At 68.4% G+C, this 56316-nt stretch carries 52 protein-coding genes, 1 tRNA gene and 1 pseudogene (1 of these 54 only partly in view); 26 read left to right on the top strand and 28 right to left on the bottom strand.

From position 1 onward, the window contains the following. Positions 1–173: the 5' end (the start) of an ArsR/SmtB family transcription factor gene (locus AC1DKQ_RS18650; protein ID WP_476884464.1), read on the bottom strand. It extends 496 nt beyond the left edge of the window; the window shows 173 of its 669 coding nt (coding positions 1–173); the start codon lies at positions 171–173; its stop codon lies beyond the left edge, outside the window. 79 nt (positions 174–252) lie between these two features. On the opposite strand from AC1DKQ_RS18650, the pseudogene AC1DKQ_RS18645 reads away from it, so the two are divergent. Beyond that, a pseudogene (locus tag AC1DKQ_RS18645) lies at positions 253–1527 on the top strand (MFS transporter); the annotation flags it as partial. 27 nt (positions 1528–1554) lie between these two features. On the opposite strand, the gene AC1DKQ_RS18640 reads toward AC1DKQ_RS18645, so the two are convergent. Both AC1DKQ_RS18640 and AC1DKQ_RS18635 read right to left on the bottom strand, forming a co-directional pair. Continuing rightward, positions 1555–3123, bottom strand: a complete 1569-nt coding sequence (locus AC1DKQ_RS18640) for a DUF7059 domain-containing protein (protein ID WP_476884561.1) — start codon at positions 3121–3123, stop codon at positions 1555–1557. 317 nt (positions 3124–3440) lie between these two features. Then, a complete protein-coding gene (locus AC1DKQ_RS18635; protein ID WP_476884463.1) occupies positions 3441–4235 on the bottom strand; it encodes a MerR family transcriptional regulator in 795 nt (264 codons plus the stop codon). A gap of 208 nt (positions 4236–4443) precedes the next feature. Here AC1DKQ_RS18635 and AC1DKQ_RS18630 point away from each other — a divergent pair, with 208 nt between their 5' ends. Then, complete coding sequence (locus tag AC1DKQ_RS18630) at positions 4444–4905, top strand: hypothetical protein (RefSeq protein ID WP_476884462.1); 462 nt, start codon at positions 4444–4446, stop codon at positions 4903–4905. A gap of 112 nt (positions 4906–5017) precedes the next feature. Then, positions 5018–5563 carry a DUF6023 family protein gene (locus tag AC1DKQ_RS18625; RefSeq protein ID WP_476884461.1) on the top strand — a complete coding sequence of 182 codons (546 nt, stop codon included), beginning with the start codon at positions 5018–5020 and terminating at the stop codon, positions 5561–5563. Positions 5564–5597: 34 nt separating this feature from the next. Here the strand turns inward: AC1DKQ_RS18625 and trhO are convergent, their stop codons facing one another. Further along, on the bottom strand, positions 5598–6491 hold the full coding sequence (gene trhO, locus AC1DKQ_RS18620) for an oxygen-dependent tRNA uridine(34) hydroxylase TrhO (protein WP_476884460.1): 894 nt from the start codon (positions 6489–6491) through the stop codon (positions 5598–5600). A 117-nt stretch (positions 6492–6608) separates the two neighbouring features. On the opposite strand from trhO, the gene AC1DKQ_RS18615 reads away from it, so the two are divergent. Then, on the top strand, positions 6609–7301 hold the full coding sequence (locus AC1DKQ_RS18615; protein WP_476884459.1) for a GNAT family N-acetyltransferase: 693 nt from the start codon (positions 6609–6611) through the stop codon (positions 7299–7301). A 155-nt stretch (positions 7302–7456) separates the two neighbouring features. After that, positions 7457–9883, top strand: a complete 2427-nt coding sequence (locus AC1DKQ_RS18610; protein ID WP_476919786.1) for a DEAD/DEAH box helicase — start codon at positions 7457–7459, stop codon at positions 9881–9883. A gap of 163 nt (positions 9884–10046) precedes the next feature. On the opposite strand, the gene AC1DKQ_RS18605 is transcribed toward AC1DKQ_RS18610, so the two are convergent. The 7 genes from AC1DKQ_RS18605 to ssd all read right to left on the bottom strand — a co-directional run bounded on the left by AC1DKQ_RS18605 (position 10047) and on the right by ssd (position 15325). Continuing rightward, the gene (locus AC1DKQ_RS18605) at positions 10047–10487 is read right to left on the bottom strand and encodes an Rv3654c family TadE-like protein (RefSeq protein ID WP_476884457.1); all 441 of its coding nucleotides are present in this window, start codon (positions 10485–10487) and stop codon (positions 10047–10049) included. Beyond that, the gene (locus AC1DKQ_RS18600) at positions 10487–10939 is read right to left on the bottom strand and encodes a TadE family type IV pilus minor pilin (protein WP_476884456.1); all 453 of its coding nucleotides are present in this window, start codon (positions 10937–10939) and stop codon (positions 10487–10489) included. Before AC1DKQ_RS18600 ends, AC1DKQ_RS18605 begins: the two co-directional genes overlap by 1 nt. Continuing rightward, entirely contained in the window at positions 10936–11220 is a 285-nt protein-coding gene (locus AC1DKQ_RS18595) for a DUF4244 domain-containing protein (protein WP_476919785.1), read from the bottom strand. The genes AC1DKQ_RS18600 and AC1DKQ_RS18595 overlap by 4 nt, the downstream gene beginning before the upstream one ends. A gap of 140 nt (positions 11221–11360) precedes the next feature. Beyond that, positions 11361–11972: a type II secretion system F family protein gene (locus AC1DKQ_RS18590; RefSeq protein ID WP_476919784.1), complete on the bottom strand. Its 612-nt coding sequence runs from the start codon at positions 11970–11972 to the stop codon at positions 11361–11363. Between the two features lie 13 nt (positions 11973–11985). Continuing rightward, positions 11986–12669 (bottom strand): hypothetical protein, encoded by a 684-nt coding sequence (locus AC1DKQ_RS18585; RefSeq protein WP_476919787.1) that lies wholly within the window; start codon positions 12667–12669, stop codon positions 11986–11988. Positions 12670–12878: 209 nt separating this feature from the next. Beyond that, on the bottom strand, positions 12879–14219 hold the full coding sequence (locus tag AC1DKQ_RS18580; RefSeq protein WP_476919783.1) for a TadA family conjugal transfer-associated ATPase: 1341 nt from the start codon (positions 14217–14219) through the stop codon (positions 12879–12881). Continuing rightward, positions 14216–15325: a septum site-determining protein Ssd gene (ssd, locus tag AC1DKQ_RS18575; RefSeq protein WP_476919782.1), complete on the bottom strand. Its 1110-nt coding sequence runs from the start codon at positions 15323–15325 to the stop codon at positions 14216–14218. Before ssd ends, AC1DKQ_RS18580 begins: the two co-directional genes overlap by 4 nt. Positions 15326–15460: 135 nt before the next feature. Here ssd and AC1DKQ_RS18570 point away from each other — a divergent pair, with 135 nt between their 5' ends. Then, positions 15461–17203: a bifunctional 3'-5' exonuclease/DNA polymerase gene (locus AC1DKQ_RS18570; protein WP_476919781.1), complete on the top strand. Its 1743-nt coding sequence runs from the start codon at positions 15461–15463 to the stop codon at positions 17201–17203. Between the two features lie 44 nt (positions 17204–17247). Continuing rightward, positions 17248–17604, top strand: a complete 357-nt coding sequence (locus tag AC1DKQ_RS18565) for a YegP family protein (protein WP_476884450.1) — start codon at positions 17248–17250, stop codon at positions 17602–17604. 25 nt (positions 17605–17629) lie between these two features. Here the strand turns inward: AC1DKQ_RS18565 and AC1DKQ_RS18560 are convergent, their stop codons facing one another. The 3 genes from AC1DKQ_RS18560 to AC1DKQ_RS18550 all read right to left on the bottom strand — a co-directional run bounded on the left by AC1DKQ_RS18560 (position 17630) and on the right by AC1DKQ_RS18550 (position 20730). Continuing rightward, entirely contained in the window at positions 17630–18310 is a 681-nt protein-coding gene (locus tag AC1DKQ_RS18560; RefSeq protein ID WP_476884449.1) for an NUDIX hydrolase, read from the bottom strand. Continuing rightward, complete coding sequence (nth, locus tag AC1DKQ_RS18555) at positions 18307–19074, bottom strand: endonuclease III (protein WP_476884559.1); 768 nt, start codon at positions 19072–19074, stop codon at positions 18307–18309. Before nth ends, AC1DKQ_RS18560 begins: the two co-directional genes overlap by 4 nt. 99 nt (positions 19075–19173) lie before the next feature. Beyond that, positions 19174–20730: a hypothetical protein gene (locus AC1DKQ_RS18550; protein ID WP_476919780.1), complete on the bottom strand. Its 1557-nt coding sequence runs from the start codon at positions 20728–20730 to the stop codon at positions 19174–19176. 433 nt (positions 20731–21163) lie between these two features. On the opposite strand from AC1DKQ_RS18550, the gene acs reads away from it, so the two are divergent. From acs to AC1DKQ_RS18535, 3 genes are all read left to right on the top strand, one after another. Continuing rightward, positions 21164–23194, top strand: a complete 2031-nt coding sequence (gene acs, locus AC1DKQ_RS18545) for an acetate--CoA ligase (protein ID WP_476919779.1) — start codon at positions 21164–21166, stop codon at positions 23192–23194. A 213-nt stretch (positions 23195–23407) separates the two neighbouring features. Continuing rightward, entirely contained in the window at positions 23408–23884 is a 477-nt protein-coding gene (aroQ, locus tag AC1DKQ_RS18540) for a type II 3-dehydroquinate dehydratase (RefSeq protein WP_476884446.1), read from the top strand. 2 nt (positions 23885–23886) lie between these two features. Next, positions 23887–24492 carry a DUF2332 family protein gene (locus AC1DKQ_RS18535; RefSeq protein WP_476919778.1) on the top strand — a complete coding sequence of 202 codons (606 nt, stop codon included), beginning with the start codon at positions 23887–23889 and terminating at the stop codon, positions 24490–24492. A gap of 22 nt (positions 24493–24514) precedes the next feature. Here AC1DKQ_RS18535 and AC1DKQ_RS18530 read toward each other — a convergent pair whose 3' ends face one another. Further along, entirely contained in the window at positions 24515–25699 is a 1185-nt protein-coding gene (locus tag AC1DKQ_RS18530) for a MarP family serine protease (protein WP_476884444.1), read from the bottom strand. A 215-nt stretch (positions 25700–25914) separates the two neighbouring features. Here AC1DKQ_RS18530 and AC1DKQ_RS18525 point away from each other — a divergent pair, with 215 nt between their 5' ends. Further along, complete coding sequence (locus AC1DKQ_RS18525) at positions 25915–26592, top strand: Crp/Fnr family transcriptional regulator (protein ID WP_011693220.1); 678 nt, start codon at positions 25915–25917, stop codon at positions 26590–26592. 275 nt (positions 26593–26867) lie between these two features. On the opposite strand, the gene AC1DKQ_RS18520 is transcribed toward AC1DKQ_RS18525, so the two are convergent. The 3 genes from AC1DKQ_RS18520 to AC1DKQ_RS18510 are packed head-to-tail and all read right to left on the bottom strand — an operon-like array spanning position 26868 to position 28532. Continuing rightward, entirely contained in the window at positions 26868–27779 is a 912-nt protein-coding gene (locus AC1DKQ_RS18520; RefSeq protein ID WP_476919777.1) for an NUDIX hydrolase, read from the bottom strand. Between the two features lie 16 nt (positions 27780–27795). After that, positions 27796–28374: a RidA family protein gene (locus AC1DKQ_RS18515; protein WP_476919776.1), complete on the bottom strand. Its 579-nt coding sequence runs from the start codon at positions 28372–28374 to the stop codon at positions 27796–27798. A gap of 2 nt (positions 28375–28376) precedes the next feature. Next, positions 28377–28532, bottom strand: coding sequence for a DUF4177 domain-containing protein (locus AC1DKQ_RS18510; protein ID WP_009359196.1), 156 nt, complete (start codon positions 28530–28532; stop codon positions 28377–28379). 37 nt (positions 28533–28569) lie between these two features. Here AC1DKQ_RS18510 and AC1DKQ_RS18505 point away from each other — a divergent pair, with 37 nt between their 5' ends. From AC1DKQ_RS18505 to AC1DKQ_RS18485, 5 genes are all read left to right on the top strand, one after another. After that, a complete protein-coding gene (locus tag AC1DKQ_RS18505; RefSeq protein WP_476919775.1) occupies positions 28570–30855 on the top strand; it encodes a transglycosylase domain-containing protein in 2286 nt (761 codons plus the stop codon). Positions 30856–30858: 3 nt separating this feature from the next. Next, positions 30859–31806, top strand: a complete 948-nt coding sequence (locus AC1DKQ_RS18500) for a metallophosphoesterase (protein ID WP_476919774.1) — start codon at positions 30859–30861, stop codon at positions 31804–31806. A 323-nt stretch (positions 31807–32129) separates the two neighbouring features. Next, entirely contained in the window at positions 32130–33953 is a 1824-nt protein-coding gene (locus tag AC1DKQ_RS18495; RefSeq protein WP_476919773.1) for an ABC transporter ATP-binding protein, read from the top strand. Then, positions 33950–35845 carry an ABC transporter ATP-binding protein gene (locus tag AC1DKQ_RS18490; RefSeq protein ID WP_476919772.1) on the top strand — a complete coding sequence of 632 codons (1896 nt, stop codon included), beginning with the start codon at positions 33950–33952 and terminating at the stop codon, positions 35843–35845. The genes AC1DKQ_RS18495 and AC1DKQ_RS18490 overlap by 4 nt, the downstream gene beginning before the upstream one ends. 94 nt (positions 35846–35939) lie before the next feature. Further along, positions 35940–36016 (top strand) — tRNA-Pro (locus AC1DKQ_RS18485). A gap of 234 nt (positions 36017–36250) precedes the next feature. Here AC1DKQ_RS18485 and AC1DKQ_RS18480 read toward each other — a convergent pair. After that, positions 36251–36469 carry a hypothetical protein gene (locus AC1DKQ_RS18480; protein WP_229995200.1) on the bottom strand — a complete coding sequence of 73 codons (219 nt, stop codon included), beginning with the start codon at positions 36467–36469 and terminating at the stop codon, positions 36251–36253. A gap of 130 nt (positions 36470–36599) precedes the next feature. Here AC1DKQ_RS18480 and AC1DKQ_RS18475 point away from each other — a divergent pair, with 130 nt between their 5' ends. Next, positions 36600–37865 carry a helix-turn-helix domain-containing protein gene (locus AC1DKQ_RS18475; RefSeq protein ID WP_476884437.1) on the top strand — a complete coding sequence of 422 codons (1266 nt, stop codon included), beginning with the start codon at positions 36600–36602 and terminating at the stop codon, positions 37863–37865. A 16-nt stretch (positions 37866–37881) separates the two neighbouring features. Here the strand turns inward: AC1DKQ_RS18475 and AC1DKQ_RS18470 are convergent, their stop codons facing one another. Both AC1DKQ_RS18470 and purD read right to left on the bottom strand, forming a co-directional pair. Continuing rightward, the gene (locus tag AC1DKQ_RS18470; RefSeq protein ID WP_476919771.1) at positions 37882–38841 is read right to left on the bottom strand and encodes a phosphoribosylaminoimidazolesuccinocarboxamide synthase; all 960 of its coding nucleotides are present in this window, start codon (positions 38839–38841) and stop codon (positions 37882–37884) included. A 2-nt stretch (positions 38842–38843) separates the two neighbouring features. After that, positions 38844–40154 carry a phosphoribosylamine--glycine ligase gene (gene purD / locus AC1DKQ_RS18465; protein ID WP_476884435.1) on the bottom strand — a complete coding sequence of 437 codons (1311 nt, stop codon included), beginning with the start codon at positions 40152–40154 and terminating at the stop codon, positions 38844–38846. 305 nt (positions 40155–40459) lie between these two features. Here purD and AC1DKQ_RS18460 point away from each other — a divergent pair, with 305 nt between their 5' ends. The 3 genes from AC1DKQ_RS18460 to AC1DKQ_RS18450 are packed head-to-tail and all read left to right on the top strand — an operon-like array spanning position 40460 to position 43538. Further along, a complete protein-coding gene (locus AC1DKQ_RS18460) occupies positions 40460–42049 on the top strand; it encodes a molybdopterin-dependent oxidoreductase (protein ID WP_476884434.1) in 1590 nt (529 codons plus the stop codon). A gap of 36 nt (positions 42050–42085) precedes the next feature. Beyond that, the gene (locus AC1DKQ_RS18455) at positions 42086–43102 is read left to right on the top strand and encodes an asparaginase (protein WP_476884433.1); all 1017 of its coding nucleotides are present in this window, start codon (positions 42086–42088) and stop codon (positions 43100–43102) included. Positions 43103–43118: 16 nt separating this feature from the next. Beyond that, positions 43119–43538, top strand: coding sequence for a sterol carrier family protein (locus AC1DKQ_RS18450; protein ID WP_476884432.1), 420 nt, complete (start codon positions 43119–43121; stop codon positions 43536–43538). Positions 43539–43603: 65 nt separating this feature from the next. Here the strand turns inward: AC1DKQ_RS18450 and AC1DKQ_RS18445 are convergent, their stop codons facing one another. From AC1DKQ_RS18445 to AC1DKQ_RS18430, 4 genes are all read right to left on the bottom strand, one after another. Next, entirely contained in the window at positions 43604–44365 is a 762-nt protein-coding gene (locus tag AC1DKQ_RS18445) for an SDR family oxidoreductase (RefSeq protein ID WP_476884431.1), read from the bottom strand. Between the two features lie 139 nt (positions 44366–44504). Further along, positions 44505–44822, bottom strand: a complete 318-nt coding sequence (locus tag AC1DKQ_RS18440) for a hypothetical protein (RefSeq protein WP_476884430.1) — start codon at positions 44820–44822, stop codon at positions 44505–44507. 58 nt (positions 44823–44880) lie between these two features. Beyond that, positions 44881–45189: a DUF1508 domain-containing protein gene (locus AC1DKQ_RS18435; protein WP_476884429.1), complete on the bottom strand. Its 309-nt coding sequence runs from the start codon at positions 45187–45189 to the stop codon at positions 44881–44883. 155 nt (positions 45190–45344) lie between these two features. Continuing rightward, positions 45345–47195, bottom strand: coding sequence for a glycoside hydrolase family 15 protein (locus tag AC1DKQ_RS18430; protein WP_476919770.1), 1851 nt, complete (start codon positions 47193–47195; stop codon positions 45345–45347). Positions 47196–47315: 120 nt separating this feature from the next. Here AC1DKQ_RS18430 and AC1DKQ_RS18425 point away from each other — a divergent pair, with 120 nt between their 5' ends. Both AC1DKQ_RS18425 and AC1DKQ_RS18420 read left to right on the top strand, forming a co-directional pair. Continuing rightward, entirely contained in the window at positions 47316–48071 is a 756-nt protein-coding gene (locus tag AC1DKQ_RS18425; protein ID WP_476884427.1) for a DUF72 domain-containing protein, read from the top strand. A gap of 75 nt (positions 48072–48146) precedes the next feature. Next, positions 48147–49214, top strand: coding sequence for an App1 family protein (locus AC1DKQ_RS18420; protein WP_476884426.1), 1068 nt, complete (start codon positions 48147–48149; stop codon positions 49212–49214). A gap of 70 nt (positions 49215–49284) precedes the next feature. Here the strand turns inward: AC1DKQ_RS18420 and AC1DKQ_RS18415 are convergent, their stop codons facing one another. After that, positions 49285–50847, bottom strand: coding sequence for a GH1 family beta-glucosidase (locus AC1DKQ_RS18415; RefSeq protein WP_476884425.1), 1563 nt, complete (start codon positions 50845–50847; stop codon positions 49285–49287). Between the two features lie 132 nt (positions 50848–50979). On the opposite strand from AC1DKQ_RS18415, the gene AC1DKQ_RS18410 reads away from it, so the two are divergent. Then, complete coding sequence (locus tag AC1DKQ_RS18410; RefSeq protein ID WP_476884424.1) at positions 50980–51537, top strand: TspO/MBR family protein; 558 nt, start codon at positions 50980–50982, stop codon at positions 51535–51537. A 13-nt stretch (positions 51538–51550) separates the two neighbouring features. Here the strand turns inward: AC1DKQ_RS18410 and AC1DKQ_RS18405 are convergent, their stop codons facing one another. Further along, positions 51551–52333: a phosphatase PAP2 family protein gene (locus AC1DKQ_RS18405; RefSeq protein WP_476884423.1), complete on the bottom strand. Its 783-nt coding sequence runs from the start codon at positions 52331–52333 to the stop codon at positions 51551–51553. Positions 52334–52613: 280 nt separating this feature from the next. Here AC1DKQ_RS18405 and AC1DKQ_RS18400 point away from each other — a divergent pair, with 280 nt between their 5' ends. From AC1DKQ_RS18400 to AC1DKQ_RS18390, 3 genes are all read left to right on the top strand, one after another. Then, positions 52614–54251 carry a purine-cytosine permease family protein gene (locus tag AC1DKQ_RS18400; protein WP_476884422.1) on the top strand — a complete coding sequence of 546 codons (1638 nt, stop codon included), beginning with the start codon at positions 52614–52616 and terminating at the stop codon, positions 54249–54251. Then, the gene (locus tag AC1DKQ_RS18395; RefSeq protein WP_476919769.1) at positions 54248–55393 is read left to right on the top strand and encodes a cyclase family protein; all 1146 of its coding nucleotides are present in this window, start codon (positions 54248–54250) and stop codon (positions 55391–55393) included. Before AC1DKQ_RS18400 ends, AC1DKQ_RS18395 begins: the two co-directional genes overlap by 4 nt. 172 nt (positions 55394–55565) lie before the next feature. Continuing rightward, entirely contained in the window at positions 55566–55775 is a 210-nt protein-coding gene (locus AC1DKQ_RS18390) for a hypothetical protein (protein ID WP_476884420.1), read from the top strand. A gap of 145 nt (positions 55776–55920) precedes the next feature. Here AC1DKQ_RS18390 and AC1DKQ_RS18385 read toward each other — a convergent pair. Then, a partial coding sequence (locus tag AC1DKQ_RS18385; RefSeq protein WP_476919768.1) for an enolase C-terminal domain-like protein occupies positions 55921–56316 on the bottom strand: 396 nt, incomplete at its 5' end.

Genomic DNA, 56316 nt, shown 5'->3' with positions numbered 1-56316 from the left:
GCCGTCCGGCTCACCTGGGTGGAATACAGTTCGGAAATGACCTCCAGCCGGGCGGCGTGGGCGAGGGCACGGATCGCCTTCGGGTCAGTGATTTCCACTTGCTTCTCCGGGCGATGCCGGCGCTTGGTGGCCGGCGGAGCCGTGGACTCCGCCGTCGGGGTTTCTGCGTTCACTCCTCCAGTGTATCCAGCCTCTCCAAACTATGAAAGAAATGCTTGACATCCATTCCGGGATCGGACTACTTTCCTATTTATGAAACAAACACTTCATAATGCGTCCACTTCCGCAGCACCGGCGCAGCCGCTGTGGCGCAACCGCGACTTCCTGATCGCCGGCACCGCCCGGTTCGTGGCGACGGCGGGGATGGGCGCCGTCGTCGTCAGCGTCATGCTGCACCTGCAAAACGCGGCCGCCGCCGGCGAAACGCCCGTCGCCGGGCCCTGGCTGGTGGCCGCGTACCTGCTGTGCTCGGCGCTGCCGCTGGTGCTGCTGGCCCCGTGGGCCGGCCGGCTCGCCGATACCATGGACTCCCGCACGCTGGCGACGGCGAGTTCCGCGGTCAGCGCCGCCGCCGTCGCCGGCATGGGGCTGGGCATGCAGTACCTGGAGAACTATCTGCCCGTGCTGTTTGCCATGACGTTCCTGCTCGACGCGGCCCAGGCGGTGGCCGGACCCACCTGGCAGGCCCTGCTGCCGCGGATCGTCGGCGAGGACCGCACCCCGCGGGCCATGGGCACCATGCAGGCGACCATCATGATTGCGGGCATGGCCGGTCCCGCCGCGGGCGGCCTGCTCAGCGGCTGGGGCGGCACCGGACTGGTCTTCGCCGTGGCCAGCGGCTGCTACGTCGCCATGGGGCTGGGCGCCCTGCTGATCCGGACCCGCCGCGGCACGGCGGCCGAACGGGCCGGCCAGGCGAAGCCGGCGCTGCTCGACGGACTGCGCCTGATCCGCCGGGACAGCCTGGTCTGGGCCCTGGTCCTCGGGGCGATGTTCTTCATCATTGTCGGCGAGGCCAGCAACGTGCTGGAGGTGTTCCTGGCCCGCGGCGAACTTGGCGCCACCGAGACGCAGTACGGGCTGCTGGCCGCAGCCTTCGGCCTCGGCATGGCGGCCGGTGCGGCGATGGCCGGCAGCATCAAGACACCGGTGGTCCGGCTGCGCGTGCTGCTGGCGTCCATGACCGGAGCCTCGGCGTTCCTGGTCCTCACGGGGCTGGTCCCGAACGTGGAACTGCTCTTTGTGGCCTACACGGCGACGGGCACGGCCTGCGGCGTCCTGAACGCCTGTTTCGGAGCCATCGCGATCCTGCGGATTCCGGAAAGCGGGCGCGGCCAGGCGCTGGCGATCGTGGGCGGCATGACACGCGCCGTCTCCATCGGCGCGCTGGCACTGGGCGGCTTCCTCGGCGCCGTGGTCCCGGTGCGTTTCAGCTTCGTGCTCACCGGGGCGGTGGGCGCCCTGGTGGCCCTGGCCCTCACGGCGTACGTCCTGCCGCGGTTCGGGCGGGAGGGCAGCGGAGTCAGCCCGGCGGCTGAGGCGGCGAGCGCCGTTTCAGGCGGGCAGCAGGAAGCCGTCGCGGACCAGGTTCCCCACTTCCTCGAGGAGGCCGGTGCGGAACTCGGCACTGTCAAATCCCTCATAGCCGCCCAGCAGCGCCTCCAGGGCGCCGATGATCTGCCCGACGGACAGGTCGCCGTCGCACGCTGAGACGAATCCGGCCAGCTCGGTACTGAGCAGGTTGGTGCGGCGCAGCCCGGCACCCTGCCGCAGCAGGATAACCCCGGGGTGCTCCGCCCCCGGGCGCTGGTGCCGCTCTTCGGTGACGTCCTCCGCGACCAGCAGGTGGGCGGCGCCCAGGTCGTGGGCGGCCAGCCAGTCGGCACGCTCGACGGCGGCGCCCAGGTGTGGCCCCACCGGCTGTTCGATCGGGTAGGTGATCTCCTCGAAGCGGGAAAGCACCCGCCCGGCGCCGTCGGCGGGCCTCCGCAGCCAGATCATGCCAAAGCCGATTCCCGCCACCTTGCGCGAGGCGAAGTCGTCGAGGTAGGCCGCGTACGACTCCTGGTACAGCCGGCGGTCGCGGTTTTCCGAGGCGTCCTGCAGCCAGGTCTCGGCATACTGCTCCGGGCCCACCTGCTCGCGCTGGATGAACCAGACATCGGCGGCCGGGCTGACCCAGCTCTGCGGCCGGTCGGCCCAGCCGGCACCGGCCGTGATCTCCCAGTTGCCCAAGAGCTGGGCCGTTCCGCCCGGGGCAAGGACAGAGGGCAGCGCGCGGACCAGCGACGACACGATCTCATCCCCCGGCAGGCCGCCGTCGCGATAGGTGAACTGGTCCGTGGCGGTCTCGCCGAGGCTGCGGGGCGTGATGACGAACGGCGGGTTGGACACCACCAGCTCGAACTCCTCCCCCGCGACCGGCTCCAGCAGGGACCCGAGCCTGAGGCTGACGCGGGAGTCGAGGTCGGCCGGGTCCAGGTGCAGCTCGTCGGCGTTGAGCAGAAGGTTGAACCGGGCGAAAGCCAGTGCGCGTGCGGAAATGTCCGTGGCGGTCACGTGCTCGGCATGGTGCAGCAGGTGAAAGGTCTGGATGCCGCAGCCGGTGCCGAGATCGAGGGCCCTGGCAACGTGGCGGCGGGCGGTGACCTGGACCAGGGTGGTGGAGGCCTGCCCGATCCCCAGGACGTGGTCATGGCGGAGGACCCCTGCGCGCTGGTGGGCCGAGAGGTCGCTGGCCACCCAGAGGTCCGCCCCGCCCTCACCGACCCCGTCCTCGCCCACGGTCGGGTCCCAGCCGTAGGGCCTCAGGTCCACCTTGGCCTGGATCAGGTCCTGGTCCGACGGCCCCACGAGCCCGAGTTCCAGCAGCCCCGCCGTGCGGACGCCTGGGAGCGCGGCGTCGAGGGTCTGCGCGCGCTGCGGCTCCGAGAGGAGCCAGAGACGCACGACGCCGGCGAGCGCCGCCGTCGCCGGCTCACCGAGGGAGCGCCCCGTGACGATCAGTGCAGGGATGAGCTGGTCCCGGCCGAGGGCGGAGTGCGCGGCCTCGCCGAGCAGCTCCGCAACCCCGTCCACGGTATAGCCAACGCCACGTAGGTCCGCCGCCAGGGCCTCGAGCAGGCCGGGAAGGTCGCTCCGCGGAGCGTCCGGAGTGTTGCCTGCTGTGAACGGGGCTGAGGGCGCCCGGTCTGAACGGTCCTGGGTAGAACGGTCCTGGGTAGAACGGTCCTGGGTTGAACGGTCCTGGGTTGAATGGGCCTGAGTTGAATGGGACGGTGCGGCGGGGCCCTGCGCTGAGGAAGTCACCGGACAAGTTTAGTCCCGGGGTTTAGTCCGGTGGTTTGGCCTTGGCTTGTCCCCGGCGGTTGGGCGGTCGTTGGCCCCAGACGGTGCGGCCGCGGCTTGGCCCGGGGTGGTCCCGGGCCGTGCAGGTCCGGCTAGAGCTCGGTCTCCGCGTAGATTTTCAGGGCGTCCCGGACGAAGGCCGCGCCGTCGGCACCGCCGTAGTTCGCGGCGAAACGGGGGTCGGCCACATACATCTCCCCGAGTCCCGTCACGTACCCCCTGATGTCCGGAGCTCCGGCGTTGTTGCCGGCCGCGGGGCCGCCCGCGGCAGCTGACGCCGCCGGGGTGCCGGGGATACCCCGGAGCCATTCGACGTGGCGCCGGGCCAGGTTCTGCGCCTCCGCGCTGGCTGCCGGAACCCCCGACTCCGCAGCGGCCGCCCAGTCGGCGCCGAGCTGCCGGGACTGCTCCGTCCAGGCAGCCTTCTCCTCCGCCCCCATGCCGCGCCACCAAGTGTCGGACTTCGCGTAGGCATCCTTTCCCCACCGCTGCTGGACTTCCTCCTGGTACTTGGTGTGGTCGAAACCGTCGAACATTTCTTCCGCCATGATCTTTCCTCCCGTTTGCAATGCCTCAATGGTGTGCCGGACCGAAGCAATCTGCCGGCCCAGCCTGTCCTCTTCCTGCAGCAGCAACGCCAGGTGCCGGCCCAGTGCATGCTCCGCGTCCGCCTCGTCGCTGAGCACCTCCGCGATCGCCGGCAGCCCGAGCCCCAGATCGCGCAGGAGCAGGATCCGCTGCAGACGGACCAGCGACTCTTGGCCGTAGTACCGGTAGCCGTTGCTGCCGGTGCGACTTGGCCTGAGCAGGCCGATGTCGTCGTAGTGTCGCAACGTCCGGCCGGTGGTGCCGGCCAGTTTCGCGATCTGCTGGACTGACCAGTCCATGCGTCCGCCTTCCTGTTTCCCTCGGGCCTGTTCCCTCGGGCGGCCCGTTCCCTCTGCCTTCGGCGTGTGCCGCTCCCCCGGCCGGCCGCTGCCCCCGTCCTTCGACTCTAAACTTTGACGCAACGTCAAAGTCAAGGGTCCGCGGGCGAGGGCGCTGGGGAAGGCCCATGCGGCCGGACAGGAGCCTGCGAGACGGTAAGTTTGAGGCATGATTTTCCCTTCCTCCCACACCCCGACCGCCCGGCTGGTCCGGCGGGCGCTCACAGGTGCGGCCGCCGCCGCCGTCGTCGTACTGGCCGCAACGGCCTGTTCCCCGGCCGGTTCGATTGAGAGCGCCGACGTCCCGGCGTGGAAGGCAACCGCCCTGCCCTCGGCCCCCGGAACGGTGCTGGAGGATGCCGGTAAGATCCTGAACCGGGATCCGATAGTCCGGACCGCGTCCGGCGTGCCCGCGGGCAACTACACGCTGACCATGACTTGCGAAGGCGGCGGCAAGGCGTTCTTCGCCGTCAGCCTGGACGGCAGCCAACTGGCCGAAGCGGGAGCCGCCTGCAACGGCAGCCGCGAAACCGCCCGCATTAAAGTGCCTGTGGCCGGCGAGGTCAAGCTCAGCACGTCCAGTGTGGATGCCCCGCTCCTCTACGCCTACCACCTGGCAGCGTCGGAGTAAGACCCGCCGACATCCGGATCACCGGGGTCCGGCCCGGCACCCTCTGACGGGCCCGCCCGAACCGGTCCTTTCGCCTCTGGCGCTTGATCCCGGGCAACCCTAATCTCAGGCTATGCCAACTGTGCCGGCGAGCAGGGCGCCGCGACAGCGCACCCCGGCCCCCGCCGTGGTGCTCTCAGTTGCGGTATTTATTGGGACGATCCTGTCCGGCTGCCAGTATGAATACAGCGCCGACCACTGGGACGATGAATCGACTTCCGCTGCCGCTGCGCCGACCACTGACGCCGCCCTGCCCCGGGACCCCCACCTCACTGAGCCGGTGTCCGGCAACGAGCTGGACGCCTGGGTCCACGAGGCACTGCCCGACGCCGCGGGGCAGGTTTTCCATACTGGATTTGGGACGCTGGCGGCCGACGAGGAGCGGGAAGAGACCACAACCGTGCTGCCCAAGGGTACCTACGCCCTGACTCTGGCTTGCCGGAGCGCTCGCCGGGTCTCCTTTTCCATCGAGAACGGTGACAGCGAGCTCGTGGACCTGAATCTGCGGTGCGGGACGTCCAGGGTGAATGTGGTGCAGCTGGCCGCAAATGCTGTGCTGTCGATCAAAGTGGATGCGAACGGGCCGGCGAACTACGCATACCGGGTGAGCCGAATCTGAGGGTTCCGGCCGCCCAAGAAGTCCCGAGCGTGTCTTAGGCGGCGCAGCCGTCGGGGCAGCGCAGGGTTTCGGGGCTCGCGGCGCACCCGGTGCAGTAGAGCGTGAGAGTCCGGCAGCTGGGATTCGAGCAGTTTTCGAACTTGCTGGTGGGCGCCGCGCAGCGGACGCACTCGCCAATGGTCTTGGCATCCCCGCTGAACTCCAGGTGCATGCGCTTGTCGAACACGTACAGGGAGCCCTCCCACAGGCCCTGGTCCTTGAAGGCCTCGCCATAGCGGACAATGCCGCCGTTGAGCTGGTAGACCTCCTTGAACCCGCGGTTCACCATCAGGCTCGAAAGCACCTCGCAGCGGATGCCTCCGGTGCAGTAGGTGACAACCGGTTTGTCCTTGAGGGCATCGTATTTGCCCGAGTCGAGTTCCTTGATGAAGTCATGGGTCGTGGCAACGTCGGGGACCACAGCGTCTTTGAACTTGCCGATCTGGGCCTCGAAGCCGTTGCGGCCGTCGAAGAACACGACCTCGTCGCCCTGCTGTTTTTTGGCTTCGATGAGTTCGTGGAGCTCCTCGGGTTTGAGGTGGGTTCCGCCGCCCACCACTCCGCCGGCGTCGACCTTAAGCTCGCCCGGGGCGCCGAAGGACACGATTTCGTCCCGCACCTTCACACTGAGCCGTGGGAAGTCTGCCGCGCCGCCGTCGGACCACTTCACGTCGATGTCGTGGAAACCCTTGTACTCCCGGGTGGCCTTGACGTACTGCTTTACCGCGTTTAATTCCCCGCCGACCGTGGCGTTGATGCCGTCCTTGGAGAGGATGATGCGGCCGGTTAGGCCGAGTTTTTCGCACAGGGCGCGCTGCCAGAGCCGGACGGCGTCCGGGTCAGTGAGGGGGGTAAAGCCGTAAAAGAGCACAATCCTGTTCAAAGCCACGTATTTAAGGGTACTTGCTGGGAAGGAGGGCCGGCCAACAGTCACAATTGGGTACGCAAGCGCCCTTCCCCGACCCGGCCACTGTTGCTCGTGGCACTGCTGGAATACGCTCATCACATGAGTCTTGACGCCATGGTTGAAGACACCACTCACCTGCTGGAAGTCTGGGTTGCCGGATGGGCAGGCTGTCGCGGATATGAGACACGCAGGGAGGGACGGTTCCCTGCGGCTTTTCGCGCGGACACCACCCACGAATGGGAATACTTCGCCTATGATCCCTCCGATGCAGAGTTCGCTGAGCTGGCGGCGAAGACGGCCGAAGTGCCGGCCAGAGTCCTCACGATTCTCACCAACGACGTTGCCAGGTATTCGGTCCTCGGACCGCGGCACGGCCTCCATGTCACCTCGGCTTCCCAGACCATGATGATTGTGGACATGGAGACCCAGGACTCGGAGGACCCGTGGCTTTCGGACGACGACCTCAAGCTGGAGACATCCCGGACGGACGGCGTCCACCACGCGGTGGTCCGCGCTCGCGATGAGGTCGCCGCGAGCGGACGCGTGTTTGTGGTGGGAAACACCGCCATCTTCGACAACATCGTGACGTCGCCGACCTACCAGCGGCGGGGGCTGGGCAGCTTCATCATGAAGGCCCTGGCCGCCCAGGCGTTCGAACACGACGTGGATTCCGGGTTGCTGCTCGCCTCGCTGGACGGGCAAAAACTGTATTCGCACCTTGGCTGGCGCATGGTCTCCCACGTACTGATGTTGTCGACGTCGGACGAAGGGGCGGACCTGTCCGTCGATTGAGGCGCCGCGCGCGGTGACCCCGCCCGGGAACGGGCGCCCGGCCAACCTGCCGACCTCTTGGCTGCCCCGCGCGACCCCCGTTTGGCCGTTCGCCGCGCTGGGGCCGCGGCCGCCTGTCGGGCGGGCGATTTGAGGCCGGATGAAAGAATGTGTGAGTGAACCCGCATGAGTCCCTGATTCCGTTGCTGGGCCGAGGCCCGGACCCGGAACAGCTGCGCCATGTGCGGACGATCCCGGCCCGCCAGGCCGTCAATGCGCCGTGGCCGGAGTGGTCCCACCCGGATCTTGTAGAAGCGTACGGTTCCCTGGGCATCCACGAGCCCTACCTCCACCAAATTCAGGCCGCCGAACTGGCTCACGCCGGAGAGCACGTGGTCATCGCCACCGGCACGGCGTCCGGGAAGTCCCTGGCGTATCAGCTGCCGGCCTTGGACGCGATCCACCGTTCCGAGCTCAGGGTCCTGTCCGATCCCGGGAAGATCCACGACGACGGCGCCGTGACCCTCTATCTGTCCCCCACGAAGGCACTGGCGGCCGACCAGCTGGCCGCCATCCGGGCCCTGAAGCTCCCCACCGTCCGGGCCGAAACCTACGACGGCGACACCGATCCCGCTTCCCGGCGCTGGATTCGCGACCACGCGAACTTCATCCTCGCCAACCCTGACATGCTGCACTTCGGCATCCTCCCGAACCATGCGTGGTGGGCCAGGTTCTTCCGGCGCCTCCGCTATGTGATCGTGGATGAGGCCCACAGCTACCGCGGGGTCTTCGGCTCCCATGTGGCAAACCTCATGCGCCGACTGCGCCGGATCTGCGCCTACTACAGCCCCGGCGGCTCGCATCCCGGACCTGTGTTCATCGCGGCCTCCGCCACGGCCTCTGATCCCGAGCAGTCCTTCGGCCGGCTGATCGGCGCACCGGTGCGCGCCGTATCCGAAGACAGCTCGCCTCATGGCTCCACCACCGTGGCGTTTTGGGAGCCGGCCCTGACGGAGCTCCGAGGCGAAAACGGTGCCAAGGAGCGCCGGACCGCCGTCGCAGAGACCGCCGACCTGCTGGCCAACCTGGTGTCCTCCCGCACCCGGACCATTGCGTTTATCAAGTCCAGGCGGGGGGCAGAGACGATTTCCTCCATCGCCAAGCGCCTCCTCGACGAGGTGGACCCCAGCCTGCCGCAGCGTGTGGCCGCCTACCGCTCGGGCTACCTGCCGGAGGAGCGGCGTGCTCTGGAAAAGGCGCTGCGCTCGGGCGAACTGCTGGGCGTCTCGAGCACGTCCGCGCTGGAGCTGGGCATCGACATTTCCGGTCTCGACGCCGTGCTGGTCGCAGGCTGGCCGGGCACCCGGGCGTCGTTGTTCCAACAGATCGGCCGGGCGGGCCGCGCCGGCCAGGACGCGATCGCGGCATTCGTGGCCAGCGATGACCCGCTGGACACGTACTTGGTGAACCACCCCGAGGCGATTTTCGACGTCTCGGTGGAGGCCACGGTGTTCGATCCCTCCAACCCGTATGTCCTGGGCCCGCACCTGTGCGCCGCCGCCGCGGAACTTCCCCTCGGGTTCGCCGAACTGGACCTCTTCGGAGCCACGTCGGAGAAGCTGCTGGACCGGCTGGTTCTGCAGGGCTACCTGCGCAAACGGCCGGCCGGATGGTTTTGGACCCATCCGCAGAGTGCCGCGGCCATGGTGAACCTCCGGGCCGACGGGGGAGGTCCGGTGAGCATCGTGGACGCCGAGACCGGCTCCCTGCTCGGCACCATGGATTCGCCCCAGACCCATTACCAGGCCCATACCGGCGCCATCTATGTCCACCAGGGCGACAGCTACGTGGTGGAGGACCTGAACGAGGACGATCACTGTGTGATGGTGCGCCGGGCGAACCCCGACTACTACACCACCGCCCGGGACGTGACCCAGATCGAGGTCCTCGAAACGGAACGCACCACCCAGTGGGGCGATGTGGCCGTGCATTTCGGTGACGTGAAAGTGACAACCCAGGTGGTCTCCTTCCAGCGCAAGGCGCTGATTTCGAACGAGATCCTCGGCGAGGAACCCCTGGAGCTGGGCGCCAGGGACCTGTTTACCAAGGCGGTCTGGTTTGTCGTGGACAACCGCTCGCTGACCGGCGCCGGGCTGATCGAGGCGCAGTTCCCCGGAGCCCTGCACGCGGCCGAGCACGCGGCCATCGGCCTCCTGCCGCTCGTGGCTTCCAGCGACCGTTGGGACATCGGCGGAGTGTCCACGGCCATCCACGCCGACACCGGAGTGCCCACCATCTTTGTCTACGACGGCCACCCCGGCGGGGCCGGCTTCGCCGAACGCGGCTACGACAAGGCCAGGTTGTGGCTGACTGCCACCCGCGACGCGATCAAGGCCTGCGAATGCGAGTCCGGCTGCCCGTCCTGCGTCCAGTCACCGAAGTGCGGCAACAAGAACAACCCGCTCGACAAGGACGCTGCCGTCACACTGATCAACGTGCTGCTCAAAGACGCCAGCGAACTGATGCAGAGCGGCAACTCCGGCGCACCGGCGGCCGCGGCCGTGACAACGGGAGAGAAGCCCGCCCAGCCGCTCCGAGCCTGAACCGCGCCTCAGCATCATTTCGCCGGCGCACGGCCGTGGCACCTCGGAGCGGCCACCGCGGGACGTCGGCGCCAGCCAAGGGACGATTCGCGGAGCCAGCCGCGGGCAGATTCGCGGCTTCCGGCCCTCCGCGTCTGGTCCTCCGCAGGGAACGGGGCGCCGTTCACGGCGGGGTCTGGCTCCCGGGCGCAGGCGGCGGTCCCGCCCGGGCCAGCCCTGTGGCCGCCCCGAGGAACGGTCCGGCGCCGAGCTCGGTGCGGACCTGCACTGTGGCGTCCGCGCCCTCAGAACAGGCAACCATCGCGGCGTCGTTCTTCAACGCGACCTCCCGGGCCACGGCACAGGGCTCGCCGGACGTGATTCCCCGTGCGGCATCCGCGGCAGCCAGCGCCGCGAGGTCGGCAGCCGCCGCAGCCCGCGACGCCGCGACGGCCGATTGGGCCAGAAGCAGCAGCAAGGCCACCGCCGCGATGACCACCAGCCCGAGCCCCAGGGCCAAGACCGTCCCGGAGCCCCGCTCCGAAGGCCTCCAGCGGTGCGGGGCATGGTCAGGATCCGAACTTCGGGGCCGCGGCGCCCGGGCCCAGAGACGTGCCGGCGACATCAGGTGCCCTGCCCCGGGGAGCGGGAGGCACCATTCAAGCGGGGCTGTTGTGCAGCACCCGGGGCCTCAGCACGCGCCCACACACTGGCGCTCAGGAGCCACGGAATGAGAGAACCGACAGCCCCCGGGACGCGGCCGGACACGGTGACCCTGTGCCATTCGCCGTCGAGTGTCACCTCGGCCGCTGCCGTATCGCCGGCGAGCCGGCGGACAATGTCACCCACTTCGCCGGCCCCCGCTCCCCGCGCCAGCGCGCGGGCACCGCCGCGGGCCGCTTCCTCGACGCGCAGTTGCGTCACTCCCGCCGCCGAACCCGCCAGCAGCAGGGCGAGCAGGAACACGACCGATGGCAACGCCACGGCGAACTCCGCAGTCACCGCCCCGCGGCACTCCGCGGTGCGCGGCGGTTCCTTCCGGCTGCCACCGCCCCAGCCGCGCCAGCCTGCCTTCATGGCAGCGTGAGCGCAGTCCGAATGAGGTTCAGGAGGAAACCGCGGACCTCATCGCTGCGCATGATGAACACGAGGACCCCGGCGAACCCTACGGCGGCCAGCGTTGCAATGGCATATTCAGCGGTGGCCATTCCCGCCTGCGCGGATGGCGGCCTCCTGCGCCGGCGCGGCTGAACGGGGACAACCGAGCTGGCGCCGGGATAGATTTCGTACACCTCGGCCACACCGCCCTCCCCTGCGTCCTTCCGATTTGCAGCGGGACCGTCCTGACTTATTGACATCTGCTTTTCCTTCCACGGGACACCGGCAGGATCGCCGGCTGCTTCGACTCTCCCGGCTGGGCTGTTGCGCCGTAAGCCCCGAGGTCCGCCAAGTGGAAAACGTGCCCCTACGGGCGGGCTGTGGAGGAGAGCTGCCGGCATCAGGCCGGGATCAGCCCCAGGAGCACGGGCACGACGCCGAGGCACACAAACGCCGGCAGGGAGCACAGGCCCAGCGGCACAACGAGTTTCACGCCCAGCGCAGCAGCACGCTGCTCGGCCGCCCTGTTGCGTTCGCGGCGAAGCCGGGCGGCCTGGGCATAGAGCAGCGCTGAGGAGGGGGCTCCGGTGAGCGCGGCGAAGCAAAGCGCGTCGCGCAGGGCGAGGAGCTGGGGCGCCCGGGCACCGGAACTGCGCCATGCTGTGTCCCAGTCGGCGCCGATTGCGAGTGCCGATACGACCGGCCGAAGCTGTCGCCCGAGTTCCGGAGTCACAAGGGCGGCGACGAGTTCGAGGGACCGGCCAAGCCCGGCACCCGCATCCAGCATGGCGCCGATCAGTTCCAGCATCATGGCGGTATCCCGCAGGCCTGGGAACCCATGCCCTCCGCGCCGTCCGGTGCCGCCGGGCGCCGGACGTCGGGCGGCCGGGTGTGCCGGGGCCGGAAATTGGCGCCGGAGCCGCCGGCGGGCCCGGTCCGGGCGGGCGAGGACCACTGCGGCTGCACCGGCCAGGCTCGCTGCCACCACGAATCCGGCCAGTTCGGGCCTCACGGCGGCCGCGGAGTCACGATGGGGCTTCCGCCGCGGCCCGGACGAGCCGTGAGGACCACAACCGGCCGACGGCGGTCAGCACCACACCTGCGGCCAGCGCCGCGAGGCCCCAGGGGTTCCCCAGCAGCGTCGCCACCGGATCCACGCCCAGCAGCAGGCCGAGAGCCAGACCGGACAGCGGGAGCCAGGTCAGTAAACGGACAGTCGCGCGCGGACCCGCCAGGGCGGTCTCCCGGGCGGCCTCGGCGTCGTCCTCCGTCTCAAGGTGGGCGGCAAAGCGCGCCAGGACATCGGCCAGCGGGCAACCGCTGGCCTCGGCTGTGTCAAAGCATGCGGCGAGCTCGCCCCACACGTGCACGTCCCGGCCGGCGCGGACGCCCGCCGCCCCCATGGCTAAAACGACGGTGCCGTCGCCGGCAGTGCTGCCGGAGACCTCGCGACGGATGGCCGAGGCCACGGAGGACCCGCGCAGGGCGGCGGCACGCGCGGCCGCAAGGATCCTGAGGGACTCCGGGCCGAGGACCGTTCCGGAGCCTTCGCGGGCTTGGTAGCGGCCGGCACCGTGACCCGCCATCTGGCCCGCGGACCGTTCCCGCGCAGCGTCCCCGCCGTACAGGACCCAGAGTTCGTCCCACAGCCGGGCGGGGATGCGCCCTCCCTTCAGCAGCGCGGCCAACTGTTGGACCACCACCGTCATTGGCACGGTCCCAGCATCTGCTGATCCCCTACCGTGCAAGCCACGGAATCGCCGGACAGCCCAAAGCCGGCGGGATCGCGGCTGCGCATCGGCGGCGGAACTTCCGGTGCCGGCCCCTTGCAATGCCCTGCGGATACGCTGACCGGCCGCGCGCGAGGAGGGAAATGCCAGCCACACGGCCAGCACCAAGGCGAAGATCACCAGGGCGGTCATCGAAGCGTCCTTGCCCTCGCGGGTTCGTGTCCGGATCCCGGCGGGCGCTCTGCCGGCCGCGCTTCCTGTAGCTCGGAGGGGCCCGCTCCGGCCAGCCCGGGATCCAGGCCGAGACGGTGTGCCAGCTGCGGCCAGGCCCGGCCGAAGCGGAGCCGGCCCTGTTGGACGTCCAATGCGCCGGTGACTGTCAGGCCAATGTCGTCGGCCTCCATGATTCCAATGCTCGCGACCTGGCGCCCGGTTTCGGTCCGTTTGACATGTACGACGGCGTCGATCGCACTGGCGACCTGCAGCCGTACGGCGTCCTGGCCCATGCCGGCGAGCGCGCCAAGGGCCGCCAGCCGGGCGGGAACAGCCGAGGCCTCATTCGCGTGGATGGTCCCGCCGCCTCCGGTGTGTCCGGTGTTCATGGCCGAGAGCAGTTCGCGGACTTCCGCGCCGCGGCATTCGCCCACCACCAGCCGGTCCGGCCGCATCCTCAGGGCCTGGCGGACCAGTTCGCCGAGGTCCACGGCACCGCCGCCTTCCAGGTTTCCGTGCCGGGATTCCAGCGCGACGACGTGCGGGTGGACCGGATTCAGTTCCGCGGCGTCCTCAATCAGGACGAGCCTCTCCCCCGGGTGGCAAAGTCCCAGCAGCGTAGCCAGTAGCGTCGTTTTCCCCGAGCCGGTGGCTCCGCTGATGAGGAAGCTCAGCCTGGACGCCACCATGCGTTCGAGTACGGACTGGACCACGCTCCCGGACGTTCCGGTCCCGAACATGCCGTCGCGCCTCAGCTCGGGCATGGTGAAGACCGTGGCCCGGCGGATGCGCACGCTCAGGAGGGTTCCGGCCGTGGAAATGGGCGGCAGCACCGCGTGCACCCGGTAGCCGCCGTCGAGCCGGACGTCGACGCACGGCGAACCGTCATCCAGCCGGCGGCCGCCGGCTGCCACCAGCCTCGCGGCGAGGGCCCGGATCTGCGGTTCCCCGGAAAAGACGACAGGCGCCTTCTCCAGACCGCCGCCGCGGTCCAGCCAGACCGAGTCCGGCCCGTTGACAAAGATGTCCGTCACGGCGGGGTCCCGGGTGAGCGGCTGCAAGGGGCCCAGGCCGTTCAGTTCCGCGCTGATGCTCTCCACCGCAGCCAGGGCGCCGGCCGTGCCGAGCAGCCGTCCGCTGGCCTGCACCGCGGCCGCCACCCGCGACGGAGTCACCGGGGAAGCATCTGCCATGACGGACTCGCGCACGGAATCCAGCAGCGTCTGATCGAGAAATCCCTGCGAACGCCGGCGCCCCGGAGCCCGCCGGGTGGGCTGTTCCGGTTCGGCGGGTTCCACGGCCGCATGGGCACTCATGAGGCATCTCCGCCGTTCAGGTCAAGGACTCCGGTGGCGAACCGGCGGACGGCGCGCTGCCGGCCGGCTTCCAGAAGGCGGCCGAGTTCCGTTGCTCCGGCCAGACCCTTGATGTCTGGCATGATGCCCTGAAGGGCGAGCCCCACGGAGTCGGCAATCAGTGGCGCATCCAAGGCGGCGCCGGGACCGGCCCGGACCACGAGCGCGGTGTCCACAAGTGGAAGCTCCTGCACCAGCCAGGCCGTGGCGACGGCGGCCCGCAGCCGGGCGGGCGCGACGACGATGATCCGGTCGCATTCGCCGGCGAAGGCCCGCAAGGCCTCCCGTTCCCGGCCAATATCCAGCACGACCAACTCGCAGCCGCGGCGGGCGGCGTCGAGCACCGCGGCCACGGTGACCGCGTCCACACCGACGGCACGATCCCGGGTACCCGGCCACGACAGGAAAGCGAATCCGCCGGCGCCCGGCAGCGCATCGTGCAGTTGGGCAGGGTCGATGCTCCCGCTCACCCCGGCCAGATCCGGCCAGCGGAGCCCGGGGGCGTCCTCGGCGGCCAACGACAGTTCCAGGCCGCCGCCACAGGGGTCGCCGTCGATCAGGAGCACGCGGATCCCGGTTCCGGCGGCGGCCTGCGCGATCCAGATGGCGGCCGTCGTGGCCCCGGCACCGCCGCAGCCGCCGGTGAGACCCAGAACGACTCCGCCGGCTTCCGGCGCGCGGGACCGGCTCAGGTATTCCGCCAGCCAGGCGGCCGCCTCCGGCAGCACCGCGACGCGTTCAGCCCCGACGGCGGCGGCCAGATGCCACAGCCCGTCCCCGTCACCTTTGAGGCCGAGCAGCACGGCAGGAGCCCTCCGCCGGGGCGGCAGCTCGCGGATGTCACTGCCCACCAGCACGGCGGCCGCGGCGTCCCAGAACGGTGCAGCCTCGGCAACGTCCTGCACCGTCCGCAGCTGGCCGCCGGCCGCCGCCACGATGCGTTCCACTTCGCCGCGCAGCACATCGATCCCGGTGACGAGCAGGGTTTCCGCGGAATCCCCGGGGATCCAGGGCCCCTGCTCCGGCGGAGGCGGCGAGCCTGGACCACGTTGCTGGTGCCTGTTCATGCTGCCACTGTGCCCGGGCGCCAAGCGCGGCGTAACCGCCGTCGTGGGCTATGTGGACAAGCATCGCGGCCTTCCTGCCGCCGCGGCGAGGAGATGCGCACGGACCACGCCCCGGGGCAGGGCAGAATTGACCCTATGTACCTGCTGCTCGCTGCCCACGCCGACGGCGCGGCGCTGCAGCAACTCACGGCGGACGGCGCTCCTGAACCGTCCAATCCGGGACCCCGGGTTGTCAGCGTCGGCGACCTCGCCGGAGTTGTGCGCGGGCTTGAGGCGCGGCACCCGCGCTGGATCTGGCACCGGACGCAGGACTGGTACCCGGCGCTTCTGGGCGCCGGGGTGGATCTCGAGCGTTGCTACGACCTCACGTTGTGCGGTTCAATCCTGGCCCACTCGGAGTTCACCGCGCACACCGGCTATGCGCAGGCGGCGGAGAAGCTGACGCAGGACGACGAGCTGCACCAGCCACCGCGGGGCCTGCAGCCCCCTGCCCCGCCGCCGGAACAGGGGGCCCTGTTCGATGCCCCGGCCCCCGGCCAGCGTCCCGGCCAGTCCCTTGAGGCTCTCCGCGCCGAGTACGCCGCGCAGCAGGCGGCGCTGAGCCAGGCGGGAACGGAGGCGGGAACGGACTCGGGCACGGCGACCGTCACCGACGCCAGCTGGCGCCAACGGCTGCAGCTGCTGCTCGCGGCGGAATCTGCCGGGGCCATGATCGCCGTCGAAATGCAGCACACCGGTGTCCCGTGGCGGGAGGAACTGCACGAGCAGATTCTCGCGGATCACCTCGGACCCCGCCCGGCTCCGGGACAGCGCCCGGCCAGACTCGAATCACTCACGGTCGATCTGAGGCTGCTGCTGAAGTCGCCGGCGCTGAACCCGGACTCCCCGCAGGAGCTCATGCGCGCCCTGCACCGCAACGGCATCGAAGTGAAGACCACCCGCCAATGGGAGCTGAAGGAATCCAGCCACCCCGCGATCGTGCCGCTGCTGGAATACAAGAAGCTGGCCCGTCTCCACGCGGCCAATGGCTGGGCTTGGCTCGATACCTGGGTGAAGGACGGGCGGTTCCAGCCTGAGTACGTGGTGGGCGGCGTGGTGTCGGGCCGGTGGGCGTCCCGGGGCGGCGGGGCGCTTCAAATCCCGCGCCAGATCCGCGGCGCGGTCCACGCCGATCCAGGCCACAAACTGATCGTTGCCGACGCCTCGCAGCTGGAACCGCGTGTGCTCGTGGCGCTGGCTCAGGATTCCAAGATGGCCGAGGCCGCCCGGGACAAGGACCTCTATGCAGGCATTGCCGCGCAGGGCTTCGGCGGCGACCGGGCAAAAGCCAAGGTGGCCCTCCTCGGAGCCATCTACGGGGCGACGACGGGCGAGTCCGGACGGCTGATGCCCCAGCTGGCCCGCACATACCCCCGCGCCGTGGGCTTCGTCGAGCAGGCCGCCCGCGACGGCGAAGCCGGCAAGACCGTCACTTCACGGCTGGGCAGGAGCAGCCCGCCGCCGTCGGACCGCTGGCTGCAGAGCCAGCACTCCACCACCGCGGAAGAACAGCGCCGGGCGGACTCGATCGCCCGCTCGCGCGGCCGCTTCACCCGGAACTTCGTTGTCCAGGGCTCGGCCGCTGATTGGGCGGCGTGCTGGCTCGCTGAACTCAGGCGCCGGCTACGCACCATGCGATCGGACGGCGCAGCCGTTGGCGAACTGGTGTTCTTCCTCCACGACGAAGTCATGGTGCACTGCCCCGAAAGCGCCGTCGGCGACTGCATCAAGGCGATCGAGGCCTCCGCGACTGCCGCCAAGGAACTGTTGTTCGGCCGGATTCCAGTCGAATTTCCGGTCAGCGTGGCGGTGGTGGACTCGTACGACCACGCCAAATGAGTGACAGAAGTCACCGCCTGTAACGTACCCGTCGGTAGCGTTGTGTGGGCTCCGTCACCCGACTACCCTCGAAAGGCTGGCGAATTCCCGTACGAACCGCCGGCTATTGCAACGACGCAAGGAATTGGGGAGGCAGCGGTTTGGCTGGCATTTTTGAGATCGCGCAGGCTGGCGATAAGGCTTATTTCTTCAGGTTAACGGCGGCGGATGGCACGGTAGTTGCCGTGTCACCGCTCTTTAGCTCCATCAAGAGCGCGGCGGCGGGCATCAACGCCGTGCGCGAGAACGCCGCGACCGGCCTGGTTGTGGATCGGTCAGGTACCAACCGGCGGATGGCCGCCAGCACGTCGGCAGGACGGCTGCGCGTTCCCCTGGCGGGCAGTGCCGTGGCGACCGGCTAGCGGACCCGCCGGTACCCTGTGGGCTTCACGCATCAATCCCGTAGAGCCGCGCGCGGTCCCAAGGAACGGCCCAGCCCAGCTGTTCAAAAAGCTGGTTCAGGATCATCCCGGTAAACCCCCACACCACTACTCCGTTGACGGTGAAGGCGGGGCTCTGGAACGTTTGGCCGGCCCGGCTGACCGTTGCCATCACGCGGTTGTCCGGGTCCAGCAGGTCGCGGACCGGAACACGGAACACCTGCGCGGATTCACCGTAGTCCACCACACGGACCGGTGACTGGGCAGCCCACCAGGCCAGGACCGGGGTGACCAGGAAATTGCCCCGGGGCAGCGCCAGTTCAGGCATTACTCCGAGGACGTCTACGCCTGCAGGGTTCAGTCCGGTCTCCTCTTCCGCCTCGCGAAGGGCGGCGTCGACCACGGACTCCCCCGGGTCGATGCCGCCGCCCGGAAAAGCCACTTGCCCGGGATGGTCCTCCAGGGTTTGGGCCCGCTGGAGCAGCAGCACGTCCAAATCGGCGGGAGCGAGCAGTTTCTCGGACTCGGCTGGATCGTTGCCCAGCGCACCAAAGAGCATGAGCACGGCGGCCCTGCGGACCCGCTCACCGGGTTCGACGGCGAGTTCCCGCCAGCGCGGATCCGGGGCCGGCGCCGTGCCCGCCTCCACCGCGGCTACGAGGTCGACGAGGTCCTGGCGCGCGGTCAAGGCTGCTTCCTCTGCGATTCCATCCGGATTTCCGCGGCGCGGTGCGTCTCGGCCAGCAACCGGGCCAGCAGTGCCTCCTGCCCCGGGGCGAGTTCGTACTTCAGCAGTTTCCTGGCCTTCTCCGGATCGGTTTCCCCCATCCCGTAGCTGGGGCACCAGTTGGCGACGGCGCAGGCGCCGCAGGCCGGCTTGCGGGAGTGGCAGACGCGGCGGCCGTGAAAGACGACGCGGTGCGAGAGCATGGTCCAGTCCTTCGGCTCGAACAGCGCAGCGACGTCGGATTCGATCCGGACCGGGTCATCCGATTCCGTCCAGCCCAGACGCCGCGCCAGGCGGCCGAAGTGGGTGTCCACCGTGATGCCCGGAATGCCGAAAGCATTGCCCAGCACGACGTTCGCGGTTTTCCGCCCGACGCCGGGAAGCGTCACCAGCTCCTCCAGCCGGCCCGGCACCTCGCCGTCGTACTCGTCCACAAGCCGGGTGCACAGCGCCAGGAGATTTCTGGCCTTGGCGCGAAAGAAACCGGTGGGCTTGATGATGGCCTCCAGCTCGGCCGGATCCGCCTCCGCCATCCGCCGCGCGTCCGGGTAGCGGGCGAACAGCAGGGGCGTAATCTGGTTGACCAGCACGTCCGTGGTCTGCGCGGACAGCACGGTAGCTATCACGAGCTCGAACGGGCTGCGGAAGTCCAGCTCCGCGTGGGCATAGGGGTACTGTTCCGCGAGTTCCCGGTTGATCCGGCGCGCGCGGCGCTTGAGCGCCAGGACAGACTCCCCGGACGCCCGCGCCGCACGGGGCTTGGCGCTACCGGGGACCGGGGTGCCGGATACCGTGCTGCCGGATTCCGTGGTCACGGGGGTTGGCTAACCGCGTTCGATGTTGCTGAGGTCCCGCAGGACGCCCAACCGGCCGTCGGTGTGCTGGACGAGGAACTCGTTGCCGCGGTCCTCAATGGCCAGGACCCAGCCGCCGGGTTCAATGACGAAAGCCGGGGCTCCGGTGCGCGGGTCGACGGCGGTGCGGGGCTGTGCGACGGCGAACCAGAACGCCTCGTGCACAGGGTGGACATCGTCCTCGGCGGGCCGGCTGGCGGGATCCACCGTGGCGCCGATGGGCTCCTGCGGGCGGACCTGGTCGTTTGGCCGGACCTGGGGGTTGACGGTGGTGGGGGCACTGCCGCCGGGGGTTGCCGGAACGCCGGCGGCCTGGGTCTGCTCAGCCGCGGTCGGGGTCTGCGCAGCGGCACCAGCGGCTGCAGCGGCACCGGCGGCTGCGGCACCGGCGGCAGCAGCCGGGACGGCGGCGGCCCGGGTCTCTGCCGCACCGGACGCAGCCGGTTCAGCGGACCGTGCCGACTCAGCCGACGGAGACGGCGTCGACGGCGTCGACGAGGCGGACGGCGTCGACGAGGCGGCCGGCGTCGACGAGGCCGATGGCGCTGTGGCAGCCGCGCCGGCTGCGGGTACAACGCCCGAAATCTGAGTCTCCGGTGCACTGGATGCCGCAGCGCCCGGTGACGCAACGGGTGCCGCACCCGCCGACGGCGCCCCTGCTGACGCTGCTCCCGCCGCCGGCGCGGCCGGTGAAGTTGCCGCCGGCGCGGCCGGTGAGGTTGCCGCCTGGCCGCCGGTCACCGGGCCGCTGGCGGCCGGGCGCTTGCCCCAGCCCGCTGCCGCGCCCGATGCTGCGGTGCCGGATGCTGCCGCGCCCGATGCTGCGGCGCCGGTAGCTGCCGCGCCCGATGCTGCGGCGCCCGTACCTGCCGCCTTGGATGCACCTGTTCCCGCGGAGTCCTTGGCCGTTTTGGGCTGTTTCGGCGTCTTCGGCGCACGGGGCTTTTGCACCGGGGCTGAAGCTTCACGGGCCACGATGTGGGCAGGGGATTCCTCCCGGCCCAGGAAGTCGCCGGCAAAGAACGGAATCCAGCGGGCCAGGACGGTGGCCGCGAAGAGGCCCAGGGCGCCAAGGAGCGCTATCAGCATGCTCGGCACGAAGGCCCCGGCGACGGCCAAGAAGAAGAAAGCCAGCGTGAAAGACGCCACGACGGACGCGAACTGGTCGATCGACAGAGACCCGATCCGGATTTTGGTCGACGGGCTGAGGCGGCGGGCCACGAACAACGCGGTGACAATGAGCGGAAGCACGATACCCAGGCCCAGGAAGAACAGGCTGCCCAGATTCCACAGGTTGTATGCGAAGGCAAACATCGGAATCAGCGAGGCAATGAAAAGAAGCAGTGTGGAGCCGAAGACGGTGAGGTCCCGGATGGTGAAGGGGCCGAGGACGGCCTCGTTCTTCTTCGCGGTCTTCTTGTCCACCGTGAAGCGTGGCGCATCCCCGAACCCGCCCGGCCCCGGCTGCGCCGTTCCGCCCTGGCTCTGGGCGGGCGCCCGGAGCTGCCCGTTGTCTTGCTCGTTCATTCCGTATCTCCTTAGCATGGCGGCACCCTGGACAGCGCCGCCTAACGGCAGGCAAAGACAGCACCGCAAGCGGTTCCTGTCGCCTCCATCGGATGTCACAACTTCATCTCAGCCTAGCCAAGTGGATGGCCGATCACTAGCGGACAAGCCGAGGACGGCCACAGCAGAATTCTCCGGCTTTCCGAATCGCGGACGCCTGGCTCCCGGCCGCAGCCCGGCGCCGCCAACGAACCATTCGGCGCTTAACAAACACCACTCACGGCGCTGTTTGTGACGGGGCGCACGTTTGGTCGGACCCACGTATTAGTGTTTATTCCAGACAGCTCCAGCGGCACTGCCGCGGTCTGCCGCCGCCCGGCGTCGCGCATGCGGCCCCGCGCGGAGGCGACGCGCATGGCCGCGGAGCCCGGATCGATGAATGACGAGGTTCACCATGTCCCAGCAGACACCCGGCTCCATGGCCACGCAGACGCCCCACGGCGACGCCTTCGAAAACCTGTCCCAGGAGAACCGCCGCTTCGCGCCCTCGGCCGAGTTCGCGGCGAATGCGGTGGTCTCCGCGGGTGAGTACGCCGAGGCCGACGCCGACCGCCCCGCGTTCTGGGCGAAGCGGGCCCGCGAACTGCTCAGCTGGTCCAAGGACTTCACCCAGACGCTGGACTGGTCCAACCCGCCGTTCGCGAAGTGGTTTGTCGGCGGGGAGGTCAACGCCGCCTACAACGCCCTGGACCGCCACGTCTTGGCCGGTAATGGGGACCGGGTGGCGATCTACTTCGAGGGCGAGCCCGGCGACACCCGCACGTACACCTACGCACAGCTCACCGAGGAAGTGAAGAAGGCCGCGAACGCCTTCGAGTCCCTGGGCGTGGCGAAGGGCGACCGCGTCGCGGTCTACCTGCCCATGATTCCCGAGGCCGTCATCACCATGCTGGCATGCGCCAGGATCGGCGCTATCCATTCCGTGGTCTTCGGCGGCTTCTCCGCCGATGCCCTGCGTTCCCGGATTGACGACGCCGAGGCCAAGCTCGTGGTCACGGCCGACGGCACCTACCGCCGCGGCAAGCCCAGCGCCCTGAAGGCCGCCGTCGACGACGCCCTGGCCCGCGAGGGAGACGGGGACGGCCACACCGTGCAGAACGTGGTGGTGGTCAAGCGCAACGGGGCGGACGTGGACTGGCACGAGGGCCGCGACCACTGGTGGGCGGACACCGTCGACGCCGCGTCCGCCGAGCACACCGCCGTCGGGCACGACGCCGAGCACCCGCTCTTCATCCTCTACACCTCCGGCACCACCGGAAAGCCCAAGGGCATCCTGCACACCACCGGCGGCTACCTCACCCAGACCGCCTACACGCACCGGGCCGTCTTCGATCTCCACCCGGAGACCGACGTCTACTGGTGCACGGCCGACATCGGCTGGGTCACCGGGCACTCCTACGTCGCCTACGCCCCGCTCATCAACGGCGCCACCCAGGTCATCTACGAAGGCACTCCGGACTCCCCGCACCAGGGCCGCTGGTGGGAGATCGTGGAGAAGTACAAGGTCTCCATCCTCTACACCGCCCCCACCGCCATCCGCACGTTCATGAAGTGGGGCAAGGACATCCCGGCCAAGTCCGACCTCTCCTCGATCCGCGTCCTCGGTTCGGTCGGCGAACCCATCAACCCGGAAGCCTGGATGTGGTACCGCGAGGTCATCGGCTCCAATGCCGGCAAGAACGGCGAACGCAAGGAGAACCCCGCACCGATCGTGGACACCTGGTGGCAGACCGAGACCGGGGCGCAAATGATCGCCCCGCTGCCGGGTGTCACGGCGACCAAGCCCGGTTCGGCCCAGGTCCCGCTGCCCGGCATCGCCGTGGACGTCGTGGACGAGGCCGGCGAATCGGTGCCCAACGGGCACGGCGGCTTCCTAGTGATCCGTGAACCGTGGCCGGCCATGCTGCGCGGGATCTGGGGCGACCCCGAACGGTTCAAGGAAACCTACTGGTCCCGCTTCGAGACCATGTACTTCGCCGGCGACGGCGCCAAGAAAGACGAGGACGGCGACCTCTGGCTGCTGGGCCGTGTCGATGACGTCATGAACATTTCCGGCCACCGGCTCTCCACCGCCGAAATCGAGTCCGCGCTGGTGTCCCACCCCGCGGTGGCGGAAGCCGCCGTCGTCGGAGCCGCAGACGAGACCACCGGCCAGGCGGTCGTCGCCTTCGTGATCCTCCGCGGCGACGCCGTGGACTCCGGCGAGGACACCGTCCAGGAACTCCGCAACCACGTGGGCAAGGAAATCGGTCCGATCGCCAAGCCCAAAATTATCCTCGTGGTCCCCGAGCTGCCCAAGACCCGGTCCGGCAAGATCATGCGCCGCCTGCTCAAAGACGTCGCGGAAGGCCGCGAGGTGGGCGACGCGACCACCCTGGCGGACAACACGGTCATGGCCCAGATCGCGCAATCGCTGAAGAAATAGCCGGCGCCCCTTCGACACGCGTTTGCCGACGGCGTTCGGCCGGCGGCGCCGCCCACCCTGGTGGGCTGCGCCGCCGTCGTCGGTCCAGCAGGTCGACGCCGCAGTACGCTGCGTTCCGCCTAGCGGACAGTGCCCCGATAACGAGGTGCGCAGATAAAGAAGTGGCCGGTAACGTACAGCGCGTGGATGCCGCAGCGCGATAGATTTGCAGACATGACTGAAGCCACACCCGCCAGCGGCGCAGGCCGCGGCACCATTCTGGTACTCAACGGACCCAACTTGAACCTGCTCGGCACCCGCGAGCCGGAGAAATACGGGACGGCGACCCTGGCCGACGTCGAACAGCTCGCCAAGGACGCCGGCGCAGCACACGGCATGGACGTCGAGTGCTTCCAGTCCAACCACGAGGGTGCACTGGTGGACGCCATCCACGCCGCACGCGGGAAGGCGGTGGGAATCGTGATCAACGCCGGCGCCTACACGCACACGTCCGTGGCCATCCGGGACGCCATTTCCGCTGTTGCCCTGCCGACGGTCGAGGTGCACATCACCAATGTTCACGCCCGCGAGGCCTTCCGGCACCATTCCTACCTTTCGGACATCAGCAAGGCCGTGATCGCCGGCGCCGGGATCCTGGGCTACCGCTTCGCAATCGAATACCTCGCCGGACTGCACGCGGACAAGGGCTGAGCATGTCCCCCACGGGGCCCGCATCCCCGTCCGGGGACTCGGGCGGGGACTCTGCCACGGAGTCAGCCACTGAATCTGCGACAGCGCAGTGGTACCGGCACTTCGGCGCGGTCGATGCCCCGGGTTCCTCCCCGTGCTATGCCGCGTGGGCACTGGGGATCGCCGGTGACGCCGAGCTGATCCGGCGGATCGATCAGTGGCCGCACAACAAGCGGCAGCCGCTGCTGATCCTCGCGGCGGCCCGGTTCCTCGGCGCACAGGTCAGCCCCTACGGAGACTTCCGGGCCTTCCTGGCCGATCACTGGGCCGAAGTCGCGGAAATCGTTCTCTCGCGGTCCACCCAGACGAACGAGGCCGGACGCTGCGCCACACTGTTGCCGTCACTCGCCCAAATTTCGGCCGTTGAGGGCCGTCCGTTGGCCCTCATCGAGGCGGGCGCCTCTGCCGGGCTGGCTTTGTTCCCTGACCGCTACGGCTACGAGTTTGTCCGTGCACGGGCCGACGGCGGCGCGGCGGGCAACGCTGCCGACGATGGCGCGGCGGAATCGGGCGCCGTCGGGGGGACGCGGACCCGGCGGAGGTCGCTGAACCAGAGACGACACGGCTGATTCCGGCCGGCGCCACGTCCGGCTATTTCTTGATGCACTGTCCAGACGAGACAGCACTGCCCAGACCCGGCGCCTGGGCAGCCACCGGGCTGAGGTCAGCCATGGTGATCGCAAATCCGAGTGAGGACTCCGATGTGGCCTTAGCAAAAACCACCCCCGCCACCTGCCCGTCCATGGTCAGGAGCGGGCCGCCGGAGTTGCCCGGCTGCACGTCACCGGCCAGCCGGTACACGTCCTCGGGTGACGCATTTTTGCCGTAGATGTCTGGGACCAGCACGGTGGCGATGTCCTGCACTGTGGCCGGCTTGGACTGGAAGGGCCCGCCGTGCGGATAACCGGCGAAGGCCGCGGCGCTGCCGGACGGCAGGTCAGCGGCCAGCGCTAGGGGTTCCGAGCGCAGGCCGTCCACCGCCACAACGGCGAGGTCGTGCTGGGAGTCAAAGTAGACGACGCGCCCGGGCAGTGCGCGGCCGCCGGGCGTTTCCACCACCGGCTCGTCGACTCCGGCGACCACGTGGGCGTTGGTCACCACCCGCCCGGGGGCGACCACAAAACCGGTTCCGGTCTGGTTCTGGCCACACTGGTAGGCAGTTCCGGCGATCTTAAGTACAGACGCAGCGGCCTTGTTCAGCGCCGGCGTATCCGTGCTGGTGTTCGGGATGGCAACGGGCCGGCTCTGGCCGAAGCCGTCCAGCAGGGTGGGGATGCCGTCGCCCATCACGGCAGAGCGCAGCTGCGCCATCGATGCCTTGACCGGCGTGGGCGTCGCGCCGTCGATGAACCTGATGACCTTGGACTCCGCGAGCTGCTCCGACACGAACGGCACGCCCAGAGCCCCGATGCTGAACGCCAGCATCGACATCACGAGGGCGGACACCACCACGTTCACGCCCCCGCCCACAAGACGGTCCACCGCGCGCAGGGGGCTGAACGGGACCACGCTGCGGATTTGCCGCCCGATCATGGTGCCGAGGCCGTTCCCCACGATCATGAGCAGGACGGCCGTGGCAACGATTGCTGTCAGGCGCCAGCCGCTGTCCTCTACCAAGCCGCTGACGATGGGAACGGAGACGAAGGCGGCGACGGCACCGGCAGCGAATCCCGCGATGCCGCCGAGCGTCACAAGGAAGCCGTTGCGAAGACCGTGGATAAGGTAGGACAAGAGCGCCACAACCAACGCCACGTCCAAAATGGTCAGGCCAAACACCGGGGCTCCTTACAGACAGTTCAGCGACGATTGTACCGGTGTAAGCTGAACGTTTGCCGACCGGCCGTTAGCCTGCGCAGGGATCTGCGCGGACTTCCCGAGCCGTGCGCATTCGGCCCCTTCGGGCGTTTCAGTGCCAACTACGTCACAGAAGCTCCAAAATTCTGAAAGAATGGCTGAAGCGCCCCAGCCGACACAGCTAGTCAGGAGATTTCATGGATATCGAGGTATTGCGCCGCGCCCCCCTTTTCGCCACGCTCGACGACGAGGCGTTCCGTCTGCTGACGGACGAACTTACCGAGGTGGACCTTTCACGCGGTGCCTCGGTATTCCGGGAAGGCGATCAGGGTGACCAGCTTTACTTCATCGTCTCCGGCAAGGTGAAGCTCGGCCGCACGTCGCCGGACGGCCGCGAGTCACTGCTGGCCATCCTCGGCCCGGGCGAACTTTTCGGCGAAATGGCACTGTTTGACCCCAGCCCGCGAACGGCCACGGCAACTGCCGTTTCCGAGACGCGCCTCGCCGGCCTGAAGAACGAGAGCCTCAATGCGCTGCTGCGCACCCGCCCGGAGGTCTCGGCGCAGCTGCTGCAGGCCTTGGCACGCCGCCTGCGGCGCACCAACGACTCCCTCTCCGACCTCGTCTTCTCCGACGTGCCGGGCCGAGTGGCGAAGGCGCTGCTGGATCTGGCCGACCGCTTCGGCCGTCCGGCGACCGACGGCGTCCTGGTCGCCCACGAACTGACGCAGGAAGAGCTCGCCCAGCTGGTCGGCGCCTCCCGCGAAACGGTCAACAAGGCCCTGGCTGAATTCGTGCAGCGCGGCTGGCTGCGCCTGGAAGCCCGCGCCGTCGTCATTCTCGACATGCAGCGCCTGCGCCAGCGTTCCCGCTAGGGATCCGAGCAGCAACCACGAAGGCCGGCCCCGGGAACGGGACCGGCCTTCTGTCGTTTTTGCTCGCCAACTCCTCCTACTGACCCGCTAGGCATTCCCAGCGGCCGCAGCGAGGACTGGACATAATGCCACTATGTCCACCCGCCCGGGCCAACGGAGGACAAGTCCCGGGCCGGCATACTTCAATGAGGGGCATGTCCAGCCCTGGAGACCATGGACGGTCATGCCCCGGGCCGGCACACGGCAACGCGGGACATGTCCAGCGGCGCAGGGACCTAGCGTTCCCGCTGGGGTTCGCCGGCAACCGTCGTGGCGGCTTCAACTTCGAGCATGAGCCGGCCGGCTTCCTCGACTAGCTTGGGCTGGTAGACGTGGGCCTTGCGCTTGTAGCTGAGATAGGCGATGCAGCCGTTGGCCTTGGCCATCTTCTCGAGCATGATCTCCGAGCCGGGCACCAGGAGTTCGCCCAGGGTTCGGCCAACAGTGTTCTCCTGGCCCACCTCATCGCCAAGAACGGTGGTGTCCCGCTGGTCCACGACTTTCCGGCAGCACACCCAGCGGCCCCACATACCCTTGCTGGCCAGCAGCGAGGGCTGCTGGTTCACGGGCACGGTGGCGGCGAAGTAGCGGGTATTGAACCGGCGGTGCGCAAAATCGGGGCTGAGCCAGTTCACCAGGGGCTTGAGCAGGTCGGTGCGCAGCGAGAGTCCGCGCTTGGCGAGCAGGTCGGTGAAGGATTTTTCCTGCTCTGCCACGGCCTCGCGGGCGCGCATCCAGTCGGCGCTGGAGGTCAGCTCCACCGTGGTGGACAGATCGGGGCCGGCCAGCAGGATGCCGGTCTCCTCAAACAGCTCACGGATGGCGCCGACGACGTGGCGGCGCGCCAGCCCGACGTCGGGCGTTCCCATCTGCTCGGCCCAGTGCTGCGGCGAGGGGCCAAGCCAGCCGACGGCGTCGTCGTCGGTTGTATCCAGCGATCCGCCGGGGAAGGCGAGGATACCGAGCGGGGAGGACCCCGTCCGGTAACCGAGCCAGGTTTCCAGGCCTGTGGGCGAGTCCCGCAGGAGGATCACCGAGGAGGCCAGGCGGGGGGCACGGGGCATCCGCTCACCGTGTTCAATCCAGCTCCGGGCTGCTCCCTCGAGATCGGGGGGCAGAACAAACAGGCGACGCGCTAACTGAGGCAACGAAGTGACCGGCCTTCTAGGCGAATTCGGCGATCAGTTCGACTTCGACAGGCGAGTCGAGCGGCAGGACGGATACCCCGACGGCGGAACGTGCGTGCTGGCCGGCGTCGCCGAGGACCTGGCCCAGCAACTCCGAGGCGCCGTTGATGACGCCGGGCTGGCCGGTAAAGGAAGGGTCGGAGGAAACAAACCCGACAACCTTGACGATCCGCGTGATGCGGTCGAGGTCGCCGATCACGCTCTTGACGGCGGCCAGGGCGTTTACGGCGCAGACGGCAGCGTAGGCCTTCGCGTCTTCCGGGGACACGGTGGACTCATCGGCGGCGCCTGCTGCGCCGGCGGACACCTTGCCGGTGGCCTCGAGCTTGCCGTTGATGAACGGCAGCTGCCCGGACGTGTAGACGTGGTTGCCGGAAATGACGGCCGGAACATACGCCGCGACCGGGGCCGCGACGTCAGGGAGCGTCAGGCCCAGCTCCGCCAGGCGCTGTTCGACGGCGGACGACGCGCCGGTGGCCGTCCCGGCAGGGGTGTTTTCGGAGACATTTTCCGCGCCCGCGGACGTGGCCGGCATGGCTTCTGAGGGGGTGCTCATGGCTACTGCTTCTCCCGCTTCAGGTAGGCAACCAGGCCGTTTCCGTCAGGGCCGGGAACAACCTGGACGAGCTCCCAGCCGTCCTCGCCCCACTGGTCCAGGATCTGCTTTGTGGCATGGATAATGAGCGGAATCGTGGCGTACTCCCATTTGGTCATGACATAAAGCCTAGTCGTTGCCGGTAAAGTGGAAAACATGGCGACTGGCAAGAACCCTTTATTTGACACGGCCACCACCCTCGGAAAGATCTTTCTTTTCCTGGGCGTGAGCGCTATTTGTGGCGTCCTGGTGGCGGGCCTCCTGGTCCCCGCGGCGGCCGTTTCAGGCAGCGCGGCGAGCGGTTCGATCCAGTTCTTCGACACCCTCCCGGCTGAGCTGAAGGTCGATCCGCCGAGCCAGTCGACCACGATCCTGGCCTCCGACGGCAGCGTGATCGCCAACCTCTACGCGGAAAACCGCACCCGGGTGTCGCTTGACCAGATGTCCCCGCACATCAAGGACGCGATCATCGCCATCGAGGACAGCCGCTTCTACGAGCACGGCGGCGTGGACACCACCGGCATCCTGCGTGCCCTCGTGAGCACGGCGCGCGGCAACAAGCAGGGCGCGTCCACCATTACTCAGCAGTACGTGAACAACGTCATCAACTCCTCGCTGGAGGCCGAAGGCAAGGGCGACGAGGTCCTCCTCAACGGCGTCAACAAGGGCGTCGGGGACAAGCTCCGTGAAATGAAACTGGCCATCGCGCTGGAGAAGAAGTTCACCAAGGAGCAGATCCTCGAGGGCTACTTGAACATCGTGTTCTTCAACCGGGACGCCTACGGCATCGAAGCCGCATCCAAGTTCTTCTTCAGCACCACGGCCAAGAACCTGACCATTCCGCAGGCTGCACTGCTGGCCGGCGTCGTGAACAGCCCTTCTTACTACGACCCGATCACTAATCCGGAGAACGCCAAGGTCCGCCGCGACCTCGTGCTCCATGCCATGCTGGCCCAGGGCAAGATCAAGCAGGCCGAGTACGACGCAGCGGTCGCGACGCCGGTGACGACTAAGGTCACCCAGCCCCGGCAGGGCTGTGCCTATTCGAAGACGGCGCCGTACTTCTGCGACTACGTGCTCCACCTGCTCCTGAACAACCCGGCTTACGGGGCCGACGCCGCCGAGCGTGAACGGAAGATCTTCCGCGGCGGACTGACCATCAAGACCACGCTGGATCCGAAGGCCCAGGCCGTCGCCCAGGGCCAGGTTGACGGGTCAGCCGGGGCGAATCCGGACAAGTGGGGCGCCTCGCTGGTGTCCGTACAGCCGGCCTCCGGCAAGATCGTCTCCATGGCCCAAAACACCGTGTGGTTCCCGGCGCCCGGCAAGTTCGACCAGACACAGAACTTCAACGTTGACGTCCAGGACGCCAAGGGCAATGACCTCAACGGTCTCGGCGGCTTCCAGCCCGGCTCCACGATGAAGCCCTTCACGTTCGCGGAGTGGCTCAATGAGGGCAAGTCGATGAGCACGCGGCTCAACGGCGCCGTGCGCCGATACTCCCCCGGCTTCCCGTGGAAGAACACATGTCCGACGCCGACGACCGACTTCTACGACAGCACCGCCGGCACCACCGACCTGCAGAACGCCGACGAGGACCACTACAAGTACATGTCGGTCCTTGACGGCCTGGCGAACTCCATTAACACCATCACTTTCGCCTCCGCCGCACAGGTGGACCTCTGCGGCATCCAGCATGTCGTCGACTCCGTCGGCATTCACGGCGGCCTGCCGGACAAGGACAGCCCCAACCCCCAAGTGAATATGACCCGACTGTCCAACCTCATCGGCGCCACCCAGACGGCCCCGCTGACCATGGCCAGCGCCTTCGCCACCTTCGCCAACGACGGCAAGTACTGCGAACCGATCGCCATCGATTCGGTGACGGACGCAACCGGCGCCCAGCTGCCGGCCCAGACCGTCAACTGCCGGGACGCAATCAAGCCCGAGGTAGCCCACGGCGTCGCGTACGCCATGCAGGAAGTACTCAACCGCGGCTCGGGCTCGCTGATCCGGCCCCGGATTTCGACCCGGACCTCCTTCCCCATCGCGGCCAAGACCGGAACCAACGACAACAACAGCTCCACTTGGGTGGCCGGTTACACCAAGGGCCTGGCGACCGCCACGTGGTTTGGCGATCCTCTGGGTGACCAGCAGCGCGCCGGACAGAATGTCACGATCAACGGCAACTTCTACAAGGGCATCGATGGCTACATGATCGCCGGTCCGCAGTTCTCGAACTACATGGCCCAGGTTGCGCCGGCCTACGGCACCGATCCGTTCCAGGATCCGCCCTCGGACATGCTGTACGCCCCGGCGCCGCTAGCCCCGCCTCAGGCCACCATCCCGTCGGAGCGGAGCACGGCACCGGCCACTGAGCCGTCCTCGCAACCGTCCGCCGACCCGAAGCCGGCACCCACGAAGTCGTCCGGCAAGAAGTAGCCGATGACCCTGGGGAACCATCTGGCAAGCCGCGTTCGAAGCGTCGGACGCGGCTTCGCCGTGACCGCCGCGATCGGGGCGGCGGCTGGGGCTGCCGGCGCCGGCTATGGGCTGTGGGAGAAGAACCAGTTCGTGCTCAGGGAGGAGACCCTTCCCATCTTGCCGGCCGGGTTCGGCACGTTCCGGGTCCTGCACCTCTCCGACATCCACTTCGTGCCGGGCCAGCACCGGAAGGCCCGGTGGCTGTCGTCCCTGGCGGAGTTGAGACCGGACCTCGTGGTGAATACGGGCGATAACCTCAGCCACGCCAAGGGCGTTGACCCCCTCGTGGCGGCCCTGCGTCCCCTGCTGGAGTTCCCGGGCGTGTTCGTCCCCGGCTCGAACGACTACTTCGGCCCGAGCTTCAAGAACCCCGCCTCGTATTTGCGCGGCCCCTCGGCACAGCGCCCAGAGCCGGAGAAACTCGACTGGCCCCGGCTGAGGTCCGAGTTCGGCATGTCAGGCTGGGTGGAACTGACCAACCGCTGCCAGTCCCTGGTGCTGAAGGGCATGCGCTTTGATTTCTCCGGCGTCGATGATCCCCACCTGCGCCTCGAACGGTATGCGGGCTGGCCGCGCGGCACCAAGGGCCGGGACGCCGACCCGCACGTGCGCATCGCCGTGGCCCACGCTCCCTACCAGCGCGTCCTCGACCACTTCACCGAAGCCGGCGCCGACCTCCTCCTGGCCGGGCACACCCACGGCGGACAGATCTGCGTCCCGGGATACGGGGCACTTGTCACCAACTGCGACCTTCCCACCTGGCGGGCCAGGGGCCTACACACATGGGAAAGCAACGGCAGCACGACGCCGGTCAACGTCTCGGGAGGCATCGGCACCTCCCGCTTCGCCCCCGTCCGCATCGCATGCCGGCCCGAAGCCGTCCTGCTCACGCTGACCTCCCGCGCCTAGCCAGCCCGCATCTCAGCTGGGCCGCCCTCCGGTCCGACGGGTGGACATGCCCTCCCCTCGCCCCGGGCGTTGGGCATAAACCCACAATGCCCACCCGCCGCGGCCAAGGCTGGACATGTCCTCTCAGGGCTGGCCGCCAAGACTGGACATGTCCCACGGGCACGCGTCCCGCCGCCCGGACCCATTGCGGATCGTAATGACTGGGCGAGATGCTGGAAGCGCTGGGCAACGTGTGAATCCGGTCACGTGATGGCCTAGGGTAGTTGCTACAGGAAACTACATTCAACGGTGCTATCTATGCACGGGCGTCTTAAGAAGCAGGCATGGCCAAGCAGAGTTCATTTTTCACCTCCATCAGCCGTCTCTACCCGCATGTCAGGCCAATCCTGCCGCGGCTGGTCATGGGCCTGCTCTGCGCACTGCTGGCGAGTGTCATGGCGCTGGCCATCCCCCAGGTGCTGCGCGTGCTGGTCAACGAGTCACTGGAGCCTGGCGGCAGCGCGGAAGCCGTCTGGGGCGCCTCGACCCTGATCCTGGTCCTCGGCATCGCCGAGGCAGGCCTCGTGGCCCTGCGGCGGCAGTTCGTCATCAATCCGGCCACCACGGTCGAGACCCGGATGCGGGTCTCCCTCTACGGGCACCTTCAGGACCTCACGGTCTCTTTCCACGACCGCTGGGGCTCCGGGCAGCTGCTCTCCCGGGCCATGACGGACCTGAACTTCCTGCGCCGCTGGATGGCCTTCGGCGCCATCATGCTGGTGGTCACCACGCTCACCGTGGTAATCGGCGTCGCGGTGATGTTCTCCATGAGCTGGCAGCTGGCCCTGATCTTCCTGGCCGCCGCCGTGCCGATCATGATCTACGGATTCCGGTTCCGCACCCGGTTCAGCAAGGTGGCCCGCCGCAGCCAGGACCAGGCCGGGGACCTCGCCACGACGGTCGAGGAATCCGTCCACGGCATCCGCGTCCTGAAGGCCTTCGGCCGCAGCCGCGAGGCGCTGGAGAACTTCAACGAACAGGCCGAGGAACTCCGGCAAACAGAGATCGCCAAGGCCAAGCACCTGGCCACCTTCAGCCTGGTGGTGACGCTCCTGCCCGAACTCGCGCTCGGCGCCGGCCTCGTCGTCGGCATCCTGCTGGCCTCCACGGATCAGCTCTCCATCGGCTCCCTCGTGGCCTTCTTCGCCACCGCCGCCGTGGTTGCCGCGCCGGTCGAGTTCTGCGGCATGCTGCTGGCGATGGCCCTCACAGCGAAGTCCGCGGTGGACAGGCACTTCGAGGTCATGGACGCGCAGAACACGATCACCAGCCCGGACCAGCCCCGCCGGCCGGCCGGGCTCAGCGGCGCCCTCAGCTTCCGCAATGCCTCGTTCGCGTACGAGGACGCCCCGGACAAACCAATCCTCAAGAACATCACGCTGGACATCCGGCCCGGCGAAACGATGGCTCTGGTGGGCATCACGGGCGGCGGCAAGAGCGCGCTGCTGCAGCTGGTCCCCCGCCTTTACGACGTCACCGGCGGTTCCATCACCATCGACGGCGTGGACCTTCGTGAGTTCGGGGTGGAGGAGCTGCGCACCGTGGTCGCCGTGGCATTCGAAGACACCACGCTGTTCTCCAGCTCCGTCCGGGACAATGTCCTGCTCGGCGCGCCCGACGCCGGGTCGGCGGAGGGCCGCGACGCGGCCCTGGAGGAAGCCCTCGACGTCGCCCAGGCCCACTTCGCCTATTCCCTGCCGCACGGGGTGGACACCCTGATCGGCGAGGAGGGCCTCAGCCTCTCCGGCGGCCAGCGCCAGCGCATCGCCCTGGCCCGCGCCATTGCCGCGAAACCGGCCGTGCTGGTCCTGGACGACCCGCTCTCGGCGCTGGACGTGAACACCGAAGTACTCGTCGAGGCCAGGCTGCGCCAGGTCCTCGCGGACACCACCACGCTGATCGTGGCCCACCGTCCCTCCACGGTGGCCCTGGCCGACCGGGTGGCCCTGCTCGAGGACGGCCGGATCGCCGCCGTCGGAACACACGCGGAACTGCTCGCCCAGAACAGCCACTACCGCTACGTGATCGCCAGCCTGGACGCGGAACCGCGGGACCTGGATTCAGAATTGTCCGCCCTCGAGGACCAGTCCGAGGAGATTTCCCGATGAGCAGCGCAACGTTCGGCACCGCCAACGAGGACAACGCCCACCTCAGCAGGAACGAGAGCAAGGCCGTGCGGCGGCGCTCCCTGACCCTTCTGGGCTCCCTGATCCGGCCCGTCCGGGCCCGCTTCTGGCTCACGATCGGCGCCGTCGTCCTCTCCCAGGCCGCCCGCGTGGCCGGACCGGCGCTGATCGCCTTCGGGATCGACCACGCCTTGCCGGCCGTGCGCGCAGGCGACAGCCTTCCCCTCGTGTTCGCCGGGGCCGCCTACCTTGCCGCGGCCGTCGTGGCGGCCGGGCTGACGGCCCTGTACGTGACCTCTACGGCGCGGCTCAGCCAGGCGATGCTGCTGGACCTCCGCGTCCGGGTCTTCCGCCACACGCAGCGGCTGAGCCTGGAATTCCACGAGAAATACACTTCCGGCCGCATCATCGCACGGCAGACCTCGGACCTGGAGGCCCTGCGCGAACTCCTGGATTCCGGCGTGAGCTCGCTGGCCTCGGGCATGCTGTTCATGGCGTTTACGGCCGTGACGGTGTTCGCCCTGGACTGGCGCACCGGGGTGCTGGTGCTGGCCGCGGGGGTGCCGATGTATTTCCTGGCCCGCTGGTACCAGAAGCACTCACAGATCGCCTTCCGCGAATCCCGGGTGGTCTCGGCCCGGCTGATCGTTCACTTCGTGGAGACCATGACCGGCATCCGAGCCGTGAAGGCATTCCGGAAGGAACGCGAGAATGCCGCACGTTACGCCGACCTGTCGGAGGACTACCGCCGCGCGACCGTCCGCTCCATCAACCTCAACGGCATCTTCCAGCCCGGGCTGGTCCTGATCGGGAACGTGTGCGTGGCCCTCGTGCTGCTCACGGGCGGTTTCCGGGTCCTCAGCGGCGACCTCGAGGTCGGCGTGCTCCTGGCCCTGATCCTGTCCACCAAGCGCTTCTTCCAGCCGGTGGACCAGATGGCGATGTTCTACAACTCCTTCCAAAGTGCCCAGGCCGCGCTGGAGAAAGTCTCGGGACTGCTCGAGGAAGTTCCCACCGTGCGGCCGCCGAAGACACCCGTGGCCCTGGCCCACGCGCGGGGCAGCATCGACTTCAACGGCGTCGAATTCCGCTACGGCGACGGCCCGGTGGTCATCCCGCGGCTGGACCTGCACATCCCCGCCGGCCAGACGGTCGCGCTGGTCGGGCAGACCGGCGCCGGCAAGTCCACCCTCGCGAAGCTGATCGCCCGCTTCTACGACGTCTCCGACGGTTCCCTGACGCTCGACGGCGTGGACTTGCGCCAGCTCACCACCGAGGACCTGCGCCGGAACGTTGTCATGGTCACCCAGGAGGCCTTCCTGTTCAGCGGTTCCGTGGCGGACAACATCGCCCTGGGCCGGCCCGAGGCCACGCGCGAGGAGATCGAGGACGCGGCCCGGGCAGTGGGGGCGCACGCCTTCATCACGGAGCTTCCTGACGGCTACGACACCGACGTCAACAAGCGCGGCGGCCGCGTCTCCGCCGGGCAGCGCCAGCTGATCAGCTTCGCCCGGGCCTTCCTGGCCCGCCCCGCTGTCCTGATTCTGGACGAGGCCACGTCCTCGCTGGACATCCCGTCGGAGCGCATGGTCCAGCAGGGCCTCGCGGGGCTGCTGCGCGGCCCGCGGGACACTGCTACCCGGGACACTGCTACCCGGGAAGCGGTCACGCGGGAGGCCCCCGCAGACGCGGCCTCCGGCGCCGGGCGGACAGCGCTGATCATCGCCCACCGACTTTCCACCGTGGAGACGGCGGACCGGGTGCTGGTGGTGCACGACGGACGCGTCGTCGAGGACGGCACCCCAGCGCAGCTGATCGGCCACGGCGGCGCGTTCGCCCGGCTCCACGGCGCCTGGAAAGACTCGCTCGTCTGAACAGCCACTGCCGAGCCCGGCCGCCGGCAGGCCCGATTTCACATCCGGGGCCTTGATCGGATACTCTTGTGAAGTTGCTTTTGAAGCAGCGGATCGGGATGTGGCGCAGCTTGGTAGCGCGCGTCGTTCGGGACGACGAGGTCGCAGGTTCAAATCCTGTCATCCCGACCACAGATAAAAGAGGGCCCTCCACGCGGAGGGTCCTCTTTTGCGTTCCCTGCACTATTCAGTGTTCTGCAGCGGTTCTGCAGCGAGTGTCTTCCAGCGCCGGAGATCCTCCGGCCGCCGGGGACGCTGCCCGGACACGGCAACAGTGCGGCCCCGGGAGAAATCTCCCGGGGCCGCACTGTTAAATCGGGATTGCTTTATCGGGACTGCTAAATCGGGATTGCTATATCGGGGCTGTTACATCGGGTCGGGCCAGTTGCCGACGTTCAGCGAGTGCGTCATCGGGTCGGGCCAGTTGCCCACCGCCTGGGCGGCTCGCATGGGGTCGGGCCAGTTGCCGACGGCGGCAACGTCTGAGACATCGGTCAGTGAAGCAGCGGACAGCACGGCCGGGGCCGCGGCGGAGAATGCCAGTGCGCCCGCCAGCACGGCGCCGGCTGCAATCTTCTTCAACATAGAGTTCCTCAATATGGGTTGGGGTCCTTAACCAAGTCAGCACTACCCTTGTTGACACACATTGTAAAATGGTTTCCACAGAGACTGTCAAGCATTTAGTACAAAGAATGTCCGGAATTAGGAGGTATCCGTGGGGAACGGATTTGGGGAGAAGCTCCGCGCGGAACGGCTCGAACGGGGCCTGACGCAGGCGGAGCTGGGCCGTGACCTGTACTCCCCCAGCTACATCTCTCTGCTGGAAACCGGACGGCGCGAGCCGACGGCCGATGTCATCGAGGAGCTTGCCCGCCGGCTCGAATTGGCCCCCAAAGCGCTCGAGGCATGGAGCCAGCCAGTGTCCGTCAGCGACGCCGAATACGTGCTCGCGGGGCTCTATGCCCGGCAGGCCTGGGACCTCCGGGACTACCCCGTGGCTGCCGCCCACGCCGCCGCCGCCGCCAAGATCGCCCTGGAGGCCAAAAACACCAGCGCGTGGTGGAACATGACCTACATGCAGGCCGAGTGCCTGATAAAGCAGGGCCTCTGGCAGGAGTGCAAGGACGTGGTCCAGAACCTCCTGGACCACCCCATGGCCGCGGAGTCGGCCGGGCTCGGTGTCCGGGCCGAACAGATGCTCGCCGCAGCCTCGCAGGGGCAGGGCCAGCTGACCGCCGCCGTCGAGCATGCGCAGGAAGCGGTCCGGCTCTGCGCGGAGCTGCCCAAGGGCTCCACCATGATCATCGGTGCCCTCCGCGCCCTCATCGGTGCGCTGGCCGAGAGCGGCCGCCTGGACGAGGCCTGGGAGTATTGCCAGGCCATGAATGAGCAGATGGACGACCACTCCATGTCCCAGCTCGCCGGCGAGGTGGCCTGGGTGATCGGCAACGTGGCCTTCATGCGCCATGACTACCCCGAGGGAATCAAATACCACGAGCGGGCCGGCCGGCTGCTCTCCCCGGCCAACGACATCGATCTGTGGGCCCGGTTCAACAAGGCCTCCGCCGCCGTCCGGCTCTCCTCGGGCATCGTCGAACCCGAGACCCTGTCATCGATCGAGCGCGCCGAACTGGCCCTCTCGATCGTCGGCGGCAACAAGACGGACCAGCTCGAAGTCGCCTTCATCCGGGCCCGCTGGCTTTACCTCACCGGCGACATCGTGGCCGCCGTCCAAAAGCTGCGCGAGATCCATGCCGAGCGGGAGGTGCTGGCCCGGCATACGGCAGGCGAGGTCTCGCTGCTGCTGGGCAAGGCCCTCAAGGCTGCCGGGGAGTCCGCGGAGGCGCTGGTGTACCTGGAGGAAGCCCAGAAGGAGTTCAGCGCGGCGGGCGCCTCGGACCGGGTCCAGCAGGCGCTGGACGCCGTGCTCGAGATCAAGCTGGCCCAGCGGCGGGCCGAGGCCGCTTCCGCGGAAGCGTAGCCCCGGCCGGGCCCGCCTAGGCGAACGTCCGGCCGGTGAGCTTCTCGTAGGCCTCCACATAGCGGCTGCGCGTGCGCGCCACGACGTCGGCCGGAAGGGCGGGCGGGGGCGTGTCGGAGGCCTTGTCCCAGCCCGATTCGGGCGAGGTCAACCAGTCGCGCACGTACTGCTTGTCGTAGGACGGCTGGGCCCGCCCGGGCTGGTACGTGGCCGCATCCCAGAAGCGTGACGAATCCGGGGTCAGCACCTCATCGCCCAGGGTGATGGCGCCGGTGGCGGCGTCGAGGCCGAACTCCACCTTGGTGTCGGCCAGGATGATGCCGCGGCCGCGCGCGATTTCCTCGGCCTTGGTGTAGATCTCCAGGGTCAGCCGGCTCAGTTCCGCCGCGACGTCCGCACCGACGAGGCCCACGACGGCGTCGTAGGTGATGTTCTCGTCGTGCTCGCCCACTTCGGCCTTCGCCGAGGGCGTGAAGATGGCGTCCTGCAGGCGCGAACCGTCAACCAGACCGGCGGGCAGCAGGATGCCGCACACGGTGCCCGACGCGCGGTACTCCAGGAGCCCCGAGCCGGTGAGGTAGCCGCGCGCGATGCATTCGACCGGGAACATGTCCAGTTTCTTGCAGATCATCGCCCGGCCCTCGACGGCGGGGGGAACACCGCCGTCGACCGTGGACGCGAGGACGTGGTGCGCGACGCCGAGCTGTTCGAACCACCACAGGCTCAGCTGGGTCAGGACGCGGCCCTTGTCCGGGATCTCGCTGGCCAGGACGTGGTCGTAGGCGCTGATGCGGTCGCTGGCTACCACCAGGACGCAGTCCTGGCCGAAGCGTTCGGTGAAGGCCTGGTCCGCGGGGACGTAGAGGTCGCGGACTTTGCCGGAGTAGACGTGCTGCCAGCCGGGCAGGTCCAGAGTCGCGGTGTCCAGGCCGCTCTTGGGCTGGGTCTCTGGTGTGGGCGCTGCGGGTTCTGTCATGCTCACGCCTTCGCTTTCGACGCGGCCGGGGTTCCCGGCGCCGCTACGCGGATTTGCCCGCGGGCGGCCTTGCCGCCGATGTCCGTCCGGAACTGGCTGCCGTCCAGCTGGACGAGCTCGACGCCGTCGTACGCCCGTTCCCGGGCCTCCACGAGGTCCGTGCCCAGCGCCACGACGGCCAGGACGCGGCCGCCGGCGGACACCACCTTGCCTTCGCCGTCGAGCTTGGTGCCGGCATGGATCACGTGGACGCCGTCCAGGGCATCGGCCTTTTTCAGGCCCCGGATGCGGTCGCCGGTGCGCGGGGTGTCGGGGTAGTTTTCTGCGGCCACGACGACGGCGACCGCCGTGTCCTTGGACCAGCGCAGCGGCTGCACCTTGTCCAGTTCGCCCTTGGCGCCGGCCATGAGCAGCCCGCCGAGGGGCGTCCTGAGCCGGGCGAGGACGGCCTGGGTTTCGGGATCGCCGAACCGGACGTTGAATTCGATGACCCGCGTGCCGCGCGAGGTCAGGGCGAGTCCGACGAAGAGGACGCCGACGAACGGGGTGCCGCGGTGGGCCATCTGGTTGACCGTGGGCTGGGCGACGCGGTCGATCACTTCCTGGACAAGGCCATCGGGGGCCCATTCCAGCGGCGTGTAGGCGCCCATGCCGCCGGTGTTGGGGCCCTCGTCGTTGTCGAAGATGCGCTTGAAGTCCTGCGCCGGGGACAGTGCCACCGTGTTGGTGCCGTCGCAGAGGACGAAGACCGAGACCTCGGGCCCGTCGAGGAATTCCTCGATCACGACGGCGCCGCCGGCGTCGAAACAGCTCTGGGCGTGCGCGAGCGCCTCGTCCCGGTTGTTGGTGACCACGACGCCCTTGCCGGCGGCGAGCCCGTCGTCCTTAACGACATAGGGGGCGCCGAAGGTGTCGAGCGCGTCGGCCGCTTCCTCGGCAGTGCCGGCCACGCGGGCCATTGCCGTGGGGACGCCGGCCTCGGCCATGACTTCCTTGGCGAAGGCCTTGGACGCTTCCAGCTGGGCTGCTGCCTTGCTGGGGCCGAAAACCGGAATGCCGGCGGCCCGGACGGCGTCGGACACACCGGCGGCGAGGGGCGCCTCAGGGCCGACCACCACCAGGTCCACGGTGAGCTTGACGGCCAGCGCGGCGACGGCGTCGGGATCGTTCGCGTCGATCGCATATGTGGGGACCAGCGCGCTGATGCCGGCGTTGCCCGGGGCCGCGTGGACCTCGGAAACGTTGGGGTCGGCGAGCAAGGATCGGACAATGGCGTGTTCGCGGCCGCCGGGGCCGATGACAAGTACCTTCACAGTCTCCAAGGGTACGGGGTGCACCCCGCAGGCTCCTAAGCTGTGTCGGCCCCCGGACATGCTCAACCTTCGCGGCAACGAACGCCCGGGCGCCGGGGAATCCGAGGGACATGCCCCAGTCCCGGTCTCGGCCACTGGACATAATGCCTTCATGTCCATGCTTGGGCCCCAGGGCTGGACATGTCCCTCTGGGGCCCGTGAGCATGTCCGTTCTTGGGCCCCAGGGCTGGGCATGTCCCGCGGGGACCCGTGAGCATGTCCACTGGCCAGACAATCCGCCGGCCGCGCAGCTACGAATGGCCTGTATGAACAAGCCCAGTATGAAGCCCAGCAAGCGGTCCCGCGGCGCCACAGCCCTGGCCGCGGTGGCCGGAGTGGCCGCCGCCGCCGTCGTCCTGTCCGTCGCGGAACTGATAGGCGCGTTCTTCACCACGCGGGCGACGCCCCTGATTGCGCTGGGCTCCACGTTTATCGACTTCACGCCGCTCTGGATGAAGAACTTTGCCGTTGAAACGTTTGGCACCAACGACAAGGCCGCGTTGTTCGTTGGGATGGCCGTCACGATCCTGCTGCTCGCGTGCGTGCTCGGCATCGTGGCGTACCGGAAGTGGGCCCTGGGTGTGGCCGGTGTGGTGCTGATGGGCGCCGTGATCGTCGGCAGCGTGGTGACCCGGGCCAGCGTCAAACCGGTCGACGCCATTCCCTCCCTGATCGGCACCGTGGCAGGTCTGGTGGTGCTGCGGCTCCTGATCACCAGGCTGTGGCGGATGCAGGAATGGCCGGACCAGGAGGCCGATCTCGCCGCGAAGGAACCCGACCGCCCGGCGACCACCCGACGCGCGTTCTTTGCCGCCGCCGGCATCACCGCGGCCGCCTCGGGCATCGCCGCCACCGGCGGGCGCCTGCTGAGCGCCGCCCGCAGCAATGTGGCCGCCGCCCGCGAATCGCTGAAGCTGCCCGCACCCGCCAAGGCCGCGGCCGCCGTCCCGGCCGGTGTCCAGTCCAAGGCGTCTGGGGTCACACCGTGGCTGACCCCGAACAAGGACTTTTACCGGATCGACACGGCCCTGAGCGTGCCGGAGATCAACGTCCAGGACTGGGAGCTGCGCATCCACGGCCTTGTGGAACAGGAGGTCCGGCTCACCTTCCAGGATCTGCTCGACGCCCAGCTCATCGAATCCCATGTGTCCCTGACCTGTGTGTCCAACCCGGTGGGCGGCAACCTGGCCGGCAACGCCAAATGGCTGGGCATGCCCATCCGGGACGCCCTGAAGCTGGCCCGCCCCAAGCAGGGCGCGGACATGGTGCTCTCCACGTCGGTTGACGGCTTCAGCGCCTCCACGCCTCTGGAGGTTCTCCAGGACGACCGCGATGCGATGCTGGCGATCGGCATGAACGGCGAGCCCCTCCCGCTCGAACACGGCTACCCGGTGCGGATGGTGGTTCCCGGGCTGTACGGCTTCGTCTCCGCCACCAAGTGGGTGGTGGACCTCGAGGTGACCCGGTTCGCCGACAGCAAGGCTTACTGGACCCAGCGCGGCTGGTCCGAACGCGGCCCGATCAAGACCATGGCCCGGGTGGAAGTGCCCAAGTCCTTCGCCAAGGTCCCCGCCGGAAAGGTCGCGCTTGGCGGTACCGCGTGGGCCCAGACCCGCGGGATCACCAAGGTGGAGGTGCAGATCGACAGCGGCCCGTGGACCGAGGCAGTGCTTGCCGATGAGGCCTCCCTCATCACCTGGCGGCAGTGGTCCCTCAACTGGGACGCCACGCCGGGCCCGCACTACATCAAGGTCCGGGCCACTGACGGCACCGGCGAGGTCCAAACGGACAAGCGGGCGGATCCGGTCCCGGACGGCGCCTCCGGCTGGCAGTCAGTGATGGTGACCGTGGAATAACCGGGGTATCAGGACCGGGCACCATAGACTTGCTGCATGGCTTTGAACCCGCATGCAACCTTCACGGTCGACTCCGCCGTCGAACTGGCAGTCATCGAACGCAGCGGCTTCGTGGAGTCCCGCCACATCGGCTCGGCTGTCGTGCTGGCCGCGGATGGAACCGTGGTGGTCGAGCTCGGCGACATTAACGCCCCCATCCTGGCCCGGTCCACGCTCAAACCGCTGCAGGCCCTCGCATCGATGCAGTCCGGAGTGCCCCTGCGGGGCGCCCAGGTGGCCATCGCGTGCGGCAGCCATGTCGGATCCCTGGACCACATGGATGTGGTGGAGGGCATGCTCAAGGCGGCCGGGGCCAAGGAAGACCAGTTGCAGTGCCCGGCCGACTGGCCCCAAGATGAGACCGCCCGGAACTGGCTGGTCCAGACTGAGCGCGGCAAGTCCAAGCTTGCGTTCAACTGCTCGGGCAAGCACGCCGCGTTCCTTTGGGCGTGCACGGAGAACGGCTGGGACAAGAACAGCTACCTCGAACCCAACCACCCGCTCCAGCAGCGGATCCGCTCCGTGATCGAGGAGTACTGCGGTGAACACATCGCCCACCTCGGCATCGACGGCTGTGGGGCGCCTGTTGCTGCGGTGTCCCTGACAGGGCTGGCCAGGGCCTACTCGAAGCTGGCCAAGGCGCCGGGCGACAAGAATTCGAACGCGCGGGCTGCCACGATTGCCACGTCCATGCTGGACTACCCGTGGGCTGTCCAGGGACGCGGACAGGCCAACACGATCGTCATGGACGAACTCGGCATCCTGGCCAAGATCGGCGCCGAGGGCGTGCTGGTCATGGCCACCCGCCAGGGCGTCTCCGTTGCCATCAAGATGCTCGACGGCAACATCCGGGCCACCACCCTGATCGGACTGACGCTCCTCGCGGCCTCCGGCGCCGTCGAAATCCCTGAGGTGTCCAGCGTCCTGGACAAGGTGGTGGACCCCGTCCTGGGCGGGGGACGCCCGGTGGGCAAGATCCGGCTCGGGCGGGCCGTCGCGGCTCTGCTCGACTAGGGCTGGAGGCAGGAAAGTGGCTGTACCGCGCCGTCGAATCGCCGTGGACGAGGGCCGCGCGGCGCTCGCCGCCTGGCAGGCCGCCACCCCGGTCGCGCCGGGAATCAAAGTACCCGGCGCGGAAGGAACCAGTACCGGCGGTTCCAGCCCCGTCCCGCGCGCCACCATCGCGACGGCGGTGCGCTACTCGCTGGAGGAAGTCAGCGCGCGGGCGCCCGGCAACTCCGTGGAAGTGCGCGTCCCGCCGTTCGGCGTCACGCAGTGCGTGGAGGGCCCGCGGCACACGCGCGGCACTCCGCCGAATGTCATCGAGTGCGACGCCGCCACCTGGCTGGCGATGGTCAGCGGGCGTTTGAGCTGGGCAGACGCCGTCGCGGCCGGCCAGGTTGCGGCCTCGGGACTGCGCGCGGACCTGTCCGCCCTCCTGCCCCTCTAACCCCTAACCGGGCCGCGCGGGCCGGGCCCAACAGCCGGTCCGGGCCCTCTAGCCTGTCCGGGCCCTCAGCCGCGTCCGATGTAGGGCATGCCCGCGGCCGTGACCACGAGGGAGCCCACGTTGGCCGACGCCGGCATCCCGGCCATCAGCAGCACGGCCCGGGCGGCGTCCTGCACCGCAAATGTCGGCTCGGCCCGCACGCTGCCGTCCGCCTGGGCTGCCCCCGAGCCGACGCCGATTTCCTCCATGAGATCCGTGGCGGCATTGCCGATGTCGATTTGTCCGCAGGTGATGCCGAACCCGCGCCCGTCCAGGTCAATGCTTTTGGTCAGCCCCGTGATCGCGTGCTTGGTCACCGTGTAGGCCACTGTCCGCGGCCGGGGCGAATGCGCCGCGATCGAGCCGTTGTTGATGATTCTTCCGCCCTGGGGTGACTGGGCCTTCATGGCCCGGACGGCGGCCGCGGCGCAAAGGAGGGACCCTGTGAGGTTCACGGCTACGGTCGCGTCCCAGTCCTCCCTGGTGATCTCGTCCACCGAGGCGGCGGGGCCGAACACGCCGGCGTTGTTGAAGAGCACGTCAACGCGTTCCCACTGGCCCAGCGCCGCGGCGAAGAGCCGCTCGACGTCGTCGGGGACGGTGACATCGCACGGGACCGCGAGTCCCTGGCGGTGGCCGGCCGCCGTCTCGCGGAGCGGCTCTTCCCGCCGCCCCGCCAGGACCACCCGGTAGCCCTCCGACAGCATGAGTCGGGCCACCGCACGGCCGATGCCGGAACCGGCTCCGGTGACGACGGCGACCCTTCCGGGGGTGTGGTGCTGGCTCATAGGGTCCTCCTCGACCATTACGCGGCTGCCCGGCCAGCGTACCGCCGAGACGGCACATCACGGCAGTGTTACTCGCCCGGACCGCCGCGAACTGTCTTCTCGGGAGGGGGCGGGGCGGACATTTTGGGGGCGTGCCGCCCTAGCGGGAGTCGCCGCTGCGGTCCCGGACCTGCCGGCCCGTGCGGTAGCCGGACCAGAACGCCAGCACCAGCAGCCCGACGCCGATCAGCGCGGACCCGGTCCAGGCGCTGGCGCCCATGAACATGAGCCCCTGCGGCAGGACGGGCCCCGTGGCCAGCGGCGGATACCCGATCCAGCCAAAGTCCTCCTGCGCCACCGGCTGGGCGAGAAAAACCAGACCCGCGAGCAGCATGGCCGCGGCAACAAGCGGCACTGCCACGCGGCCGAGCACACTCTTCCGGCCACTGCCGGAACCTCGATTCCCCCGCGGATCCATGGCCATACTGTACCGCTCTGTGCGGGATTCTCGGCTGGGGCAACGGCCGCGCGGAGAGTCAGTGGCGGGCCCGTGCCCTCTTTCCCGCTGCCAGTGAGCCCCCCGTTGCGGACGTTGGGCGTCCGGCACCGCCGAGCCGCCCCCTGATCACCCGGGCGGACGAGCCGGGCATGGGGGCCCGGCCGTCGGCGCTGCGGTCCCTGATCAGGCCGGTCCCGGCGATCTCCCTCGCCTGGGCCACCCCGGCCACCGCCGCTTTCTTGGTGGGAAACGTCACCGAAACTGCCATCAGTTGCCCTGCCCCGTCCATCATCCGAATGCGGTAGCCGCCGTCGGGCGCGTCCACGAGCTCAAAATACCCCGCCATTGCACACTCCTCGTTCCCTCATATCCCCCGCCGGGATGTTAGTAAGTGTACTTACTTAACGGTGGAGGGAAAATGCTGAAGGTCCCGCCCACCGCCCACGGGCGGCCGTCGGCGGCCAGAACGGCCCTCACGGGCGGCCCCTGCCGGGGCGCGGACTACCGGCGCGGCGCGGGGCGCGGGCGGGGCGGTCGGACGGGCCGGGGAGGCACCCCGACCGCGGTGTGCGGCGGCGTATCGCTGCGGCGGATGCCATCTTCGTGCAGTTCCAGCGCGCTCATCACCAAGGCGAAGTGGCTGAAGGCCTGCGGTGTGTTGCCCAGTTGCCGGCCGGCGTCGACGCCCCACTCCTCGCTGAGGAGCCCGACGTCGTTGCGCAACGCCAGCAGGCGCTCAAACAGTTCCCCGGCCTCGTGGCGCCGGCCCGCCCCGATCAGGGCCTCCACCAGCCAGAAGGAGCACGCCAGGAACACCCCTTCCTCACCGGGAAGCCCGTCATCGCTCTGCGCCGGCAGGTAGCGGCGCAGGAAGCCGTCATGCGTCAACTCCCGCTGGACGGCGTCGATGGTTCCGATGATGCGCGGATCATCCGGCGCCAGGAACCCCACCCGGGGCAGCAGCAGGAGGCTCGCGTCCAGCTCGGGCCGCCCGTAGGACTGCACAAACGTGTTGCGTTCGGCGTCGAACCCGTTGGCCATGACCTCGGCGTGGATGGTGTCACGCAGCTCCTCCCAGCGGTCCGCCGGGCCAATCAGGCCGAAGTCCCTTACCCCCTTGACCATGCGGTCCGCCGCCACCCATGCCATCACCTTGGAGTGCGTGAAATGGCGTCGCGGGCCCCGCATTTCCCACAGCCCGTTATCCGGCTGGCTCCAGGCTGTCTCGAGATGTTCCATGAGGGCCACCTGGACGTCCCAGGCGTCGTCGGTGTGCTTGAGGAGCGAGTTCCGGGTCAGGGACAGGCAATCTAGCACCTCGCCCCAGACGTCTAGCTGCAGCTGGCCGGCCGCGCCGTTGCCGGTACGCACCGGCGCCGAGTTTTCATAGCCCTTCAGCCACGGCAGTTCGAGCTCCGGCAGCCGGCGTTCACCGTGGAGCCCGTACATGATCTGCAGATCCGCGGGGTCCCCGGCGACGGCGCGGAGCAGCCAGTCACGCCACGCGCCGGCCTCCTCCGTGTAGCCGGCGGCCAGCAAAGCCTGCAAGGTGAGGGTGGCGTCGCGCAGCCAGCAGAAGCGGTAGTCCCAGTTCCGGGTGCCGCCGATCTCCTCCGGCAGGGACGTCGTGACGGCTGCAACGATGCCGCCGGTGGGGGCGAAGGTCAAGGCTTTGAGCGTGATCAGCGAGCGCTGGACCGCGTCGCGGTGCGGCCCGGTGATCTTGCACTTCGCCGACCAGTCGAGCCAGAACTCCTCGGTGGAGGCCAGGACCGCCTCCGGGTTCACGGAGCGCGGCCGGCGGAGGTGGCTGGGGCTCCAGGTCAGCACGAAGGGCACGCGCTCCCCGGCCGTGACCGTGAAGTCGCTGAGGGTGTGCATCCGCTCACCGCGCAGGGGCGCCTCGGTCACCAGGTAGGCGGCGTCGGGCCCGGCGACGGCGTGGATTCCGCGCTCGTCGTGGCGGACCCACGGCACAATATGGCCGTAGTCGAACCGGAGGGCCAGTTCGCCGCGCATCCGCACCGTGCCGCTGACACCGACCACGATCCGCACGATGTCCGCCACTTCGTCGCGGGGCGGCATGAAGTCAATGATCCGGACCTTGCCCTCGGGCAGGTCCCACTCGGTTTCCAGGATCAGCGTGCCCGTGCGGTAGCGGCGCCGCGTGCATTCGCCGCCGGCTGCCGGCGCCAGCAGCCACCGGCCGGCCGCGGGGGTATCGAGGAGCGCGCTGAAACAGGCTGGTGAGTCGAAGCGTGGCAGGCACAGCCAGTCGATGGAACCTTCAGTGCTGATCAGGGCCGCGGTATGCAGATCCCCGACCATTGCGTAATCCTCGATGCGTACCATGACACTTACAGTGCCACACCGCCGTCGCACCCGGCACTGTGACGGCACCCGGGAGACGGCGCACTGGGTCGGCGCCCGGGAGGCTGCGCACTGGAGCGGCAGTTCGGGAGGAGGACGGGCATGGCAGAACACGGAAGAGCTGTGCGGATCGGCACGTCCGGCTGGAGCTATGACCACTGGGACGGGGTCCTCTACCCGCCGGGCCTGCCGGCCCGGGACCGGCTGGCCCACTACGCGGCCCGCTTCGACACCGTGGAATTGAATGCCAGCTTCTACCGCTGGCCGAAGGAGGCAACGTTCGCCAGCTGGCGCCGCCGCCTGCCCGACGGTTTCGCCCTGTCCGTCAAGGCGCCCCGTGGCCTGACGCACGCCAAAAAGCTCTACGCCCCGGAGGTCTGGGCGGGCCGGATCACCCGGTGCTGGCACGAACTCGGCGACAAACGGGCCGTGCTGCTCGTCCAGCTGCCCCCGGGCTTGGCGCGGGATGACGCCCGGCTGGACTACTTCCTGGCGGCGCTCCCCGCGTGGATCCGCGTCTGCGTGGAGTTCCGCCACCCCAGCTGGGACGACGACGCCGTGTATGCCCTGCTGGAACGTCACGGGGCTGCCTACTGCATCATGAGCGGCGCCGGACTCCCGTGCGTCCTGCGCGCCACCGCGCCGTTCGTTTACATCCGGCTGCACGGCCCCGACCACGACTTCCTGTACGGCGGATCCTATTCCGATGACGACCTACGCTGGTGGGCTGACCGGATCCGCGAGTGGCAGGCCAGCGGGAAAGACGTCTACGCCTATTTCAACAACGACGGCGGCGGCAACGCCGTGCGCAACGCCGCCACTCTGCGCGGGCTGCTGGGTGAGCAGGCACCCTGGTAACCGGGCGTCACGGGGGGCGACCTCACCGCGCCCCGCAGGCACCGCCGGCGCCCGGCACTGTGGGAGAGTGGAGGCATGGAATTGGCGTCGCAACCAGCGCAACAGCTGCCCGTATCCGGCAACAGGGCCTTCCGGCTCGCCCACTGGGTGTCAGACGCCGTGAATGAGGTTCGCCTGAAGACGGCCCGGAGCTGGAAGTTCGTCCCGCAGACCGTCGCCTATCAGGGCTACGGCTCGACAGAGTGGGTCAGGCTACTGGGCCGCGTGGTCCTCACCAGCAAGCCCGTGCCCGGCAGCAAAGCGGAGCGGGTGGCCCTGAACGGCAACCAGAACGTCCGCGGCTGGCGCGCCTTCACGAGCGTCCCAGTCCAGTTCACCGAGGTGGAGATCCAGATCGGCGGCGTCACCACGCACGTGCATACGGACCGCGGCGGCCTGGTGGACACCCTGGTGCACGTGAAGCTGACCCCGGGCTGGCATACGGCCGTGCTGCGGGCCGAGGGAACGGAACCGGTCGAGGCCAGGATTTTCGTGATCTCCTCTGATACCACGCTGGGCATTGTCTCGGACATTGACGACACCATCATGGTCACAGCCCTCCCCCGGCCTTTCCTGGCGCTGTGGAACACCTTCGTCCTGAACGAACGCGCCCGGATGGCGACGCCGGGCATGGCCGTCCTGATGGATCGACTCAAGGTGGAGCACCCGGAGGCGCCGGTGATCTACCTGTCCACCGGGCCGTGGAACGCCGCGCCCACCTTGGCCCGCTTCATCGCCCGGAACCTCTACCCCTCGGGCGCCCTGCTGCTTACGGACTGGGGGCTGACCCACGACCGCTGGTTCCGCAGCGGCCAGGAACACAAACGGCGGAACCTTGAGCTGCTGGCCCAGGAGTTCCCGAACATGCGCTGGGTGCTGTTCGGCGACAACGGGCAGCACGATGAAGAGATTTACTCCGGCTTCGCGCAGGAGCACCCGGACCAGGTCGCCGCGATCGGCATCCGGCAGCTCTCGGCCAGCGAGGCCGTCTTCGCCGGCGGCCACTCCGACACCGGAGACCACTCGGAATCATCCGTCCCGTGGCTCTATTCGCCCGACGGCGCCGGACTCGCCAAGGGCCTGCAGGACCTGGATCTGCTCTGAGTTGAACCTGCTTTAGGTTGAAGCTGATTTGGGTTGAACCTGCTTTAGGTTGAACCCGCTTTTTAGGGCGTCAGCCCGCCGGGCTGGGCTCTCCGACGTCGGCCGCCCCGTCCTGCTGTCCGGCGGGGCCCTTCTGTCCGACGTCGGCCGCTTCATCCTGCTGTCTGCCTGCCGTTTGCGCGGCGGGCACAGCGTTCCGGGCCGCAAGGACCTCTTGGAGCCAGTAGTAGGAGGCCTTCGGTGTGCGGACCTGGGTGTCGAAATCGACGTGCACCAAACCGAACGGCTGCTTGTAGCCGGCGGACCATTCGAAGTTATCCATGAAGGACCACACATAGTAGCCGCGAAGGTCGATGGCCTCGGCCGCACCGCCGGGACGGGTCGCTTCCAGGGCGGCGCCGATGTGGTCCGCGAGGTAACGCAGGCGCCGTTCATCCGGAACCATCCGTCGGTCCGACCCGACACACTGGACCACCACGTCCTCGAAACTGGCCCCTCCCTCGGTGATGTAGACCGGGGGGAGATCCGGGTAGCGGTCAGCCACCTCAGCCAAGGCAACCGACATGTATTCGGGCTTGACCGGCCAGCCGTAGGCGGTGGTCTCGGTGTCCGGGAACGGCGCGATGTGGAAGGGCGCACCGGGCGTCCCGCTGAGGTCATCCCCCATGGCCTCGGCCATTCCGGCCGGCACGGCACCCTCACCCGGACCCGCCCCGACGCGGGTGGGCATGTAGTAGTTCAGGCCATAGAAATCCAGGGGCTGGGAGATCAGTTCCATGTCTTCACTGGAGGGGTTGAACGACGATGAAAAGAATGTGGCGGCCCGAATGATGTCCGGGTACTTGCCGAGCAGCACGGGGTCGGCGTAGAGCCGGTTCTGCGCCAGATCCATGAGTCCGGCGCTGACCGCGTCCAGCGGGTTGGCGGTGGCCGGGACCATTGGCGAGTACACGTTGGTGATGCCGATGTCGCCCTGCACCTTGGCGGCACGCAGCGCCTGGAGCGCCAGTCCGTGGCCCAGCAACTGGTGATGCACACTGGGGAGCGCCTTGAGCATGAGCGCCTCGCCGGGCGCGTGCATTCCCAGGACATAGCCGTTGGTGGTGACTGTGGCGGGCTCGTTGACCGTAACCCAGCGGGAAACGCGATCCCCGAAGGCGGCCGCGGCGATCGCGGCGAAGTCCCCCAGCCGGTGGGCCGTATCCCGGTTCATCCAGCCGCCGGCCTCATCCAGGGGCAACGGGGTGTCCCAGTGGTAGAGCGTGGCCATGGGGGAAATGCCGTTGGCAAGCAAAAGGTCGATCAGCCGGTCATAGAAGTCCAGTCCGGCGGGGTTCACGGGTCCGCTGCCGCCGGGCTGGATCCTGGACCAGGACAACGAAAATCGGTACGAGTCGATCCCCAGGGCCTTCATCAGTGCCACGTCCTCCGGCATCCGGTGGTAGTGGTCGCAGGAGACGGCAGGGCTGTGGTCCTCCACGATCGACCCCGGTTTCGCGGCGAAGAGGTCCCAACCGGACGGGCCGCGGCCGTCCTCATCGAGCGCACCCTCGATCTGGAAGGCCGACGTAGCCACGCCCAGGGTGAAGCCGGGCGGAAGAAGGGAAGCCAGATCCTTGGCGGAAGCGTTCATCGACGGGGACCTCTATGTTGTTTCGGGAGTTGGTTGACTGATCTTAGGCTTCGACCGGGGCCGGGCGCCACGACGTGCGCAGTGTGCCGGGCACGGTTTGACGGGCGCCGCTCCGTTGGCCAGTGTTGACCCGTGCACGTGAAAACTGAACAAGCCGTCAACGGCCGGCCGTCCTCGACGGCGCCGCCCAGCCTCGGCCGGCAGGCAGCGGCTCTCGCCTGCTTCCTCGCGGTCTCCCACGGGGTGTCTTTCGTGGCGTCGCTGGTCATCATCGAGAACGCTGGCGGCTGGTACGCCGCGGCGGACAAGGCTCCGTGGACTCCGCCCGGCTGGGCCTTCGGAGCGGTCTGGACGGTCCTTTATTCGACCATGGCGGTGGCGGCGTGGCTGGTCTGGCGCCGGGGAACACGACGTTCCTCCGGACGCAGCCGAGGCGCCATGACCGTCTACGGCATCCTGTTGCTCCTGAACCTCGCCTGGGCGCCCCTGTTCTTCGGCATGTACTCAGTAGTCGGCTCGGCCGCCCTCTGGCTGGCCCTCCTGGTCATCGCCGCCCATACCGTGGCCGCCGGCGCCACAGTGGTCCGGTTCGGCCTCATCAGCCGGGCCGCGGGCCTGCTCATGCTGCCGTACGTCTCCTGGATTGTGTTCTCACTTAGCCTGAACGCCTACGCCGCCGCCAGCAACTGAACGCTGACGGCGCTCAGTCCTGGCTGGCGTCGGCGGCGGACAGCGTTCCGGTGACTTGTTCGCCCGGAATCCGGGCCGTCCGCCAGGTGTCCAGCGCAATGACTCCGCCCAGGACGACGAGTGAGATGGAGAAGGCGCCCAGGGCATCGGTCAGCCAGTGGTAGCCCAGATAGAGGCGGCTGAAGGCTGCGAAGAACATGCCGATCCCCGCCACGATGAAGGCGATGACGGCGGCTTTGGGGTTCTTCCGGCGCGAAAAGACCAGGAAAGTGGTGACCAGCAGGAAATCACATGCGCCCAGGACGTGACCGGAAGGAAAGGAGAATGTGGTGTCGGCGCCGAAGAGCATCAAGTCCACGGGAGGACGCTGGCGTTCCACGATGCGGCCAATGATCTGGGCAAGGATCACCCCGGTCAGCATGGCGCCGGCCAACAGCATCGGCCGCCAGGCGTGCTTGGCAAGCAAGCCCCAGGCCACCGTCACGACGAGGACGATGATCGGCAGGCCGATGGGGCCGAAGACGATCGCCAGGATGATCATGATGGTGGTGGCAGGCTCCCCGCGCAGGGTCAGGAGCCAGGACCGCGTGGGCTCATCCGCCGCCGACAGGCCACCGTGCTGGAGGACTCCGGCGAGGATTACCGTGAACAGCACGGCGCCCGCGATCATCAGGACCACGGCAGTGCGGTAGAGATTCCGGCGCGCCGTCGCGCTCATGTACCGCTCCTCCACGACGAACTTGTCGTGGAAGGTCCGCCACCGGCCCTGCGGTTTGCCTGTTTGAGCCTCTGCCATGTCTCCCTGCCGCCTTTGCGCCGTGTTGTCGATAGTCCCCGCTGACGATTATCCCCCTTATGGGCGCAGTGGGAGGCAAATCGCCAGCCGGGACCGCCAGCGCCCGGGGGTGGCGAGCTGCCGGCCTGCGTAACCTTTGCGCCCGAACGGGGGCTGGACCTTGCTGTGAGCGGCTTCACACTGTAATCTCCCAGACAGACAATGTAGCCCTCAAGGCAACTTGTGATGCTTAGTAAGCAACTCTTTCGGAAATCAATGATGAGCTGGATGGAGAACAACAATGGTCGACGAACAGCCTGCCGGTGCCCGCGGGGTGCGGAGCCGCGGAAAGGTCACCGATGTGGAGACCTACGGCATTGAACGGATACCGGAGAAGGACCGCAACGCGAGCGCCTTTGACCTGTTCAGGGTTTCGTTCGGCGGGGCCAACACCTTTGCCACGGCCTTCCTGGGCGCATTTCCGATCCTGTTCGGCCTCTCATTCTGGCAGGGGCTCGCCGCGACGGTGACGGGCTTGGTTGTCGGCGCCCTCCTGCTGGCACCCATGGCCGTGTTCGGCCCCACGAACGGGACCAACAACGCGGTGTCCTCCTCCGCCCACCTCGGTGTGCATGGCCGGGTGGTCGGATCATTCCTGTCCTTGCTGACTGCCTTGGCGTTTTTCTCCATCTCGGTCTGGAGTTCCGGCGATGCCCTGGTGGGCGGCCTGAACCGGCTGGTGGGCCTGCCGCAGGACATGGGCTCGTTCGCCGTCGCCTACGGCCTCTTTGGTGGACTCGTCCTGGTTGTCTGTGTCTACGGGTTCAAGTTCATGCTGCTGGTGAACAAGATTGCCGTCACGGCGGCCACCCTGCTGTTCGTTGTCGGCTTCATCGCCTTCGCGGGCGACTTCAACCTGAACTTCGAGGGCACTTTCGGGACCGGATTCGACGGCGTCGGCATGGCGGGATTCATTCCGGCCTTCATCGGCGCGGCCCTGATCGTCATGTCCAACCCCATTTCCTTCGGCGCGTTCCTGGGCGACTGGGCTCGATACATTCCCACCGCTACACCGAAGCGCCGGGTCATGGGTGCGGCGCTGCTGGCCCAGCTGGCGACTCTTATTCCGTTCGTCTTTGGTCTGGCCACGGCGTCCATCATCGCCACCAAGGCGCCGGAATTCATGGACCCGGCGGCGCCGAACTACGTCGGCGGGCTGCTTGCGGTTTCCCCGGCCTGGTATTTCGTGCCGCTTTGCGCCATAGCCCTGATCGGCGGCATGTCCACCGGGGCGTCCTCGCTGTACGGCACCGGCCTTGACTTCAGCAGCGTCTTCCCGAGGTTCAACCGGGTCCAGGCCACCCTCTTCATCGGGGTCCTGGCGATCGCGTTCATCTTCGCCGGCCGTTTCGCCTTCAACCTCGTTCAGAGCATTTCCACGTTCGCCACCCTGATCGTGACCTGCACCGCGCCGTGGATGGTGGTCATGATCATCGGCTTCATCACCCGCCGCGGCTGGTACGACGCCGATGCCCTCCAGGTGTTCAACCGGCGCCAGAGTGGCGGACGGTACTGGTTCAACCACGGCTGGAACCTGCGCGGCATGGCCGCCTGGCTGGTCAGCGCCGCGGCCGGGCTGAGCTTGGTGAATATGCCCGGCCAGTTCCAGGGGCCGCTGGGCAACCTGGCAGGCGGCGTGGACATCAGCCTGCCGGCATCGCTGGCGCTTGCGGCTGTCCTCTACCTTGGGCTGCTGTGGATCTTCCCGGAACCGCGCGGGGTGTTCCCCGCCGCCGGGCCGCGCTGGATCCCATCGAAGGACACCGCGGTGCCGCCGGTTACGGATGCAGCTGGCAATACCGTGCCGGCCCTGACAAAGGAGGCTGCTTCGCCGGGCTTGCCCGGCGACCGGGATCCCGAGCTGGTGGGCCAGCCGTGACGTGGTTCGATCTCAGCGTTCCGCTCCGCAACGGAATGCCTGTCTACCCCGGAGACCCAGAGGTCCGGATCGCACCGGCGCTGACAGTGGAGGCCGACGGCGCCAATGTGCTCTCCCTCGCGTTGGGTTCCCATTCGGGCACCCACGCCGACGCACCCCTGCATGTGGGCGACGGCTGGGCGGCCCTGGACGAACTGCCGCTGTCCCGCTTCGGGGGGATCGCCGAAATAGTGGACGTCCGCGGTGTGGCCCGCGGAGGCGCCATCACCGCCGCGCAGTTGGCAGGGATCGCCCCGGCGGGCTCGCCCGGGGATCCAGGGAATCCGGCGAAAATCCTGCTGCTGCACACCGGCTGCGCCGCGGCTTGGGGAACCGACGAGTACCTCAAGCACCCGTGGCTCGATGCTGCCGCGGCGCAACTGATCCTGGACCGCGGCTACCGCGCCGTGGGCTTGGATGCCCTCAGCGTGGATCCCACCTTCGCCGGCGCCTCGGACGGGACCCCGGCGGCGAGCGGCTTCCCCGCCCACGCCATCCTGGCCGGAAACGGCTGCATCATCGTGGAAAACCTCACAGGGCTGGAGCAGGTCCAGAGGGCGACGGACGCAGGAACCGACGTCGAGGTCTTCCTCTTTCCGCTCAATATCCCCGGGGCCGACGGCGCCCCGCTCCGGGCCGTGGCCCGGCCGCTGCCCGTTCCGGAGCTGCAGCCGCCGGTAGTGCCGCGGACGGAGCCCGGCGCCCTCAGCCGGGAAGAGGTGCAGGAGGCGGCGGACCGTCTGGTCGCCGCTTTCGCGGCCACGGACACCGAGGCCTACTTTGCAGCCTTCAGCCCCCAGGCGACATTCATTTTCCATCCGGAAGCCCATCGCCTTGGTTCGCGGTCCGCCTACCGGACCCTCTGGGACAGCTGGCTCGCCAGCGGCTGGCGGGTGCTGGACTGCCGGAGCAGCGAGCAGGACATCCAGCTTCTGGGGGCTACCGCGGTGTTTTCGCACCGCGTGGCCACGACAGTCCAGATTGACCAGGAAGGTGGCCGCGAGACAAGCGATGAGCGCGAGACCATCATCTTCTCCCGGGCCGTGGACGGCAGCATCGTCTGCGTCCACGAGCATCTCTCGGCCTGCCCCGCAGATGTCTAGGGCCAAAGGTCCCGGAACGAAAGGAACCGCAGGTCAACGTCGCCCGGGCCGCTGAAACCGTATTTCCGGACCGAAAGGTGCCCCTGGAACGATTTGACGCGTCAATAAATATGACGTTACTGTTCCTGAATCCATTGGGGCCGACTAGAAGTACTCCAAGAAAGATAGAGCGATGACCACCATTACCCAGTCCATTGAGATCCAAGTCGACAACCGGCGCGTCCTCGACGAACGACTCAACGACGCCGTCCGCGGGCTGCAGCAGCTCGCCATGACCACGGGGACGCACGGCATTCTGCTCACGCGACACAAGCCGGGCCACTACACCGCGGCCCTCTCCGACCAGGTCCCCTTCGGCATGACCCGCGAACTCGTTCACTGAGCTGAGCCACCGGCAAACCGGACGCTGAGAGCCGGATTCAACAAAGCCAGGTCCCGGGCGGCAGAGCATCGACTCGCCGCCCGGGACCTTTTTGGTGTTTCAGGGACAGTCACCGGTCAGGGTCTGGTCACCGGTCAGGGTCTGGTCACCAGTCATGGACGGTGCCGTCCACGAGGCGGTTGTAGGGCAGGTAGGCCTGCTGGTAGGGGAACGCGGCGGCGGCTTCTTCGTTGAATTCGACGCCGATGCCGGGTTTGTCGCCCGGGTGCAGGTAGCCGTCCACGAACGTCATGGACTGCTCGAAGACCTCGTTGGTCTTATCCGAGTGCTGCATGTATTCCTGGATCCCGTAGTTGTGGATCGCCAGGCCCACGTGCAGCTGCGCGGCGAACCCGACCGGGGAGATGTCGGTGGGGCCGTGGAAACCGGACTTGACCTGGTACTGCGCGGCGAAGTCCATCACCTTCTTCAACGGGCTGATCCCGCCGAAGTGGGTCGAGGCGGCCCGGACGTAGTCGATCAGCTGTTCCTTGATCAGGGT

It is taken from the genome of Arthrobacter sp. 05L421 (assembly GCF_056397785.1).
This window is presented reverse-complemented; position numbering and strand designations above follow the sequence as displayed.

Bases quoted from the DNA above. Each gene is read 5' to 3' on its own strand.
- AC1DKQ_RS18425 (WP_476884427.1), top strand. From the start codon at position 47,316: ATGGCAGAACACGGAAGAGCTGTGCGGATCGGCACGTCCGGCTGGAGC.
- AC1DKQ_RS18490 (WP_476919772.1), top strand. From the start codon at position 33,950: ATGAGCAGCGCAACGTTCGGCACCGCCAACGAGGACAACGCCCACCTC.
- AC1DKQ_RS18460 (WP_476884434.1), top strand. From the start codon at position 40,460: ATGAACAAGCCCAGTATGAAGCCCAGCAAGCGGTCCCGCGGCGCCACA.
- aroQ (WP_476884446.1), top strand. From the start codon at position 23,408: ATGACTGAAGCCACACCCGCCAGCGGCGCAGGCCGCGGCACCATTCTG.
- AC1DKQ_RS18400 (WP_476884422.1), top strand. From the start codon at position 52,614: ATGGTCGACGAACAGCCTGCCGGTGCCCGCGGGGTGCGGAGCCGCGGA.
- ssd (WP_476919782.1), bottom strand. From the start codon at position 15,325: ATGAACAGGCACCAGCAACGTGGTCCAGGCTCGCCGCCTCCGCCGGAG.
- AC1DKQ_RS18510 (WP_009359196.1), bottom strand. From the start codon at position 28,532: ATGACCAAATGGGAGTACGCCACGATTCCGCTCATTATCCATGCCACA.
- acs (WP_476919779.1), top strand. From the start codon at position 21,164: ATGTCCCAGCAGACACCCGGCTCCATGGCCACGCAGACGCCCCACGGC.
- AC1DKQ_RS18500 (WP_476919774.1), top strand. From the start codon at position 30,859: ATGACCCTGGGGAACCATCTGGCAAGCCGCGTTCGAAGCGTCGGACGC.
- AC1DKQ_RS18585 (WP_476919787.1), bottom strand. From the start codon at position 12,669: ATGACGGTGGTGGTCCAACAGTTGGCCGCGCTGCTGAAGGGAGGGCGC.
- AC1DKQ_RS18420 (WP_476884426.1), top strand. From the start codon at position 48,147: ATGGAATTGGCGTCGCAACCAGCGCAACAGCTGCCCGTATCCGGCAAC.
- AC1DKQ_RS18635 (WP_476884463.1), bottom strand. From the start codon at position 4,235: ATGGACTGGTCAGTCCAGCAGATCGCGAAACTGGCCGGCACCACCGGC.
- AC1DKQ_RS18595 (WP_476919785.1), bottom strand. From the start codon at position 11,220: ATGTCAATAAGTCAGGACGGTCCCGCTGCAAATCGGAAGGACGCAGGG.
- AC1DKQ_RS18525 (WP_011693220.1), top strand. From the start codon at position 25,915: ATGGATATCGAGGTATTGCGCCGCGCCCCCCTTTTCGCCACGCTCGAC.
- AC1DKQ_RS18600 (WP_476884456.1), bottom strand. From the start codon at position 10,939: ATGAAGGCAGGCTGGCGCGGCTGGGGCGGTGGCAGCCGGAAGGAACCG.
- AC1DKQ_RS18440 (WP_476884430.1), bottom strand. From the start codon at position 44,822: ATGGATCCGCGGGGGAATCGAGGTTCCGGCAGTGGCCGGAAGAGTGTG.
- AC1DKQ_RS18535 (WP_476919778.1), top strand. From the start codon at position 23,887: ATGTCCCCCACGGGGCCCGCATCCCCGTCCGGGGACTCGGGCGGGGAC.
- AC1DKQ_RS18455 (WP_476884433.1), top strand. From the start codon at position 42,086: ATGGCTTTGAACCCGCATGCAACCTTCACGGTCGACTCCGCCGTCGAA.
- AC1DKQ_RS18435 (WP_476884429.1), bottom strand. From the start codon at position 45,189: ATGGCGGGGTATTTTGAGCTCGTGGACGCGCCCGACGGCGGCTACCGC.
- AC1DKQ_RS18625 (WP_476884461.1), top strand. From the start codon at position 5,018: ATGCCAACTGTGCCGGCGAGCAGGGCGCCGCGACAGCGCACCCCGGCC.
- AC1DKQ_RS18480 (WP_229995200.1), bottom strand. From the start codon at position 36,469: ATGTTGAAGAAGATTGCAGCCGGCGCCGTGCTGGCGGGCGCACTGGCA.
- AC1DKQ_RS18615 (WP_476884459.1), top strand. From the start codon at position 6,609: ATGAGTCTTGACGCCATGGTTGAAGACACCACTCACCTGCTGGAAGTC.
- AC1DKQ_RS18405 (WP_476884423.1), bottom strand. From the start codon at position 52,333: ATGGCAGAGGCTCAAACAGGCAAACCGCAGGGCCGGTGGCGGACCTTC.
- AC1DKQ_RS18390 (WP_476884420.1), top strand. From the start codon at position 55,566: ATGACCACCATTACCCAGTCCATTGAGATCCAAGTCGACAACCGGCGC.
- AC1DKQ_RS18445 (WP_476884431.1), bottom strand. From the start codon at position 44,365: ATGAGCCAGCACCACACCCCCGGAAGGGTCGCCGTCGTCACCGGAGCC.
- AC1DKQ_RS18430 (WP_476919770.1), bottom strand. From the start codon at position 47,195: ATGGTACGCATCGAGGATTACGCAATGGTCGGGGATCTGCATACCGCG.
- AC1DKQ_RS18495 (WP_476919773.1), top strand. From the start codon at position 32,130: ATGGCCAAGCAGAGTTCATTTTTCACCTCCATCAGCCGTCTCTACCCG.
- AC1DKQ_RS18630 (WP_476884462.1), top strand. From the start codon at position 4,444: ATGATTTTCCCTTCCTCCCACACCCCGACCGCCCGGCTGGTCCGGCGG.
- AC1DKQ_RS18470 (WP_476919771.1), bottom strand. From the start codon at position 38,841: ATGACAGAACCCGCAGCGCCCACACCAGAGACCCAGCCCAAGAGCGGC.
- AC1DKQ_RS18580 (WP_476919783.1), bottom strand. From the start codon at position 14,219: ATGAGTGCCCATGCGGCCGTGGAACCCGCCGAACCGGAACAGCCCACC.
- AC1DKQ_RS18550 (WP_476919780.1), bottom strand. From the start codon at position 20,730: ATGAACGAGCAAGACAACGGGCAGCTCCGGGCGCCCGCCCAGAGCCAG.
- AC1DKQ_RS18605 (WP_476884457.1), bottom strand. From the start codon at position 10,487: ATGTCGCCGGCACGTCTCTGGGCCCGGGCGCCGCGGCCCCGAAGTTCG.
- AC1DKQ_RS18505 (WP_476919775.1), top strand. From the start codon at position 28,570: ATGGCGACTGGCAAGAACCCTTTATTTGACACGGCCACCACCCTCGGA.
- AC1DKQ_RS18570 (WP_476919781.1), top strand. From the start codon at position 15,461: ATGTACCTGCTGCTCGCTGCCCACGCCGACGGCGCGGCGCTGCAGCAA.
- AC1DKQ_RS18415 (WP_476884425.1), bottom strand. From the start codon at position 50,847: ATGAACGCTTCCGCCAAGGATCTGGCTTCCCTTCTTCCGCCCGGCTTC.
- AC1DKQ_RS18515 (WP_476919776.1), bottom strand. From the start codon at position 28,374: ATGAGCACCCCCTCAGAAGCCATGCCGGCCACGTCCGCGGGCGCGGAA.